Origin of the sequence: Brachybacterium sp. SW0106-09 (assembly GCF_001293905.1) — a bacterium.
Lineage (GTDB): Bacteria > Actinomycetota > Actinomycetes > Actinomycetales > Dermabacteraceae > Brachybacterium > Brachybacterium conglomeratum.
Genome location: NZ_BCAK01000025.1, coordinates 1 through 56,796, shown reverse-complemented (window position 1 = coordinate 56,796; position 56,796 = coordinate 1). Strand labels below are relative to the sequence as shown.

Below are 56,796 nucleotides of genomic sequence, written 5' to 3'. Positions count from 1 at the left end.
ACCGATGCAGTGATCATCTGAAACCGCCATATAGGCGTACCGGCACGCCGTACGCCAGCAACTGACCATGCCTGTCGGCAGCGGGCGGCACGCGCCGTGCTCCTGGAACTCGCCGATGGTGGTCCCGTCCAGACCCGCCGCCCGGTCACAGCAGCCCTAGCTCCTCCTTCAGGGCGAGCATCCGGCCGGCGGACTCCCGCACCCGCTGCTCCTGCTCCTCGCCACGCCCGGCCCACTCCTCGATCGCGTCGACGAGCTCGCCGGTCAGTGACGGGTCGGCGGTGAGCACTGCGTCGCCGCCCGCCTCGAGCAGCCGGGTCGCGCGCTCGGCGACGGGGACGTCGGCGACGGCCTGCGCAGCGCCGATGTCGTCGGTGACCACGAGTCCCTCGAAGTCGAGTCCGCCGCGCAGCAGGTCCTGGATCGCGGCGGCGGAGAACATCGCCGGGACGTCCGGCTCGATCCGCGGGTAGATCGCGGAGGACATCATCACCAGCTGCGCGCCGGCGTCGATCCCGGCACGGAAGGACTCGAGGAACGGGTCCTCGGGCCCGGTGGTCGCATCCTCGATCCCCTCGGCGGAGAAGTCGGTGTTCTGCTCCACGCGGCCCAGGCCCGGGAAGTGCTTCAGCGTCGCGCCGATGCCCTGCTCGGACAGCGCCTCGACCGCGGTGGTCACGCAGTCGGCGACCTGCTCGGGATCGGTGCCGAAGCCGCGGTCCAGCCCGCCCACGGGCTCGTTCGCATCGCCGAGCTCCGGGTCGACGACGTCGGCGACGGGGGAGAGGGCCACGTGCAGCCCCCGCGCGGAGAGGTCCTCGCCGATGCTCGTGTACGCGTCTGCGACCGCCCGCGGGCCCTCGGCGCCGAGGGTCTCGGCCGAGGCCGTCTCCCGTGCCGCGTCGCCCCGCAGCATCCGCACCTGGCCGCCCTCCTGGTCCACGGCCAGCAGCGGCGGCAGCTCGGGGCGGGCGAGCGCGAGGGCGGAGTCGACGACGGCGTCGACCTGCTCGGCGCTCTCCCACACCTGCAGCAGGAAGATCCCTCCGGCGTGGTGCTCCTCGAACGTCGCGGGCGGGATCTCGGAGCCGGCGGCGATGCCGACGAGGACCAGCTGCCCGGCGATCTCGCGCGGCGAGAGACCCTCGAGCAGGCGCTCGGCGACGCTCGGCGGGGCGGTCGTCGTCGGCTCCTCGCCGTCGGACGGGTCGCGGTCGGACGGGGCGGTGCCGCCGTCACCGCCGTCGGAGGGGGCCGCGCCCCCGCCGTCGCTGCCCGGGGACGCGGGGTCCTCCTCAGGGGAGGTGCAGGCGGCGAGAGCGGCCGCGGGGGCGAGGGCGAGCAGGTGACGACGTCGCATCCCGCCAGTGTTCCATGCACGCAGCGGGCCCGTCGGACCGGGTCCCCGGGCCCGACGCTCGCCGTATCGTGTCCTCCATGAGCGACCAGATCCTCCCGCAGGACCATCCGCACGCCGCGCGGCTCGAGAACGGCACCGGCACCTCGCTGGCCGAGTGGACGGACCGGCTCGACGCGGCCGGCGGGCGCGACCTCGACCACACCGCGATCGCACGGATGCTGGTGCAGCGGTGGGAGGTCGAGGAGTGGTGGGCGCAGGGCGTCACCGTCGCCTACGAGCAGGTGATCGGGCGCCGCGTGGTGGGGCAGAGCTGCGACGGGGACTTCTCCGCCTCCGCCTCCCGCACCGTGCCCGGCACGCCGACGCAGGTGCGCGACCGCTGGGACGCGTTCATGACCGATGCCCGCCGCGACGGCCTCGGTCTCGAGGAGCCCTCGCTCAGCTACACCGCGACGTGGCGCTACTGGCGCGCGGCCGTCGCCGACGGCAGCCGCGTCTCGGTGAACATCACCGCGAAGGACGAGGGGCGCAGCACCCTCGGCATCGAGCACAAGGGCCTGGAGACGGCCGACGCGCGGACCGCCTGGAAGGACGCCTGGAAGGGCGTGCTCGGCGAGTTCACCGCGCTTCCCGCCACGACGAGCACCGGGCAGGGCGACCGGTGACGGACCCCGCCCCCACGACCGACCGGACCACGACCACGGAGATCCCCTCGATGACCGACAGCACCGATCAGGCCGAGCACACCGCGCAGCTCCCCGCCCCCGACGGCAGCACCGACCCGCACGCCTGGCTGGAGGACGTCACCGGCGAGGAGGCGCTGGACTGGGTGCGCGAGCGCAACGCCCGCGCCGAGTCCGCGCTGGAGAGCGTCCAGGACCCCGCCGATCCCGACGGCGCCCCGCTCGCGGAGACCCTGCAGGGGCAGATCCGGGAGATCCTCGACGCGAAGGACCGCATCCCCGGCGTCGTCAAGCGCGGCGAGCACCTCTACAACGTCTGGACCGACGCCGAGCACGAGCGCGGGCTGTGGCGACGCACCACGATGGAGTCCTACCGCACGGACGAGCCCGAGTGGGAGATCCTGCTGGACGTCGACGCGCTGAACGAGGCCGAGGGCGAGGACTGGGTGTGGCACGGCGCGCGCCTGCTCCGCCCCGCGGGCCTGGCCGACGGGGAGCCCTACCGCCGCGCCCTGGTCGCGCTCTCCCACGGCGGGTCCGACGCGGACGTCACGCGCGAGTTCGACCTCGAGACCCTCTCCTTCGTCCCCGAGTCCGAGGGCGGCTTCGTGCGTCCCGAGGCCAAGGGCTCGCTGTCCTGGATCGACGAGGACACCGTCTGGGCCTGCACCGACTTCGGCGAGGACACCATGACCAGCTCCGGCTATGCCCGTCAGGCCCGGATCTGGCGGCGCGGCACGGCGCTCGCCGACGCGGAGCTCGTCCACGAGATCCCCGCCTCGGACATGGCGGTCTTCGCCGCGCACGACCACACCCCCGGCTGGGAGCGGGACTGGATCGTCGAGGCGCACGCCTTCTACGATCAGACCGTGCACGTCGTGGACCGCTCCGAGGACCCGCCGGAGCTGACGAGGATCGAGGTGCCCCGCGACCTCGAGGCGACCGCCCACCGCGACCTGGGCATCTTCAGCCCGCGCAGCGACTGGCAGGTGGGGGAGGACGTCTACCCGGCCGGCTCCCTCGTCGTCGGCGACTTCGCCCGCTTCCAGGCGGGCGAGCCGGAGCTGCACATGCTCTTCGAGCCCACCGCCTCCACCTCCCTCGCGGGCATGACCATCACCCGCACCGCCGTGGTCCTCTCCATCCTCGAGGACGTCGTGCACCGCCTCGAGGTCCACACCCGCGACGAGCACGGGCAGTGGGTGCGCCGAGATCTGTACCCCGAGCTGCGCGGCTCGATCGGCGTCTCCGCGGTCGACGCCGACGAGAGCGACGAGATCTGGGTGACCGTCACCGACTTCATCGAGCCGACCGCCCTGCTGCTCGGGGACCTCGCCGAGGTCGCCGGCGGCGGTGAGCCGACGGACCTCGAGCCGGTGAAGTCCGCCCCGGCCCGCTTCGACGCCGAGGGGCTCGAGGTCACCCAGCACTTCGCCACCAGCGACGACGGCACGCGCATCCCGTACTTCGAGATCTCGCAGAGTCGGGGAGACCGGGCAGCGAACTCTCCACGACCCACCCTGCTGTACGGCTACGGCGGCTTCGAGATCTCCCTGACCCCGTCCTACCTCGGCGCGATCGGGAAGACCTGGCTCGAGCGGGGCGGCACCTACGTGCTCGCCAACATCCGCGGCGGCGGCGAGTACGGCCCCGCCTGGCACCAGGCGGCGCTGAAGGAGGAGCGCCACCGCGCCTACGAGGACTTCTCCTCGGTCGCGAAGGACCTCGTCGAGCGGGGCGTCACCGACCGCGAGCACCTCGCGGTGCGCGGCGGCTCCAACGGCGGCCTGCTCACCGGGAACATGCTCACCCAGTACCCGGAGCTGTTCGGCGCGGTGATCATCCAGGTGCCGCTGCTGGACATGAAGCGCTACAGCCACCTGCTCGCCGGAGCCTCGTGGATGGCGGAGTACGGCGACCCCGACACCGAGGACTGGGAGTTCGTGCGCACCTTCAGCCCGTACCACCTGCTCTCCGAGGAGCGGGCGGCGGACTACCCGCCCACCTTCGTGCTCACCTCCACGCGCGACGACCGCGTCCATCCCGGCCACGCCCGGAAGTTCACCGCGGCGCTCGAGTCGCTGGGCGCCGACGTGCGCTCCTGGGAGAACATCGAGGGCGGGCACGGCGGCGCGGCGAACAACGAGCAGGCGGCGCGGATGAACGCGCTGCTGTACACCTTCCTGTGGGACACGATCGGCGGCGGCTCGACGGGCGTCGCTTCGTCGGGCGCCGGTGCGACGGGTGACGACACATGAGACGCGCCGAGCCGCGACGGGACCGATGAGAGGACGGCGATGAGCGAGGAGCCCTGCACCTCCCGGACCCCCACGTCCGGGCTGCCGGCCCTGCCCCTGCCCCGGCGGATCGCGCCCTGGGCACGGCCGGTCGAGATCATCGAGCGCGCCACCCAGGACGAGCTGCTGCAGATCCGCAACGATCTCATGACCGTCTACCGCGAGGTGGAGGGGGAGGGGCCGGAGCTGTTCCCGTTGCGCTACGCCCGCGCGACCCCGCGCCGTCCCCGCCGGGTGCGGGGAGCGGACGGGAGCCCCCCGCCCGAGTCCCTGACCCCCGAGGTGCCGGTCCTGATCCTGCCCGACGGTCCCGCACGGGCCTCGGTGCTGCCCTATGACGTGCTGCGCCGCAGCCTCGCCGCGCGCGGGGTGGACGTGCTGATGATGGAGCATCGCGGCGTCGGCTTCTCCCGGCTGGATGCCGTCGGGGAGGACCTGCCCGCCCGGGCGATCACGCTGCGGGAGGTGGTGCGGGACGTGCTCGCCGTGCTCGACCGCGCCGGCGTCGAGCGGGCGGCGCTCGTCGGCACCGGCTACGGCGCCCAGCTCGCCCAGATCCTCGCGATCCTGCACCCGGAGCGGGTGCACTCCCTGGTGCTGGACTCCCCGCGCAGCGCCGCGACCGACGAGCTGGTCGCCCAGCGACGTCTGCGCGAGCTGTACTGGGACGGCGGCGAGGCGACCACCTCGTCCACCGCCGCCGTGCTGCGCCGCCTCGCCGCGGAGGGGAAGGTGGAGGCCTCCCGCGCCGGCCCCGTCGTGCTCGCCGTCCACGAGCACGGAGGACCGGCCGCGGTGCGCGATCTCGTGGACCTGCTCGCCGTCGGTCGCGGCTCCCTGACCTGGTCCAGCGTGCGGAAGGTGCTGAACCGGGCCTGGCTCGAGTCGACCCCGTTCGTGGTCGAGCACGACCTCGTGGCCCGTCTCGTGCACACGGAGCTCGGGTACGGGGCGTACGCCGACGGGGGACCGCTGGACCCGCTGCTGCTCACGGGCGAGGAGCGCCGGGCCGTGCCGCCCTTCGCGCGCGAGCCGATCGACCTGCACGCCCTCGCCCCCGCGATCACCGCCCCGACCCTGGTGATCTCGGGGAGCCAGGACCTGGTCAGCCCGACGCGGGTCGCCCGGGAGGTCGCCGGGCGGATCCCCGGCGCGCAGCTGCTGGAGATCCGCGGCGCGGGCCACTCGATGCTCGACACCCGCAGCCGCATCCTCCAGATCGCGGCGCGCTGGAGCGCCTGCGGGGTCGCGCACCGGCTGCCCGAGTACGCCGCGGAGCTCGCGGCGCTGCCGGTCTCCGCGACCGACCGGGCCCTCTCGCGGGGCCTGCAGATCGCGCTGGCGGCGGAGCGGCACTCGCCGTGGCGGCTCCGGCTCGAGTCCGCGCGGGCGGAGCGGGAGCGGCACCTGCTGGAGCGAGCGCAGGCGACCTCCCGAGGTCAGCGGGGCCGACGCACCGGCACCGTCCGTGAGGACCCGATCTGACGAGCACCGCCGGCCCGGCCTGACGAGACCTGACCACCCTGCCTTCCGGTGCGCGGCTCAGGCCCGGCAGGCCACCGTGAAGCCGCCCTCGTCGAACACCGCCCGGTACTCGGCACCCCACCTCTGCTGCGCCCAGACCGCGAGGTCATCGGGCGGCATCGAGTTCCAGGAGAACGCGTACCAGTCCCCGAGCACGCAGTCGGGGACGCGGTCGTTCGGGCCGTGCAGCCACTGCACGTCGTGGTCGGGCACGGCCTGGGCGAGGAGCGTGATGTCCGCCGCGAGGACCGCGTCGTCGGGCACCGCCTCGAGCGCGGCCTGCGCGGGCTCGGCCCGCCACGTCGGCTCCCACTGCTGCGGGCGCAGCACGTCCAGCACGGGCATCTGGGGGCCGAGCACCAGCGTGACCGCGGCGCACAGCGCGACCGCGGCGGTCCGCACCGGCCTGGGCGGCAGCGGCGCGTCGCGGCGCAGCCAGGCCGTGGCCCGTCCCGTGCGGCGGTCGCCGAGGGCGTCCAGCAGGGCCGCGAGTGCGATCGGCATGAGCACCGCGTTGTAGTGCCAGTACCAGTCCCAGTAGAACTCGACCGTCCCGGTGAAGCGCCATGCGAGGGTCGGCACCATCAGCCAGATCAGCGGCGAGCGGGCGCCGATCCCGCCGGCGAGCGCGAGGAGCATCAGCACGGTCAGCCACTTCACCGGCGGCCAGACCACCTCCAGCGGCGAGCCGAGGTTGTCGGTGTAGTCGTACTGCCCGGCGGTGTTCAGCGCCGGGAGGATCACGAAGGTCGCCAGCACGAACCATGCCGCGCCCCAGGAGGCGAGCAGCGCGCCGAGCGGGCGGTGCTGCCGGCCCCGCAGCGCGATCACGAGTCCGAGCATCGCGACGGTCAGCCCCAGATCCTCCTTGACCAGCACCAGCGGCGCGGCCCACAGCGACGCGGCGAGCACTCTGCCCCGCAGCAGGGCGGTCAGCGAGAAGGCCAGCAGGGGCACGGCGAGCGCGATCTCGTGGAACTGCACCGCCGCCGCGGACTGCAGCCCGAAGGAGAAGACGTAGGCGGCGCCCGCGACCGTGCCGAGGCCCACTCCGAGCCGGTCGATCGCGAGACGGGTCAGCGGGATCGCGGAGATCCCGAACAGCAGCGCCTGGGTCCACAGCAGCGCCTCGCCGCTGGGCCAGATCCACCACACCGGGGCCAGCAGCGCGAGCAGCGGATGGAAGTGGTCGCCCAGCAGGTTCACCGCATCGCCCTTGATCGGCACGATCGGAGCGCGCAGCTCCCCGTAGGCGCGGAGGAGCTGGGTGAAGATCCCCAGGTCCCAGGACTGCGCGACGAGGTTGCGGAACTGCTGGCTGCCCAGCAGACCGTAGGCGAGGGTGCCGGCGAGCGCGAGCAGCGCGGGCACCAGGAGGCGCAGGCGCGTCGGCTCGGCGGGCACGGGAGCTCGGCGCGCCCGGCGGGAGATCTCGGGTGCCTGGCTCACAGAGGAGAGGGTAGTCGCCGCGGACCGCACGTCGATCCCGCCCCGCGGGGCTCTAGACTCCGAGCATGATCTCGCTGACCAGGGCACGGATGCTCCGAGTCGTCGCCGGTGCCGGCGCCGTCGGGGCGCTGTCGCTCGTCGAGCCGCGCCGGCTGGGTCCGCTCGCGCACGGTGCCTACCGGGTGGGCGTCGCCGCGGCGACCGCCGCGCTCGTCGCGGACTCCTCCCGCTACGACCTGCCGGTGCTGGACCCGGTGCGCGACGGCGTCGTCGCCGGCGGTGTGACGCTGGGGCTGATGGACGTGGTCGAGAGCTTCGACGCCCGGATGGTCGACGCCCTGCGCGGGCTCGGGATGACCCGGCCCCGCCTCGCGCTCGCGGCGCTGGGTGCGGCGGGCACCGCGGCCGTGATCGCGCTGCCCCACCTGGGGGACCCCGATCGCAGCTGGTCCCTGCGCGAGGAGACCTTCGGGGAGCACGCCGGGGTGCCGCTGCCCTCCGAGGCGCGGGCACTGATCGCCGCGCTCCTGGCCGATGCCCCGGGCGCCCCGGCCCCGCCGGGGGCGGAGGCGCTGCGAGAGCAGCTCGAGACCGCACGGGTCCTCGACACCGGCGGGGTGGGCGCGGACCTGCAGCTCGTGGTGGAGGACCCGCGGCGCCTCGCGGTGCCGCGCCAGCAGCAGTGGCCGGTGCGCGGCGAGTTCCTCCGCGGCGGGATCCGCTACGAGCTCGAGCTCCAGATCGACGGGGGACGGCTCGGGATGCTCTCGGTGATGGTCCCCGACGAGGAGCCCCGGCTCGAGCACGCCCTCTCCCAGCTCGCCTCCCCGGCCTTCGTGCTGCCCGATCCGGACCGGATCGCGCTGCGCCGGGAGACCGAGGCGCCCTGAGCCGGGAGATCGGTCCGCCCCGGCGTCGGCGGACGGGCCCCTGAGCCGTACCCCTTGAACGACCTCGCGGCCGCCGCCGGCGCGGATCCGTGACCTGATCGGGACCCTCCCTCCCGCAATCCGGTCGTTCGACTCCCGGTGAGGGGAGTCACATGATCAAATGGTGAGCGGCGGTGCGCACCGGACATCCCGGGGCGACCCTTCGCGCGCGCACTGTCCTCCCTCTCTCCTCGAAGGACGGCGCCGATGCCTCTGCCCAGACCAGATCTTCCCAGACCCCGCGGCCTGCTCGCGGCCTCCGCCGGCACGGCGCTCGTCGCCGGCATGCTGGTGAGCGCCCCCGCGCTCGCCGACGGCGAGACCCCCGAGAAGCTCGCCACCGCCGCCGAGCTCGGCGTCGAGGTCCCCACGGCCGACGAGCTCCGCGCCGCGGGGGAGACCACCGTCCCCGGCCGCTGGCTGGTCGAGGTCGAGGGGCAGCCCACGCTCCGCGGCGGCTCGAAGGCGTCGGCGACCGCCGCGCAGGAGACCGTGGCCGAGCGCGCCGAGGACGCCGCGATCCCGCTCGAGGTCCAGGAGAGCTTCACCACCGGCTGGAACGGCATGTCCGTCGAGATGGACGACGCCGATGCGCAGAAGCTCAGCGAGGTCGAGGGCGTGCGGGCCGTGTACCCCGTGCTCGAGGTCGCCGCCCCCGAGCCGGCCGACGCGACGCCCTCGGACGTCTACGGCAACGCGATGACCGGCGTGGACCAGGTCCAGCAGGTCGACGGCCTCAGCGGCGAGGGAGTCACCGTCGCGGTGATCGACTCCGGCATCGACTACAACCATCCCGATCTCGGCGGCTCCGGCGTGGACGACGAGACGAAGGACTTCCCGAACGACCGCGTCGTCGGCGGCTACGACCTCGTCGGCGACGCCTACGACTCCCGCACCGGTGAGGCCCCCGTCCCCGACGAGTTCCCCGACGACTGCGGCGGCCACGGCTCCCACGTCGCCGGCATCATCGGCGCCGACGGCGAGGTCGTCGGCGTGGCCCCGAAGGTCGACCTGCTCTCCTACCGCGTGTTCGGCTGCGAGGGCTCCAGCGACACCGAGGTGATCCTCGAGGCGATGGAGCGGGCGATGGACGACGGCGCGGACGTGGTCAACATGTCCCTCGGCGCCTCCTTCATGACCTGGCAGGACTACCCGACCGCGCAGATGGTCGAGACGCTCGTCGACGACGACGTCACCGTGGTCATCTCCGCGGGCAACGAGGGGGCCGCGGGCCTGTTCTCGAGCGGCGCCCCGGGCGTGGCCGAGAGCGCGATCACCGTCGCCTCCGTCGACAACACCCACCGCTCCGCGCCCTTCGCGACCGCGGGCGGGGCCGACCGGCCCTACTCGGCCGCGACCGGCTCGCCGCAGCCGCCGACCTCCGGCGAGCTCGCCCTCGTTGCCGCCGGCGCTCCCGGCACCCCCGCCGCGCAGGCCTGTGACCCGGCGGCCGTGCCCGCCGCCGAGCCGGGCCAGGCCCTGCTCGTCGAGCGCGGCACCTGCGCGTTCCGCGAGAAGGCCGTCGCCGGCGAGCAGGCCGGCTACGACGCCGTGATCCTGTACGACAACGCCCCCGGCGTCGTGAACCCGACGGTCGAGGGTGATCCCGCGCTCACCGTCCCGGTCGTGATGCTCTCCCAGGCCGACGGCCTGGCCCTGCAGGAGGCGCTGGCGGCCGGCCCGGTCACCTGGGCCTGGCAGTCCGGTTCCACCACGGTCGAGAACGGGACCGGCGGTCTCGTCTCCGACTTCTCCTCCTACGGCCTGACCGCCGACCTCGACCTCAAGCCCGACGTCGCCGCGCCCGGAGGCTCGATCTGGTCGACGCTGCCGCTCGAGGGCGGCGGCCACGGCTCCATGTCCGGCACGTCGATGGCGGCGCCGCACGTCGCCGGCGCGGCCGCGCTGCTGCTGGAGGCGAAGCCCGACCTCGCCCCCGCGGACGTGAAGACCGCGATGATGAACACCGCCGACCAGCTCACCTGGTCGCTGCTGCCGGAGCAGGGCTATCTCGAGCCCGTCCACCGTCAGGGCGCGGGCATGCTGAACATGGTCGCCGCGGTGCACGCGACCTCGACCGTCACGACCCCGACGATCTCCCTCGGCGAGGGCGAGGCCGGGCCGAAGGACGTCACCCTGACGGTCACCAACGACTCCGCCGCCGAGAAGGTGTACGACGTCGGCTTCGAGAGCGGCGTCGCGACCGCGATCCCGACCAGCAACCCCGAGTTCTACACGGCCGAGGCGACCACCGGCACCTCCGCGGAGCAGGTGACCGTGCCCGCGCACGGCAGCGCGGAGGTCACCGTGACCCTCGGCGAGGACTTCGGGACGGACGGCCTCATCTACGGCGGCTGGATCACCCTGACCGGCGCCGATGACGACCTCGTGGTGCCCTTCGCCGGCCTCTCCGGCGACTACCAGGCCCTCACCGTCCTGGACGACCAGGGAATGGGCCTGCCCGGCCTCGGCGTCAGCGACGGCACCGGCAGCGTGCTGCTGGATCCCGAGGGCGGCCACACCTACACGATGGCCGACGGCGACGTGCCCTACCTCGCCTACGCCTTCGCGCTCCCGGCCGAGCGGCTCGAGATCTCGGCCTACCAGGTGCGGGCCAACGGGAAGCTCAAGGTCGTCAATCCCTCCATGGGCACGATCGACGCGACCGATCACCTGGGTCGTTCCCCCGAGCCCGAGCTGTTCGCCTGGGACGGCACCTTCTCGATGAAGAACCAGAAGTCCCGCAGCGTGAAGGACGGCGACTACGTCCTGGAGATGAAGGTCCTGAGGCCCCTCGGCGATCCGGAGAACCCGGAGCACTGGGAGACCTGGACCTCGCCGCAGTTCACGATCGACTACGCGAACCCGCGTCAGCCCGGGGCCCGCTGAGCCCGGCGAGACGCCACCTGAGGACGGGGCGGCGGCACCTCGATGGTGCCGCCGCCCCGTCCTCGTCGTCGTGCTCGCGCCAGGTCACTCCCCGGGCAGGTCCTCCGGCTCGAGCCGGGTGAAGCGGATCTCCCGCGCCTCGACCTCCCACAGGATCCCGATCGCTCCGCCGCCCAGCGGCTGGACGACCGAGTAGTCGAGGTTCCCGGGCTCGAACAGGCCCACCGGCTCCCAGGTCGCCCCGTCGTCGAGCGAGCGAGACAGGCTGCCGAGCCGCCGCGCGAAGGGATCGCGGCTGTTGGTGAACAGCAGCTCCTGCGCCCGCGGGTCCCCGGGCTGCGCCTCGGGGAAGCGCCGGGCGAGCTGGGCGTTGTTGCCCGGGTCGACGAGCTGCTCGTCGATCCCGCGGTCCTCCCAGGTCTCGCCGCCGTCGGAGGAGAGAGCGATGCGGCGGTGCCCGCCGCGCGCGTGATCGCGGGAGTTCAGCAGGATCCGCCCGTCGGAGAGCTCGACGATCGTGGTCTCGTCCATGTCCTCGCCCACGGGCTCGCCGCGATGCCAGCTCTCCCCGTGGTCGTCGGACCAGAGCACGAAGGAGCGCACGACTTCGCCGGACCCGTCGGCCGCGCTCTCGCTGTGGGCCGGGCCCTCTCCGTCGGCCGTGCCCTCTCCGTCGGCCGTGCCCTCGCCGTCTGTCGTGCCCGTGCCCGTGCCCTCGCCGGCGAGGAACCAGCCCGCGAACGGCTGGACCAGCCGTCCCGCACGGGGTCCCTGCCGCAGGCGCAGCCCCGTCCCGGAGGTGGGGAAGGCGGTGCGGATCAGGGCGGGCGGCGCGGCGACCGCGGTCACCGAGCGGTGGGTCCAGGTGCGGCCCCCGTCGGTGCTGGTGGAGACCGCGGAGCCCATCACGTCCCGGTCCGCGTCGTCCGTGCCGGCCGCGGCGTCCCACACCCCGCGATCCTTCGCATGGGTGTGGAAGACGTGCACCCGCCCGGCGGGCTCGTCGACGACGAAGCTCGGATCGCAGTACCAGTGACGGCCCGCACGGTCCGCCTCCCGCAGGGTCTCGAACCCCTCCCAGGTGAGGCCTCCGTCGAGGGAGCGGCGCTGGACCAGGCCCGTCGGGTCGGGGACGTCCTGGCCGGTCTCGCGGCCGTCGAAGGCGGCGAGCAGCTCGCCGCCGCCGAGATCGGCGAGGGCGACGATGCGGTACCGCGGCCACGGCCCCTCCCCGGCGCGGGCGAGGACCGTGGACGCACCGGTCAGCACCGGCAGCTCGGGCGTGGGGGAGGGGTCGTGGCCGAGGCGGATCATCGCGACAGGATCCAGTCCATGTCCAGGCGGGCGATCATGATCGTCTCCTGCTCGCCCTCGTAGGCGAGGAGGAACTCGTCCCGGCCCACGGGGATGATCACCGAGTACTGGCAGGCGCCGGGCGCGAAGACCCGCTTGCGCTCCCAGGACGCGCCGTCGTCGGTGGAGATCTCCACGGTCCCGTTCACGCGGTCGTTCGGGACGTGGTCGGCGTGTGAGAACAGCAGCACCTTCGCCTTCGCGGAGCCCTGCGGCGCGTCCGGGTAGGCGCGGGAGAGCTGGGCGTTGTTGCCCGGGTCCACGAGCGAGGGATCGCGGTGGAGGTCCTCCCAGGTCTCACCGCCGTCATGGCTGAGCGCCACCCAGCGCCGGCCGGTGCGCACGTTCTCGCGGGAGTTCATCATCAGGGTGCCGTCGGAGAGCTCGGCGACCTTGTTCTCGTCCATCTGCGTGCCGACCCGGGTGCCCATCTGCCAGGTCTCGCCGTGGTCGTCGGAGAACAGCGAGTAGGCGGAGACGTCCTGCCCGCCGGCGTCGTTGCGGAAGAAGCCCGCGTACTGCTGGACCAGGCGGCCCCTGTGCGCGCCGTAGCGCAGCTGGATGCCGGCGCCCGAGGAGGCGAACATGGCGCGGCAGTCCTCGGGCTTGGCGACCTCGGTGACCGAGCGGTGCTCCCACGTGAGCCCCGAGTCGTGGCTCACCGAGAGGTTCGCGCTGGTGACCATGCGGTCCTCGTCGTCGTTGCCGTACTCGCCGTTCCAGATGCCTGCGTCCTTCGAGTACACGCAGAACAGGAAGATCGTGCCGGTCTCGACGTCGACCACGTAGGAGGGGTCGGAGTAGCCGGTCTTCTCGCCGGGGACGGTGGACTCGTTCCCGGCGCGGACCACCTCGGGCTCGCCCCAGGTGCGGCCGCCGTCGGTGGAGCGGCGCTGCCAGATCGAGTTCGGGGCGGGGGCGTCGCCGTGCACGGGCCGCTTGTCGAAGGCGGCGAGCAGGTCGCCGTTCGGGGCGACGGCGAGGGCGGGGATGCGGAAGTTCGCCACCCCCCAGTCGCCGGGGGCGGCGAGGACCTGCTCCTCGTAGCTGCCCTGGCGGCGGCCGCGGTCCTTCACCGGGGGGAGGGCGGCGCCGGCCGGCGCCGCGGAGGCGCCTGCGGCTCCGGTGCCGAGGGCGGCGAGCGCGGCGGCGGTGCCGAGCATCCCGCGTCGGGTCATGCGTGCATCCATCGGGTGTTCTCCTTCGTGTGGTCCTGCCGACGGCAGGGACAGGGGTCCTTCAGGACTCGCCCCCATGTCAGGGGGCGAGGGCATCGGCCACGTCCCCGACGAGCACGGGGGCGTGGAGGTCACCGGCGTTCGACTGGTGACCGAGCAGGCGCACCGGCGCGCCGCCGTCCTGCGTGAGCCGCAGGTCGGACAGGGCGCAGCCGGTGAGGTACCAGACGCTCGCGGGCAGATCTCGCGCGGTGACGTCGGTGTACCAGAGCGTGTTGGCGCTGAAGGTCGGGGGCAGCACGCCCTCGATCATCACGCCGGGTCCCGGATCGCGGAGGGTGCCGCCGATCTCGAGCTCGAGATGTCGGGTCCAGCGCCGAGGGGTCTCGCCGTCGGAATGGTTCATCGTGCAGCCCGTGACGGCGCCGTGGCCCCAGCTGTCGCTCGCGCGCTCGCCGAAGGGGCTGGTCGCGCCGATCGAGTAGTACGCGCCATGGCAGCCGACGATCACGTTCCCCGACAGGGTCCAGTTGCCCGAGGAGTTCCAGACGGCGAGCCGGCACGCGGTGAACACGCTCGTGGTCAGCAGCGAGTACTCGCAGCGGTCCGCGGCGGAGAGCCCGATGCAGCAGGCCTCGAAGCGGCATCCGTGGACCTGCACCCCGTAGGAGAAGTAGTCGTCGGCCGGATCCCCGGTCGCGGCGATCCCGGCGCCCCGCCAGCCCAGCAGGTCGCAGTCCAGCACGCGCAGGTTCCGGGCACGGCGGGCCCGCAGCGCGGTGTGCGCGGCGTCGAACGGGACGTCGAGCGGGGGCGGCGTCCCGGCCTCCGGGGCGTAGCCCGGCTCTCCGTGCAGGCGCAGTCCGCGCAGCTTGACGTCCGAGGCGCCGTCGACCTCGAACAGGCCGTGTGCAGTGGAGGAGGCCGCCACGACAGCGCCGTTGCCCTCGATCAGCGTGCCCGTCGGGAGCCTGACCGGAGCCTCGAGCACGTACCGGGCCTCGGGCGCGAGCTGGACCCGCAGGGTGCGGGCGAGCACCGCGGCCCAATCGTCCTCTGGGCGCAGCACCGGCAGGCCGCGTGCGGGCGGGGCGGCGTCGGCGGCCGGGGAGGGCAGCGCCGCAGCGGCGAGACCGAGTCCGGCCGCACCGAGCCCGGCGAGCACCGCACCGCGGGGCAGGGCGGGGCCGGGCTCATGGGGGCGGTGGCTGTTCGGCATGGGGCTCCGATCGACGATGATCAGCAGGGGACGGCGCGGCGTGCGGGATCAGGCCTCGGTGACGGCCTCGCGGAACCAGCGGGTGATGCTGGTGGGATGGGTGATGGCGGTGCCGACGACGACGGCTCGCGCACCGGCGCTCTTCGCGGCGGCGGCCTGCTCGAGGGTGTGCACGCGGCCCTCGGCCACGAGCAGCGAGGTCTCGGGCAGGGTGCCCGCGAGCTCGCCGAGCAGGGCGAGGTCGGGGCCGGCGGTCCTCTCGCGGGCGGGCGTGTATCCGGCGAGGGTGGTGCCGATGATCTCGATGCCGAGCTCCGCGGCGCGGCGGGCGGAGTCGGCGCTGTCGCAGTCGGCCATCAGCGGGATGTCGCTGCGGGCGCGGATCGCCTCGACGGTCTCGGCGAGGCTGCGGCCGTCGGGGCGGGTCCGGTCCGTGGCGTCCAGGGCGAGGATGTCGGCGCCCGCGTCGATCACGGCGAGGGCGTGATCGAGGGTGGGGGTGATGAACACGCCCTCCTCGCCGTCCTTCCAGATCCCGATCACGGGCACGTCTACGGCGGCCCTGACCTGGCGGATGTCCGCGAGCCCCTGGGCGCGGACGGCGGAGGCGCCGCCCTGGGTCACGGCCGCGGCGACCTGCGCCATGGTGCCCGGATCGCGCATGGGCTCGCCGGGATAGGCCTGGCAGGAGACGATCAGGGTGCCCTCGAGCGCGGCGACGAGCGGCGGGAGCGGGGAGGTCATGAGGGGGTCCTTCCGGGGTGGGCGGTCTCGAGAGCGCGGACGGCGGCGCCGAGCAGGGCGGCGTGCGAGCCGGCGCTCGCGGGCAGCACGGGGGTCAGGGTGACGACGTCCATCGCCTCCTCGGCGATCCCCGCGTCCAGCGCCTCCCGCCAGGCGGGCACGTCCGCCTCGGCGACCCCGCCGGTGAGGGCGACGACGTCGGGGTCCAGGACGTTCAGCAGCGCGCCGAGCACCCGGCCGGTCGCGCGCCCGGCGCGGCGGTAGGCCTCGAGCGCGGCGCGGTCGCCGCGGGCGGCCGCGGCGGCGAGCTCCCGACCGTCCCGGGGCATGGCCGACGGGGTCGACGTGGGGGCGGGTGCACCGCCGGCGTCGGCCGCACCCAGCCGTTCTGCGAGGCGCACGATCCCCGGGCCGGAGGCGAGGCCCTCGAGATGCCCGGTGCGGCCGCAGGGGCAGGGCACGCCCTCCGCCCCCGGCACGGGGACATGGCCGACGTGCCCGGCGGCGCCGTGCGCGCCGACCACGGCCCGTCCGCCCTGCACCTGGCAGCCGCCGATCCCGGTGCCGACGGCCATCAGGAGCAGCGAGTCTCGTCCCCTGCCGGCCCCGAAGCGCGCCTCGCCGATCCCGTGCGCGTGCACGTCGTTGAGCACCGCGACCGGCACGCCGAACCGCTCCGCGAAGGGCGCGGACACGTCCGTGCCGGCCCAGCCGGTCAGGGAGTCGGTGGCGTGGGTGATGCGGCCGCGCGCCGTGTCCACGACCCCGGCCGTGGAGATCCCGACCGCGGCCACCGGGACGCCGTCGCGCACGCGCCCGGCGAGGTCGAGCGCCGCGCCGAGGATCGCCTCCGCGCCCTCGGCCGCAGGCGTCGGCACCTCCGCGACCCGCTCGAGCCGCGGCGACTGCGCGGCACTGTCGGCATCGCCCGTGCCCGCGCCGGACGCGTCGGCCGCGTGGCCCCCGGCCGCGGGCCCGCCGTCCTCGATGCCGTGGACGAGGGCGGCACGGATCTTCGTGCCGCCCAGGTCGAGGGCGAGCACCGGATCAGGCACCGGCGCCCGCTCCGTCCAGCAGGCCTGCGGCGGCGAGGATCTCGCGGATGCGGTCCACCGCCTCGCCCTCGATCGGCGTCATCGGGGTGGCCATGGTGTTGGTCGAGAAGACGCCCAGCTCGCGCAGCGCCGTCTTGAACGCGCCTACCCCCGCGGCCGGCCCCACCTTGTCGGTGGGCTGGAAGACGATCTCGAACAGCTGCGCCAGCCGGTCCTGCTCGGCGCGCACCTGCTCCCAGTCGCCGGCCTGTGCGGCCCGGTGCATGCGCACGTAGCCGGCCGGGTCCACGTTGCCGAGCCCCGGCACGGAGCCGTCGGCCCCGGCGAGATAGGCGCCGTCGACGACGACCTCGTGGCCGGTCAGCAGCGCGAGCGGGGAGCCCGCGGCACGATTGGCCGCCGCCAGGCGGCGGAAGGAGACGTCGTCGGCGCTGGAGTCCTTCACCCCGGTGATCACGCCGTCCTGGCCGAGCCGCAGCATCTGGGCGGGGGAGAGCTTGGTGTGCACGCAGACGGGGATGTCGTAGGCCCACAGCGGCCGCTCGGTCGCCGCGGCGACGGCGCGGAAGTGCCGCTCGATCTCCTCGGGGCCGGTCACCGCGTAGAACGGGGCGGTGGCCACGTAGCCGGCGAGGTCGAAGCGCTCCGCCGCGCGGACGTGCTGGATGACCCGGTCGGTCTGCATGTCGATCACGCCCGCGATCACGGGGACCTGCCCGGCGACGGTGCCGGTGACGGCCTCGAGGACCGCCTCGCGGCGCGCGTCGTCCCAGAAGGCGACCTCGCCGGAGGAGCCGAGGGCGAAGATGCCGTCGACCCCGCCCTCGAGCAGACGGCCGACGAGCCGCTCGAGCGAGGGCAGGTCGATCTCGCCCTCGGCGGTCAGGGGGGTCAGCAGCGGGGGGACGACGCCGGTCAGGGCGTGGGAGGCGGTGGTCATGGAGGGTCTCCTGGATGCGTCGGGGGTGCGTGCGGTGCGGTGGCTCAGAGCAGCGAGGGCGCTGCGGCGAGCAGGCTGCGGGTGTACTCGTCCCGCGCCTCGGTGAAGATGCGGTCGGTGGTGTCGTGCTCGACGACCCTTCCGCCGTTCATGACGATGATCGAGTCGGAGATGAAGCGGACCGTGCTCATGTCGTGGGAGATGAACACCAGGCCCAGTCCCAGCTCCCGCTTCAGATCGGTGAGCAGGTTCAGCACCTGGGCGCGGACGGACACGTCCAGTGCGCTGGTCGGCTCGTCCGCGACGATGATCTCCGGCTCCAGCGCGAGGGCGCGGGCGATCGCGACGCGCTGGCGCTGGCCGCCCGAGAGCTGCCGGGGCAGCACCTCGAGCGCCGACTGGGGCAGGCCCACCAGGTGCAGCAGCTCCCGCACCCGCGACAGGCGCGAGGCGTCGTCGCCGATGCCGTGCACCCGCAGCGGGTCCACGAGCGTCTCCCGCACCGGCAGGCGCGGGTTCAGCGCGGTCGAGGGGTCCTGGAAGACGACCGACACCTTCCGTCCCAGCTCCCGACGAGCGGCCCGGCCGTGCCGCAGCGGCGTCCCGTCGAAGAGGACCTCGCCCTCGGTGACAGGCTGCAGGCCGGTCATCACCCGGGCGAGCGTGGACTTGCCGGAGCCGGACTCGCCGACGATGCCGAGCACCTCGCCGCGGCGGACGGAGACGCTGACCCCGTCGACCGCGCGCAGGGTGTCCGGGCGGAGGATGCCGCCGGAGCGGAGGCGGTGCACGACGTGCACGTCGCGCAGCTCGATCGTCGGCGTCGCCCGGCGGGGGTCGCCGGCCCGGTCCGCGGCGTGGCTGGCGTCGGTCATCGCGATGCTCCTTCGAGGGGGCCGGGCAGCTCGCCCGTCGTGGACACGAGATGGTCGTCGGCCCCGGTGGCGACCAGGCGGGGCCGGGTCGTCGGATCGGCCGACGGGTCCAGCGAGCGCGGGGCGAAGCGGTCGCCGGGGGCGAAGTCGCGCGGCGAGGGCACCGTGCCCTGGACCTGGTGGAGCCGGGCGGCACCCGCCTCGATCGACAGCACCGAGCCGAGCAGCCCGCGGGTGTACTCGTGACGGGGATCGACGAGGATCTGGCGGTTGCTGCCCTGCTCCATGACCTGGCCCGCGTACATGACGGTGACGCGGTCGGCGAGCTGGGAGACCAGTGCCAGGTCGTGGCTGACGAACACCATCGCGAAGCCGAGCTCGTACTTCAGCCGGTTCAGCAGGTCCACGACCTGCTTCTGCACGGTGACGTCGAGAGCAGTGGTCGGCTCGTCGGCGATCACGAGCTTCGGGTCGCGCGTCAGGGCCATCGCGATGAGCACGCGCTGGCGCTGGCCGCCGGAGAGCTCGTGCGGGTAGGAGTTCAGCATCCGCTGGGGCTCCAGACCCACCAGCTCCAGCAGCTCCTCGGCGCTGCGGGTGCCGCCGCGCCGGGTCAGCTGCGCCATCTGGGAGCGGATCAGCATCGAGGGGTTCAGCGAGCTCAGCGCGTCCTGGTAGATCATCGCGATCTCGTGGCCGCGCAGGGCGTTGACCTGCTTGGGGGCGAGGGAGAGGAGGTCCTGGCCGTTCAGCAGCACCTTCCCGCTGATCCGGGCGGTGCGGGGCAGCAGCCCCATGACCGCCAGGCTCGCCACGGACTTGCCGGAGCCGGACTCGCCGACCAGGCCCATGGTCTCCCCGGGCCGCACCTGGAAGGAGATGCCGTCGAGGATGTCCACCTGGCCGTGCGCCTCGGGGAAGGCGACGCGCAGGTCCTGCACCTCGAGCAGCGGTGGGATCCCCGGATCGATCGCCGGCCGCTCGGGACGGGCCAGCTCGGCGGTGCGCAGCGCGGCGAGGGACTCGTGCAGCAGGCGCCGGGTCGTCTCCTCGTCGGTCACCCCGAGCACGTCGGGCTCGTCGGCGCCATCGGCAGCAGGGGTCTGCTCGGCCTGCTCCTCGAGCGCCTTCTCGTCGGTCTCGACGTCGACCTTCACCTTTACGCGCGGGCTCGCCATCGCGTCGGTGAGGCCCTCGGAGAGGATGTTCAGCGCGAGGGTGGTCAGCAGGATCATCAGGCCCGGGAAGAAGGTGGGCCACCAGTAGCCGGACAGCAGCAGCTGCTTGCCGTCGGAGAGGATGTTGCCCCACGACGGGTTCGGCGGCTGCACGCCCGCGTTGATGAAGGACAGCGAGGCCTCGAGCACGATCGCGTCGGCCACCAGCACGGTGGCGAACACCATGATCGGGGCGATGCAGTTGCGGGCGACGTGCTTGGCGAGGATCCAGGCGGTGGAGGCGCCCATGACCTGCGAGGCGGCGACGTAGTCCTCGCCGAACTGGGCGAGCACGTTGGCGCGCACCACGCGGGCCAGCTGCGGCACGTAGAGGAACGCGATCGCGAAGATCAGCACCGGCAGCGAGTTGCCGAACACGGCCACGAACACGGCCGCGAGCGCGATGCCGGGAAAGGACATGACCACGTCGAGCACGCGCATGACGATCTCGGCCAGGAGCTTCGCGCCGGTCGCGGCGATCGAGCCGATCACCGCGGCGGCCACCAGCGCGGCACCGGTGGCGGCCAGGCCGATCAGCAGCGAGGAGCGGGCGCCGTGGGCGACGCGGGAGAAGATGTCCCGCCCGATCGCGTCGGTGCCCATCCAGTGCTCGCCGCCGGGCGGCTGCACCGGCGTGCCGGTGGTGAGCGGGCCGTGCGGGGCGATCAGCGGCGCGAAGACGGCCAGGATCGCGAGCAGGACGAGGAAGACCACCGCGAGGCGGGAGGCCCAGGGCAGGGCGTTGAAGGGGGCCAGCGGGCTGCCGCTGACGGACTGGAGGCGGGATCCGAGCTTCGGTCGCATGTCAGATGCTCCTGATCCGGGGGTTGACGACGACGTAGAGGAGGTCGACCAGGATGTTCACCACGATGAAGGCGATCGCGACGACGAGCGTCACGCCCTGGACGAGGAATACGTCGTTGCGGGTGACGCCGTCGAGGATGAGCTGTCCCATGGCCTGGATATTGAAGATGATCTCGATGATCACGGCGCCGCCCATGAGGTAGCCGACGCGCAGGCCCAGCACCGTGATCGGGGTGATCAGGGCGTTGCGCAGCACGTTGCGGGAGACGACGACGGGATAGGGGATGCCGGCGCCGACGGCGGTGCGCACGTAGTCGCGGTCCAGCTCCTCGACCATCGCGGTGCGGACCACGCGGGTGAGGGAGCCGGCCACGGGGATCGCCAGCGCGATCGCGGGCAGGGCGATGTTGCGCAGATAGGTGGCGGGGTCCTCGAAGAACCCGACCCAGCGGGTCACCAGGGCGGGGAAGATGCCCCAGCCGCCGGGGACCTCGCCGAGCCACTGGATCATCAGGATCGCGAGCCAGAACGACGGGGTGGCGAGAGCGGCGATCGTCAGCACGCGGATCACCTGGTCGACCCAGCGGTCGCGGAACAGGGCGGCAAGCACGCCGAGGACCGCGGAGAGCACGATCGCGATGGCGAGGCCGAGGAAGGTCAGCTGCAGCGTGATCGGGAAGGCGCTGGCGACCACCTCGGTGACGGGCACGTTTCCGCTGGTGGTGCCGAGGTCGCCGCGCAGCATCCCGCCGAGGAAGGTGAAGTAGCGCAGCCAGATCGGGTCGTTCAGGCCGTTGTTCTCCCGGTACAGCTCCAGCGCCTCGGGGGAGGCGGACTCCCCGAGCGCGAGCCGGGCGGGGTCCGACGGCGAGAACGACATGATGACGAAGACGAGCAGGGTGACGCCGAGGATCATCAGCGGCAGGGCGAGCAGTCGTCGCCCTATCAGGCGGACGAGTTGGGACACGCGGTCCTCCGTGGAAGAGCGAGGGGCAGGGGCGGCGGCCGGGCGTGATGCGGGGCCGCTGGTCGCGCCGGCGGCCGGGACGAGGGCCGGGCGCGGGACCGACGGGGGAGCGGCCGCCGGGGTCGACGAGCGGGTCGTCGGCCCCGGCGGCGGGGCTCAGGGACGGGTCACGGGGCCTTCGTCGAGGCGACGTCGACGAAGCTCAGACCGGTCAGGGAGATCGGCTCGAAGCCGACCAGCGAGGTGCCGTCCCAGGCCGTCGGGGCCTTGCGGTGGAAGAGCGGGTACAGCGGGACCTCCTCGGAGAGCAGGTCGAACAGCTCGCCCCAGGTGGCCTCCTGAGCCGCGGTGTCCGTGGTCTCCAGGCCCTCGGCCAGCAGCGACTGGACCTCCTCGTAGGACTCCTGGCCCTTCCAGTGCATGCGGGTGTCGGTCCAGACGTCGCCGCCGTACCACCAGCGCATGAGCAGGTCGGGATCGTTGCCGAAGACGGAGGGGTCGCCGGGGGCGATGACCACGTCGTAGGCGTCGGGCCTCCCGTCGATCGTGGTGTACACGTCGGCGGACTGCTTCTGCTCGAAGGCGACCTCGACGCCGGCCGCGGCGAGGGACTCCTGGATGATCGGGGTGCACTGGGCGACCCAGTCGTGGTCGGTGCACAGCATCCGGAAGGAGGTCAGGCCCGTCTCGGCGAAGAGGGACTTCGCCTTCTCGGCGTCGAGCGAGTAGACGGTCGAGGCCTCCTTGTAGTTAGGGTGCTCCTTCTGCACGAAGCAGCTCGCCGCCTCGGCCTGACCGGACAGGCCCGTCTCGATGACCTTGTCCATGTCGATCGCGTAGAGGAAGGCCTGGCGGTTCTTCACGTCGTGGAAGGGGTTGTCCTCGCTGTTGTTGAACATCGCGAAGAGCAGACCGAAGCCGCCGACGGACTCGACCTCGCCGGTCGCCTTCAGCTGGTCGATCGAGAGATAGGGGACCGAGTCGATGGCCTGCACGGTCTGCGACTGCAGCGCATTGGTGCGGGTGGACGGGTCGGGGATGACCTGCCAGCTCATCGTCTTCGCCTTGGCGGGCATCGGCCCGGTGTAGTCGTCGAAGCGCTCGAACTCGACGATCTTCGAGGCCGCGGAGTTGTCGGTCATCTTCCACGGGCCCGAGCCGACGGGGTTCGAGTCGAAGGCGCCGGGGTCCGCCTCGACGGCGGCCTTCGGGACGATCTTCACCGTCGAGAGGCGCTCGGCGAGCACGGCGGTGGGGTGGGCGAGCGTGAAGGTGACGGTGGTGTCGTCCTTCTTCTCGACCGACTCGACGAAGGGGATGAACTGCGCGTACAGCGAGGCGTTCGCCGGGTCCTGGACGCGCTCGAAGGAGAACACGACGTCCTCGGGGGTGACGGGGGTGCCGTCGTGGAAGACGGCGCCCTCGCGCAGTGCGATGTCGACGCTGGTCCCGTCGGTCGCGGGGACCTCGGTGGCGAGCGCCGCATAGACCTCGCGAGTCACGGGGTGCAGCTCGGTGAGGCCCTCGAGGGTGTGCCAGTTGACCGCGACGGTGAGCGCCGCCGAGGTGGTCATCGGGTCGTAGCCGTTGGTGCCGAGCTCGTAGCTGATCGCGGCGTCGATGTGGCCGTCGGGGTTCGCCTCGCCGGCGGGCGCGCCGCCCGCGTCGGAGGAGCCGCCGGAGCCGCCGTCGCGCGGGGCGCAGGCGCCGATCCCGGCGACGATGCCGGCGGCGCCGGCGAGGGCGGCGGTGCCGCGGAGGAAGCCGCGTCGGCCGAGACGGCCGGAGGGGTTGGTGATCACCGTTGATGCATCCCTTCTGTGGGTGTCCCCGGGGCCTGTGGCGCCGGGGGTCGAGCGGAGCCCGTCCTCGCGAGTCGACGGAACTCTCGCCGCCCTGCGAAGATCAGACGTATGATGTCTGATGACTGGGAAGAGTACATCACAGTCGGCGCGGTCGCCACCACCCGGTGAGGGGGCCGTGACCGAGCGGTGACCCGGTCCGGGTCCGTCCCTCGTGCGCCCCGAGCGTTCGGGGCGGAGGGCGGCCCCAGCAGGAGCAGCGCCCTCCGGCCCGGACCTCGGGAGGAACGGCTTTCGCAGGCAGACGTCAGAATGCAGGCATGATGGGGCACGGCCGTCGACGACGGCGGGCCCGGGGAGGAGGCGCATCGTGCGCAGCAAGGGGAGCGGTGTCACCGCCGTCGACCGCATCCAGGAGCTGATCCTGGAGGAGGGGCTCGCGCCCGGCGACCCGATGCCCACCGAGGCCGCGCTCTGCGAGCGGCTGGGGATCTCCCGCTCCTCGGTGCGCGAGGCGATGCGCACCCTCGCCTCCCTCGACATCGTCGAGGTGCGCCACGGCCACGGCACCTTCGTCGGCGCCCTCTCCCTCTCCCCGCTCGTGGACGGGCTGCTGTTCCGCACCCGGCTCGACGACCACGGCGACCTGCGCGCGCTGCGCGAGGTGGTCGAACTGCGGATCGCGCTGGACCTCGCGGTCGCCGAGCAGCTGGTGGAGATCTACCGCGGCACCGAGAACCCCGAACTGGAGGGTCACGTGGAGACCATGCGCGAGCTCGCCTCGGCGGGGGAGCCCTTCCCCGAGGCCGACGCCGCCTTCCACACCGTCCTGTTCTCACGTCTGCCCAACAGCCTCCTGCGACAGCTCGCCCAGGCGTTCTGGGAGGTGCACACCACCGCCGTGCCGCTGCTGGGGATCGCCCCGGCCCAGGACATCCTCGAGACCGTCGAGGCGCATCGTGCGATGCTCACCGCGCTCGAGGCGGGGGACGCGGCGGCATACCGCGAGGCCGTCCACCAGCACTACCGGCCGCTGGGCCGGGTGCTCGACGCCGCCGGGGAGGGCGAGGACGCTCCCCTCGGAGAGACCTGAGCGCCGTGGAGCCGGAGGACGTCCTCGCCCTGGTCCGTGCCCGCCCCTGGGCGGGCGCGCCGTGGGCCCGCGAGCTCGTCGACTCCTTCCCCGGCCGCCTCCGCGCGGCCCTGACGCGCTGGGAACTCCGGATGGTCCGGGCCTTCACCGACGGCGCGGAGCTGCCGGTGCTCGAGGTGCACGGTCGCGGCATCGGCCCCGCGGTGCTGAAGCTCGGCGGTCACGGCACGGATCACGACCAGCAGGTGCGGGTCCTCCGTGCGGCCGACGGGCGCGGCTACGTGCGCGTGCTCGACCATGCCGAGGAGATCGGCGCGACGCTCCTCGAGCGCCTCGGGGCGCCGCTGCACGCCACCGCCTCCGCGCCGGAGGCCGAGGTCGACACGCTCGCCGACCTGCTCCCGGCCACCTGGGACCTGCCGAGCGCGGTCGGCGAGCCGCACGCCCCGTCGCAGAAGGCGAGGTCGCTGCTCGCCCTCGTCGACGGCGCGCTCGAGGCGCCCGCGGACCGGCACCGCCCCGTGCTCGAGGCGGCCCGCCGACTCGCCGTCGCCCTGGTCGAGGACCCCTCGCCGCGCCAGGTCGTCCTGCACGGGGACCCGCATGCCGGCAATGCCCTGCGCCGGGGAGCCGAGCACGTGCTCATCGACCCCGACGGCTTCCTCGGCGAGCCCGAGTACGACGCGGGCGTCGCCCTGCGGGACCACCAGCAGCTCCTCGACGACCTGGAACGCCGCGAACCGGGGGCCGCGCGGCGACGCCATGCCGCGCTCGTCGCGCGGACGGCGCAGCGGCTCGCGCTCGATCCCGACCGGATCACGGCGTGGGCGCACCTCGAACGGGTCACCACCGGGATCCACCTGCGCAGCCTCGGCTGGGCGTCGGAGGGGGAGAGCTGGCTGCGGACGGCACGGCTCCTGCTGCTCTGAGCGCACTGCTCTCGGCGCACGGCCCTGGGCTGTCTGCCTTCCGTGCTCGGCTCTGGCCTCTCTGTCTTACGCGCTCAGCTCCGAGCGCTCTGCGACGCCTCAATTGCTGCTGCGCGACCTCTTCGCCCGGATCAGGTCCAGCACGATGCATCCGCTCACGATCGCCAGGCGCAGGGGCGGCGGCACCGTGGGGTCGAAGCCGAGCACGTATCGGCTGTGCCCGAGGAACCCCCGGCTGAGGCCTGCCCACTCCCGGGCCGCCCGCGCCGCGACGGCCTCGCCGTACCGGAACTCGTAGTCGAGCCCCAGCATGTCGCCGTGCAGCTCGAGCTCCGCCCCGTCGGCGAGGGTCATGCCCACCTTCGTCGAGAAGACGGAGAAGCGGCTGCGCAGCTCGGCGACCGGGGTGCCGTCGGGCGCGGAGAGCTCGAAGCGGTCGAAGCCGATCCCGCGCGGGTCCTCGACATGGAGCAGCGGTGTGCCGTCCGCATCGGCGACGTCGAGCGAGCGGGCGCCGGAGAAGAACCGGGCGACGCCGCTCCCGGTGGTGGTGACGTGACCCACGGCGCGCTCGCCGGCGGCGTCGAGGATGTCGAAGTCATTGGACATGAAGCCCGTGACCTGCTGCATCACCAGGGTGTCGTGGGCAAGGAGGGTCGAGGGTCGGGGGCTGTCGGCCGCAGAGTCCATGCCCGCACGGTAACAATCACGTGCCGCGCCGCCAGGGTGCCTCGACCGCACGGTCGCGCCCCTGCCGCGCGCTACCGTGGTCCCATGACCGCCTCCGACGACGCCTCGCAGCTCGCGGCGCTGGACATCTTCCTGCCGTCCCCGCCGCCCGACGCGGAGCGGCAGGAAGCCTTCCTCGATGAGGCCGCGGCGCTCGCCCTGGACGGCCAGCCGATCACGGTCTATCTGCAGGACGAGGACGCCTGGGCCTTCGAGGAGTGCGAGCCCGTCCGCGCGCTGATGGAGTCCGCGGGGGAGGCGGTGCTGCCGGTGACCCTGCTGGGTCTGGACATCGTGGTCAGCGGCACCTACCCGACCACCTCGCAGATGCAGCGCTTCGCGCGGGCAGGCGCGACGGAGCGGGCGAAGCCCTCGGCGGCCGCCGCGGCCTGCGGCCCGGGCGGTGCGGCCCCGCTCCCGCGCGAGGCCGGCGGCTTCGCGGCGCAGCTGATGGGCGCCGCACCCGCCGCACCCCGGCCGACGGGCGGTCCCGACATCGGCGGGCGGCGCAACCTCATGGGCGGCGACACCGGGGACGGCCTGCCCGGGCGCTGACGGCGCGGTCGGCCCTCGTCGGGCCGGCAACGCGTCGCCGTCGACCTCCGCGGCCCGTCGGCTCGCCGGGTTCTCGCCTCAGAGCGAGCAGGCGACCCCGTTGAACCCGTGGTTGCAGTAGCCGGTGGGGTTCTTCTCGAGGTACTGCTGGTGCTCGGGTTCCGCGGTGTAGTAGACGCCGTTTCCGGCCTCGGCCAGCGGCGCGAACTCGGTGGTGATCGCGCCGCGACCGGCGGAGTCCAGCGCCTCCTGGTAGCGGGTGGCTGAGTCGCGCACGATCTCGCCCTGCGCGTCCGTGGTCCAGTACACGGCGCTGCGGTACTCGGTGCCCACGTCGTTGCCCTGGCGGTTCGCGGTGGTCGGATCGTGCTGCTGCCAGAACTCGGTCAGCAGCGCCCGCAGCGTGTCCTCGCCGCCGGTGTAGATCACGCGCACGGCCTCGGCGTGGCCGGTCCGGGCGGAGAACACCTCTTCATAGGTGGGGTGGGGCGTGTGCCCGCCCGCGTAGCCGGCCGAGGTGGTGTGCACGCCCGGGATCTGCCAGGCGATCCGCTCGATGCCCCAGAAGCAGCCGCCGGCGAGGATCAGCTCCTCGGCGTCCTCGGGCCAGGGGTGCGGGTCACGGGGAGCGTCGGGCCCGAGCATGTCGGTGCCGAGCACGAGGTGTTCGCGCGCGAGCGGGTAGGGGTAGGCGTCGCGGCCGGGCAGGGCGTCCTCCGGCGCGACCATGTCCTTCTTGTGCGCGTACAGGAGATCCATCATCTGCCACATGGTCAGCACGGTAGCCCCGGTCGGCACCGAGCGGGAAGGGCGAGCGACGCCGGTCACGCCGGTTCCGCCGAGGGCGTGACGGTGGGCAGGCGACGTGGGGCTTCTCCCTCCGGTCTCACGGCTGTCCACATTCAGTCGGCATCGATGGAGCGTTGAGGGAACTCCCCGGTAGGGTCACAGTGACCTGCTGCACACCTGGAAGGCTTCCGCATGTCCCGACGACTCCTGGCCACCGTGGCCGCCACCGCCCTGACTGCCGGACTCGCCGCGTGCGGAGAGGGGGAGGGCGGCACCGTGACCACGCCGCCGCCGTCGATCGACACCGGCCAGGACGACGGCGCAAGCGACGCCGGCGGCGAGGAGCCGAGCGACGCAGGCGGCGCCGACGACGCGGGCAGCGGTGACGGATCGGCCGAGGCGGCGCCCGACATCCCCGCCCCCGACCCCGCAGACTTCCCCGGCATGGACGAGCAGACTCCCGAGGGGGCGGAGCAGGCGTTCAAATACTTCTGGGCTGTGGCGATGAGCGGTTACCAGGGGGCCGACGCAGCGGAACTGTCGCGGATGAGCGACCCGAACTGTGGGAACTGCACCGAGCTCCTCTCCGAGATCGACGACCTCCAGGAGAAGGAAGATGTGTGGTCGCGCGTCGACATCTCGGATGTCTCCCTCGGCTCCGAAGAGGGAACAGGCGGGTACGACGTGATCGTGGACTACGTGTTCATCCTCCCCGCGCACGAGGAACCCGGGGCGGGGGATCAGGACGGAGCGAGCGTGGAGGAGAGCGAGTTCGCGACATCCGGCGGTCTCGTCTGGGACGGCGGCTCGTGGAAGGTAGTCGACTTCAGCGCCGGACCCCGAGAGAGCGACTCTCAATGATGGTCACGCAAGGGCGAGCGCTCACGATCATCGCCGCCGGGCTGCTCAGTGTTGTGGCGATCACACCCGCCACTGCAGTTCCAAGATTCGACGCGGAGGACGATGCGCTCAACGGACGACACCAGAGCGACACGGAAAGCTCGGACGAACCCGCCTCGACGCCTGCGTCGGACGATTCGCCCGAGAAGCCAGGAGCAGGGAGCGGCTCGGACGCTGAAGAGCCTCCGCCCGTCTACGTCACCTCCCGCGAGCTCGGGGTCGACAGCAAGTACACGTGCTCGGATCTCCACGGCGAGGAGGACTACGGCGGGGGAGTCGCCTGCGGCATCAGCAATCTCGCGTGCAGCGTCGCCGATACCCTCGCCGACGAAGGCGATGGCTATCTGGCGTCCGAGCAGGTGCGGATCGACAATCGGTCGGGCCGGAGCAGCGAGGAGCTGCTTGGCTTCGACTGCCAACAACGCGGCAGCGCTGCGGCCGGAGGGGAGGGCGGTGCCGCACCCGAGGTCATCACCGTGACCCGTGAGGACTTCGCGTCCATGCCGGTGATGCCGCTGGTCGCTTCCGCAGGACCCCCTGAGGGATGGCTGCCGGCTCATATGGTCAACGTCCTGTACGCCGAGTCCGAGCCGCAGACGATGGACATGACGCTGCTCGACACCCCGGTGCAGGTGCGTGCCACGCCGGTGCTGTACGACTGGGACCTCGGCGACGGGAACACGATCTCGACCACGGATCCGGGCGAGCCCTACCCGTCGGAGGCGGTCTCCTCCACCTACCGCTATGAGGGCTGGTACGACGTCACCCTCACCACGACCTTCAGCGGCCAGTTCTCCGTCGCCGGCGGACCCTGGCAGGACATCGACGGCACGATCGAGGTCACCTCCGAGCCGATACCGATCTACTCGAAGTCCCTCGAGTCGCGCCTGGTGAACCCCGACGTCCCCGTCGACGAGGACGAGGACCCCTGGGTGCCCGAGCGGACCGCGGAGACGGAGGGCCGCAAGGACCCCGACGCCACGCATCGAGAGGTCTGAACGACGCCGTCCCGTTCTGTCGATCCTCGCTTCCTCCACATGCCCTGCCGGTCCACATCTACGCACCGACGCTGGCACGTCGTCGACGGGGCGACGAGGCTGGGCTCATCAGGTCGCATCGTTCTCGGAGCCGCCGCGACCACCGCAGAGCGAGGGGAGGGGAGCCATGCCGGAGTCCGCACTGGACTGGGCCGATCAGCTGTCCCGTCTTCTCGACCGTGCCCCGTCGGCCGAGGCCCTCGCCGCGCAGGACGACGCCGCACTGATCGACCTGATCGCCGCGACGGAGCGTGCCAAAGGACGGCTTGCCGCCGCACAGGCCCGGGCCGAGGCCGCCTTCTGGGACTCGCAGATCCGCGAGCAGCAGAGACAGGGGACGCCCAGGGGACAGCTGGGCCGCGGCATCGCCGACCAGGTCGCCCTCGCCCGTCGCATCACCCCGAAGCAGGCGTCCGACGAGGTCGCTCTGCACCGGGTGCTGCTCGGATCCCTGCCGCGCACCAGCGAGCTGCTCGAGGCGGGCGAGATCAGCGAGTACGCCGCCCGCAGGATCGCCGAGAACGTGCTGGTGCTCGAGGAGGAGGACCGGACGCGCGTCGATGTCGACCTCGCCGACCAGCTGCCATCGGTCACCGCGCGCCGGGCCGGGGACCTCGCCCGCGCCCGGGCGCAGGAGCTCGACGCCGACGCGGCGGTGCGGCGGCACCAGCGCGCGGTCGCCGACCGACGGGTCTCGCTCCAGCCGGCCGTCGACGGCATGTCGATCCTCCGCGCCACGCTCCCCGTGAAGGACGGCGTCGCAGTGCTGAAAGTGCTGACCGAGGCGGCGAGCTCGGCGAAGGCCGCCGGGGACCCGCGCACCAAGGGCCAGATCATGGCCGACACCCTCACGGCCAGCGCCTGCGGGCTCGAGAGCCCCGATGACATCCCCGTCGAGATCCAGCTGCTCATGACCGACATGACCCTCCTCGCCGAGGAGGAGGCGACGGCTTGGATCGAGGGCCATCCGCTCCCCGGAAGAGTCGCCTGCGACCTCGCGCTCGGCGTGCCGACGCTCCCGCCCCCAGCACACGTGGCCGCAGTTGCTCCCGCACCCCCGCCGGAGATCAGCAGCGCGGCGCGATGGATCCGTCGCCTCTATGCCGACGCCAAGGTCGGAGACCTGACCGAGGTCGACGGCAGACGGCGCCTCTTCCGTGGGCAGGTCCGCCGATTCATCCTGCTGCGGGATCAGCGCTGCCGCACGCCGTGGTGCGATGCGCCGATCCACGACATCGACCACGCCCATCGCTTCGCCGACGGCGGCAGCACCGACGCGGACAACGGCGTCGGCCACTGCCAGCGCTTCAACCTCGTCAAGGAGATGCCGGGATGGGAGTCGACGGTCGACCCGGCGAGCGACGACCGACCGCACCGCCTCACGATCAGGACCCCCACGGGGCACATCTATCAGTCCACCTCCCCGCTGCTGAGGCGTCTCCTGGACGGGGAGGACGGGGCCCGCGCTGAGATCCTCTCGGACGAGCCCGTCGATCTCGACGACGGCTCGGATCCTGATCGGCGGTCGAGCCCGACCACCGCGGACGACGACCGGCCGTCGGATCCCGAGGGCCTGCCGGAAGCGCGCACGGGCTGATCAGCACGGGTCGACACGCGTCGGCCCGCACCGCGGCCCGGGCACCCCTGACCTCACCGGCCTCGCGGCATCACGGCGATCCACAGCGCGACGACGGCGACCGCGGCGACCACCACGGCCCACGGCCCGAGCTGCACCTGCGCGAGCAGCACGACGAGCACCCCGCCCACCAGCGTCAGCACGAGCACCCCGGTGAGCGCACGCAGAGCGAGACGCAGAGCGTCGCGGTCGAGGGCCCCGTGCGCGGGCATGACGGCCGCGAGCGCGAAGGAGGCATGTCCCGCGAGCAGCAGCAGACCTGTCGACCCGGCGAGCACGACGTCCAGATCGGCCCGCACCGCCAGCGCGATCACCACCGCCGTCGGCGCCAGCATTCCGAGGTCCGTGTCGGGATCGAGCCACTGGGCGGCGAGGGCCGTGAGACAGACGAGCCCCACCATCACGACGCCCAGGTGCATCGCCGCGAGTCCCGGGCCGGACAGCGCGAGCGCCGCCGCGGCGACCGTCGCCGCGGTACCGGTGCCGCGCAGCGCCCACTGCACCGGACTGATCCCGCGCAGCGCGAGAAGAGCATCGGCGATCGGGTCGAGCAAGGACGTCAGCCGCATCAGGACCTCCTCCGTCGCGGTGCGCCGCGCGCGGCGGACAGGGACAGGAGCACCGGAGCCAGCGAGGCGGGCCCCTCCCACGCGGTGACCGGGATGCCCGCCTCCCGCAGCTCGCGCACCGTCCGCTCCCGCTCGAGCCTCCGCAGCGCCCACGCCTCGGGCCAGAAGCGCTCGGAGACCCGGCCGTCGAGCCGCAGCGGCCGCCCGCGCAGCACGGAGGTGTCCCCGACGCTCGGCGGGAGCGTGTCCACGACGATCACGTCCGCGCCCTGGGCGACGAGCTCCCCGATCCTGGTGATCACCTCGGGGCGGAGCAGGGGCGAGCACACCACCGTCAGCGTGCCGGTCCGCACCGCGGGCAGGCGGGGGAGGGGGCGGAGCGCGCCCGGGTCCCGGGCCGCGCGGGACAGCGCATCGGTGAGCACCCGCAGCTGACGGGGGCCGGAGCCGGGCGGCACCGCGCCTACCAGCCGCCCGATGTCGAGCAGCGCGACCCGGTCGCCGACGCCGAGATAGTGGCGCGCCACGGCGGTCGTGGCCCGGATCGTCATGTCCAGGCTGGTGGGCGCGTCCTCGCCGGCCCAGGGGGCGGGGGAGACGTCCGCGGTGGTGTCGGTGACGACGAGGACCTCGGTGTCCTGCTCGGTGAAGGTCGCATTGGTGTGCAGCTGCCCGGTGCGGCTGGTGACCCGCCAGTTGATCCGGTGCAGTCGGTCCCCGGGCCGGAAGGCGCGCACCTCCGACAGCGCGGTGCCGTCGCCGCGGCGCCGCGAGAGGTGCGCACCGCTCACCCCGATCGGGGTGGGAACGTCCACAGGGGCATCGAGCACCACGGAGGAGGGGACCACCTGGAGCGACACCTGGGGCAGGTCTACCTGCGCCCGGAAGGCGCCGAGTGGATCCGCGACCAGCACGTGCACCGGCCCCACCTCGATCCGGCCCCAGCGCCGGGCGCCGATGCGCAGCGCCGCCCCGCCGTCGCCGGTGAGGGAGCCGTGGCGCGGGGCGAGATCCGCATGCGGCGGCCTCGGGACGTTCGCCGTGGTCAGCAGGCCCGGGCCTGCGGTCACCGTGGCGCGCGCCGCACCGTCCTCGTCGATCCGCCGACGGTTCAGGTGCAGGGACGGGGCGGGGTAGGAGCGCTCCTCGCCGCGTGCCGTGCGGCGGGCGACGGCCAGCAGAGACCAGGCCAGCAGTGGCAGCCCGGCGAGGACCAGCGCAGGCTCTCCGCGCAGCAGCGCCAGGGCCAGGGCGAGCACGCCCACCGCGGAGGCGCGGACGAGCGCGGCGGTGGGACGGGGGCGGAGCGAGGGTGCGGGCGGCTGCGTGCGACCCGGCGTGCCCGTGGTCCCTGCTGTTCTCTGAGCACCCGCCGCACCGGAGGTCGTCCTCGCCGTCCTTGTTCCCGGCTCTCCCGAGTCTCCTGTCGCTCCTTCGGTCCCCGGTGCCCCCGAAGCCCTTTCCGCTGCGCCGTATCCCGCGGCCGGGCTCATGACGGGGACCGGGCCGGCTGCGGGGAGGCGACCGGCACCGGCACCTGCTCGAGGACCGCGTCGACGACGCCGGCGCCGGTCGCGTTCTGCAGCCACAGCTCGGGCCGGACGGTCACGCGATGGTCCAGCGCCGGATGCGCGAGCTCCTTGACGTCCTCCGGCACCACGTAGCCGCGGCCGCGGATCACCGCGAGGGCGCGGGCGCAGGTGATCAGAGCGAGGGTCCCGCGCGGCGAGGCGCCGACCAGGGCGTTCTGGTGACGCCTGGTCGCGGCGACGAGGTCCACGGCGTAGCGGCCCACGGCGTCCTCGACGTGCACCTCCTCGACCGCCGCCTGCAGGGCGAGCAGCTGCTCCGCGTCGAGCACCTGCGCGACGGTCTGCTCCTCGCGCCGGCGGTCGATCCGTCGGGAGACCACCTCCCATTCCTGCTCGGCGCTCGGATAGCCGAAGGACAGCCGCAGCAGGAAGCGGTCCAGCTGCGCCTCGGGCAGCGGATAGGTGCCCTCGTGCTCGATGGGGTTGGCGGTGGCGAGCACATGGAAGGGGACGGGCAGCGGACGGGTGGTGCCCTCGACGGAGACCTGTCGCTCCTGCATCGCCTCGAGCAGCGCCGACTGGGTCTTCGGCGGGGTGCGGTTGATCTCGTCGGCCAGCAGAAGGCCGGTGAACACGGGGCCGGGGCGGAACACGAACTCGCCGGTGCGCTGATCGAACACCTCGGCGCCGGTGAGATCGGCGGGCAGCAGGTCGGGGGTGAACTGGGCGCGGGCGAAGGGCAGGCCGAGCGCCTGGGCGAAGGAGCGGGCGGCGAGGGTCTTGCCCAGCCCGGGCAGGTCCTCGAGGAGGACGTGGCCGCCGGCGAGGAGTCCGGTGAGCACCAGCTCGAGGGACTGCCGCTTGCCGACGACGGCCGTCTCGACGGTGTCGAGCACGCGCCGTGCGGCGTCGGTCGCGGCGGTGGTGCTGAGGGCGGGGGTGGTGGTCATCGGGGCCTCTCCTCGCGCGGGGCGAGCTCGTCGAGATAGCGGTGCAGGGCTCTGCGGTCGATCGGCGGGAAGGGCTGCTGGGAGCCCTCCGCGGCGCGGGCGGCGCGGAGGAGCTCGGAGAGCTCCGGGCCGAGCGGCGGGGCGTCCGGGTCGCGAGCCCGTTCGTCGGCGATGTCGGCCAGGACCAGGGCGAGGGCGCGGCCGGTCATGCGGCGGTGCGGCTGCGCGCCGTGGATCAGGTCCTCCAGCCGTCGCACCCGCACGTCCTGGGCATGGGGGAGGGCGTAGTCGGCGTCGTGGTCGAGGCGCGGGGCTCTCGAGGGCTCGGCGCGGTCGGCGCCGACGTGGAGGAACCACCAGGCGGCCGCGGCGAGGAGGCCCAGCGCGATCGGCAGCGGCAGCGGGAGCACCAGGCCGATCAGCGCGAGAGCGAGGGTGAGCAGGACCGCGGCCGCCGTGGCCACGACGGTCCGCCACATCAGGCCCAGGAGGGTGTTCATGCGTCTGCGCCCCCGTCGTCGTCGCGGGGGCGCTCGCCGGTCGTACGGACCACGGCGGCGGCCTCGAGCCCCGCCGTGAGGCGATCCAGGCTCGTCATCGCGACGGCGCGGTCCTCCTCCGTGAGCGGCTCCGGATCGAACAGCGCCCGACGGTAGAGGGCGGCGAGGTCGTCGAGGGCGGCGCGGTCCAGGTCGAGCGCGGCCAGCACCTCCACGACGAACTCGAAGGTGGTGCGGGAGGGGTGCCGGGTGACGCCCGCCGCAGCGAGGGAGCGCTCCAGCGCCGTCCACGCCGCGATCACCGCGTCCTGCGCGTCGACCAGGCGGGCGAGCGGGTCCCGGGCCTCGGCGAGCGCGGTCCGGGCCTGCGCGGCGGTGAGCTCGTCCTCGGAGGCGGCGGTCGCCGGGGCCGGGGCGGGTCGGGCCAGCGCCCTCATCCGCACCGCGAGCCACACCGCGAGGACCGCGAGGGCCAGGCCGAGGAGGGAGAGCAGCACGAGCAGCGGGGCGGCGCCGAGCTCGGCCCGGGGCGGCCGGTCCGGGGCTTCCGGGGTGCTCCAGCCGGGGGCCGACCAGCCCTCGGCGGTCGGCGCAGGGGACGGCTCCTCCCGCTCCCTCGATCCGCCCGAGCTCGTGATCGGAGCACGCTCGGCGGCGGCCCCGAGGGCGACCGCGCCGAGTCCTCCCAGCGCGGCGAGGAGCAGCAGCAGGGCGATGACGCGACGCTGAGTCCCCCGGGCGGTGCTCACGGCCGATCGGGCTCCTCGCCGGGCGGTGCGGCGTGCGGGGAGGCGACCACGACGGACTGCTCCCCGTCGATGCGGGTGAGGATCAGCGTGGCGCGCTCCTCGCCGAAGCGGCGGGGCCGCAGCCTGCGACGCAGCTCGTCGGGCTCGACCGCGGTGCCGCGCTTCTTGATCTCGAGCACCCCGAGCCGGTGCTCGCGCAGGTAGGAGGTGAGGCGCTTGAGGCCGAAGGGCATCACATCCCGCACCGCGTAGCCCTTCGCGAAGGGGGTGGTGACGCGGCGCTCGGAGGTCAGGTACGCGATCGTGGGGTCCAGGGTGCGGCCGTCGATCCGGGCGGCGAGCTCCCCGATCAGCCCGGCGCGGATCACGGCGCCGTCGGGCTCGTAGAGGTGGTCGGCGAGCGGGCCGACGGCGGGGTCGCCGGCAGAGTCCGCGCCGCGGTCCAGACGGTGCGCGCCGTCGCGGCCGATCAGCACGGCGGAGGAGGCGATGCCCTCCCGGGCGAGCGGCCCGCACCAGGCGGTCGCCTCGAGCACCTGCCCGTGGAAGGACAGCCACTGCACCTCGACGTCGTCCGGCAGGGCGTCGCGGTCGTTGCCGGGGCCGAGCTTCGCGCCGAGCGGACCGGCGGCGCCGTCGCGGCCGAGGCGTCGGGCGAGGTCGAGCACGGCCGAGAGCGGCGGCTCGTACTCCTCGGGGTCGTGGAGGCGGCGGGAGCCGTCGCGGGCGGGGGCGCGTCGGGCAGGGTCCAGCCAGATCCCCTCGGTGTCGCGGGGGTCGTGGCCCTCCGCCCGGCCCAGGCGCGCGCTCGCGTTCGGGAAGGGGCGCAGGTTCACGGTGGCGACGGCGACGGTGACCGGATCGCGGTCCACCGCCTGGACGTCCAGGCCCAGCGCGGCCATCGCCATCGAGTCCCCGCCGATGCCGCAGCCGAGATCCGCGACGGAGGCGACTCCGGCGCGCTGGAAGCGCTCGGCGTGCAGCGCGGCGACCGGCAGGCGCGTGGCCTGCTCGAGGCCGTGCGGGGTGAACAGCATGGTGCTCGCGAACTCCCCGAACTTCTCCGCGGCGCGGGCGCGCAGACGGGACTGGGTGAGCACCGCGGAGACGAGCTCGGGGGAGTGGCCTGCCTCGCGCAGGCGGGTCGAGACCCGCAGCGCCTCCTTCTCCTCGTAGGGCGGAAGGGCGTTCAGCAACGCCCACCCGGAGGGCTGCAGCACGGGCTCGATCCCGCGCATCGCGGCAGCGGCGTCATCGGAGGTGGGGGCGACCATCGTGCCAGCGTACCGCCCATGCCGCGGCGCCGACCGTCGCGGCACGGGTCGTCGCTCAGGCGCGCACGTCCAGGACGAGCTTGCCGCGGGTGTGGCCCTCCTCGAGCCGGCGGTGCGCCTCGGCGATCTGCGCCAGTGGCAGCACCTCGGAGACCTCCAGCGGATAGCGGCCTGAGCGGATGCCCTGGGCGAGGCGATCCAGCCGGTCCCGTCCCGGCACGATCGACGGCACCCGCGCCTCGATACCGCGCTCGAGGGCAGGGGAGAGGTCGGCGAGGCTGGGCAGGGCGACGATGCGGCCGCCGTCGGCGAGCTGGTCCAGGCTCGGCAGGAAGGTCGAGTGGTAGTGGGTGTCCAGCACGACGTCGACGCCGCGCCCGTCGGTGAGGCGTCGGACCTCCTCGCCCCAGTCGCTCGTGTCGTACGGGATCGGGGTCGCGCCCAGCTCGCGGATCCGCTCGGCATTGGCCGCACGGCCGGTGGCGAGCACCTGGGAGGCCCCGGCCTCGAGCGCCATCGGGATCAGCAGCTGGCCCACGCCGCCGGTGCCGCCGTGGACCAGCACCGTCTCGTGCTCGGCGATCCGGGCGGTGTCCTGCACGACGGCGATCGCGGTGAGGCCGACGAGCGCCAGCCCGGCCCAGCGGGGCAGGTCCTCCTCGGCGGTCTCGCCGGGGATCGGGGCGAGGTCGTCGGCCGAGATCGCGATGACCTCGGCGGCGACGCCGCGGGAATCGTTCGGGCCGCGCATGCCGAACACGCGCGTGCCGACGGTGAGGCCGCGCGAGCCGAGCTCCGCCTCGTCCAGGCCGGAGCCCGCGCCGATCACGGTGCCGGCCATCTCACGGCCGGTCCCCGCGGGCAGCGCGAGGTCCTTCGCCCGGCCCGAGGAGCCGTCGCGGATCTTGTAGTCCAGCGGGTTCAGCCCCACGAAGCCGACCTGGACGAGGACCTCCTCGGGGCCCGGCTCGGGCACCGGGGCGTCGTGGTGGAGGGTCAGGACCTCGGGGCCCCCGAAGCTGTCGTATCGGATCTCGCGCATGCCCACCATGATGCACCTGCCGCTCTCCCCGTGGCCATGTCTGTGGACGGGTCGGCGGAGAAGCGGAGCGGCAGCGGCCGGAAGTCCGCGGCGAGCCAGCGACGGTCCCGTCTCCCGCGGCCGGGCATGGGGGATCATGGAGTCTCGCCCGCGGCGACATCGCCCGCCGTGACCTGCGCCGCGACCCGCCGCCGAAGGAGGACCATGAGTTCCGAGAGACTCTCGCCCTGGCAGTGGCGCGAGGAGATCGTCGCCGCGGTCGCGCCGCCGCGCCGCGCTGAGCGGGTGCCGCTCGAGCAGGCTCGCGGCCGGGTCCTCGCCGCCGCGGTGCGCAGCCCGGAGCAGGTCCCGGCGCTGCCGATCGCGGCGATGGACGGCTTCGCCGTGCGCCGGGCGGACCTCACCGTTCCCGGCACCACCGTGCTCCCGGTCGCGGCCGAGCTTCCGGCTCGCCCCGGCGAGGTCCCCGACCTGCCCTCGGGCAGCGCCGCCCGGATCATGACCGGCGCCCCCGTGCCCCGCGGCGCCGACGCCGTCGTCGAGGTGGAGGCGACCGACTCCGACCCCTTCGGTCCGGCCCCCGCCGTCGTCGCCCTCGCCCTCGAGAGCCTTCCCGTCCCGGGCCGTCACGTGCGCGGGGCGGGAGAGGAGATCCCGCTGGACGCGCCGCTGGCCCAGGCCGGGGACCGCGTCGGCGCGGGGCTCGTCGGACTCGCCCGGACGCTCGGGATCGACGCCCTTGAGGTGCTCCGCCCGCTGCGCGTCGCCGTGGTGGTCACGGGCGACGAGCTCACCGCGGACAGCTCCTCCGACCGACTCGGCGCGGACCCCCTGCCGGGTGCGGTGCGCGAGTCCAACGGGACGATGCTCGCCGCCGCCCTCGCCGCCGCCGGCGCGCACGCGCTCCCGCCCCGGCACAGCGGCGACGACCCGGCTGACCTGCGGGAGACGCTCGACGTCGCGGCCCGGGAGGCCGACCTCGTGCTCACCACCGGCGGGATCGGCCACGGCGCCTACGACGTGGTGAAGCTGCTGCTCGGCGAGCGAGGAGCGGGGACCTCCCGCTTCGCGCACCTCGCCCTGCGCCCCGGTGGTCCCCAGGGCCACGGCACGCTGCCCGGCGGCGTCCCCGTCGTGCACCTGCCGGGCACTCCCGTCGGCGCGCTGGTGGGCTACCACCTGTTCGTGCGCCCGCTGCTGGATCGCGACGGCGCCACGCCCCGACGGATGCTCCTGGGCGGGGAGGGGGACGGGCCCCGGCGCGGTCCCGCCGGCACCGTGCACGCCATGCCCGGGCGGCGGGAGGTCGTGGCCGATGGCCGGGAGGTCGTGCGCCTCGTGCCGGGTCGGCGGCTCGCCCCCTACGGACGGGCGGACGCGATGGTGCTCCTGGAATCGGCGGGGCCCGTCGGCGGCGCGGCGCCGGGGAGCGGCGAGTCCGCTGGTGCGCCGGAGCGGAGCGTGCTCGTCCTGGCGCTGTGACCTGCGGGGGGCCGGTGACCGCGGGTGAGCCGGGTCCTCAGCGACGCGAGGTGCCGGACTCCTCCAGCTGGTTCCGTCGAGCGTCCTGGGACCGCCGCGCCTGCTCGCGCCGGGCATGCCGGCGTCGGACGATCTCGCGGGTCCAGGAGGCCATCATCGAGATCGCAGCCCCGAGGGCGAGACCGAGGGACAGGGCGGCGAGCCAGGGGCTGTAGAGGAGCCCGGCGCCGAGGGCCAGGGCGAGGGCGCCGAGCCCGATGGGCCACGCGCCGACTCCCCGATGTCCGAGCAGATCGCTCAGCGCGATCGCGGCGACGATGCCGAGCGCGAGCACGAGCAGGTGCAGAAAGGTCACGATTCGAGCATAGCTTCGCCGCACCCCCGTACCCGTGGGTCAGTTTCGTCAAGCCGCGTCCATCGCAGGCGTTATGGTGTGCCGTGCCTGCCGAGAGACCTGGGCCACAACCGGGTCCCGGTTGTGCACGGCCGCCGGGTCGCCTCGACGTGACCGAGCGTGGTGCCGCCTCAGTGGGACGGGGCCCGCCCATGGCGAGCCCGCGACGACGAGACGGATGACGCAGGGAAGGGACCCGACGGATGATCAACAGCGTGTCGAGGGGGAAGCGTGATTAGGTTCGTCTCCCTCAGAGTGCTGACCTACGTGATCCTGGCGTTCGTCGCCACGAGCTTCGCGTACCTCCTGTCCGCCTCGCTCATGCATCCCGAAGAGGTGCTGTACCCGCCGATCGCGACGGAGCCGGTCCCGGCGGCGACCGCCCAGCACTACCTCGACGTGCGCAACGTCAACCCCGACACCCCGCTGTTCGAGCGGTACGCCAACTGGCTCGGCGGCCTCATCCGCGGTGACCTCGGCGTGACCACCGGCACGAACAAGTCGATGGTCCCGGTGCTCGACGAGCTGAAGACCCGGATTCCGATCAGCCTGCGCCTGGTCGTCCTCGGCACCGCGATCGGCACCGTGCTCGGCATCGTCCTGGGCATGCTCGCCGCGGTGCGCCGCGACTCGGTCGGCGACCGCCTCTCGACGCTGCTCGCCTTCTTCATCCTCTCCCTGCCCACCCCGGTGATCATCCTGATCGTCCAGCAGGCCAACCAGGGGATCATGGACCTCTCCGGCTGGGGGCTCCCGGCGATCAACCCGATCAACCCGCTGCTCGAACCGGGCTCCTGGGAGTCCTTCAAGTACCAGGCCAAGGCCCTGGTCATGCCCACGATCGTGCTGGCCGTCACCGCCGCCGCCTCCTACTCGCGGTACATGAAGGTGACGACCCTGGACGTGCTGGGCAGCGACTACCTCCGCACCGCTCGGGCCAAGGGCCTCACCCGCGGCAAGGCGATGAACCGCCACGGCCTGCGGATGGCGCTGATCCCCATGGGCCAGTACTTCGCCTTCGCCGTCGGCGGCGCGTTCTCCGGCTCGCTGTTCGTCGAGCTGATGTTCAACTGGCAGGGCATCGGCCGCTTCGCGATCTCCGCGATCCAGATGGCCGACGTCAACGGCACCGCCGGCGTCGTCCTGTACACGGCGATCCTGACCCTGCTCTCCGCCACCTTCGCAGACATCCTGCAGGGTGCGCTCGACCCGAGGATCCGGTGACACGATGACGAACCCCAACGACATCCGCGGCACCGAAGACGCTGCCGAGCTGCGCCGACGCACCGATCCCGAGGCGAACCCCGTCATCGGCTCCGGGGTCGACGACCCCGACGCCCAGCTCGACGAGAGCGCCGGACCGGCGATCGAGTCGCTCAGCCGCGGCGAGCTGCTGCGGCGACGGTTCCTGCGCAACCCGAGCGCATGGATCGGCATGATCATCTTCGCGGCGCTCGTGCTGATGGCGATCATCGGCCCGATGGTCTACCAGTACGGCCCCTTCGAGCGGGACCTGCGCAACGCCCTGACCGGCCCGAGCCCGTACCACTGGTTCGGCGTGAACGAGAACGGGCTGGACATCTTCGCCCGGACGATGCAGGGCCTGCGCATCTCGCTGGTCATCGGCATCGGCACCGCGGTCCTGACGACCTTCCTCGCTCTCCTCGTCGGCATCGTCGCCGGGTACGTGAGCCACAAGGGGAAGTGGGGCGCGTTCGTCGACGGTGCCCTGGTGAACCTCATCAACCTGTTCCTGGTGATCCCCTCGATCCTGCTGCTGATGCTGTTCAGCCCCGCGCTGCAGCAGGCGAGCTGGCTGTGGATGATCCCGCTGCTGGCGGGCTTCGCCTGGATGCTCACCGCCCGTGTGCTGCGCGCGATGACCCAGCAGCTGGTGCGCACCGAGTACGTCGAGGCGGCCCGGTTCATGGGCGTGAACCCGATCGTCACCATGACGCGGCACATCATCCCGAACATCGCCAGCTGGATCATCATCGACACCACGCTCGGCGTGAGCGCAGCGATCCTCGGCGAGACGGGTCTGTCGTTCATCGGATTCGGCATCCAGTACCCGCAGGTGTCCCTCGGCACCGTCCTGCAGGACTACAACATCTCCGCGCCCTATACCTGGATCCCGCCCGCGGTGGTGCTGGCCGCCCTGGTCATCTCCATCAACCTGATGGGCGAAGCGCTGCGCGACGCCCTCGACCCGACCAGCGGCTCCAGCCGGATCTGAGGAAGAAAGAATGTCCGAACCGATCCTTTCCGTGCGGGACCTGAGCGTCTCCTTCCCCTCCGAGTACGGGACCGTCCACGCCGTCCAGGACCTCAGCTACGAGGTGCACAAGGGCGAGGCCCTCGCCATCGTCGGCGAGTCCGGCTCCGGCAAGTCCGTCAGCTCCCTGGCCGTGATGGGGCTGCTGCCGCGCACGGCCGCCATCAGCGGCGAGATCGAGATGCTCGGCCACAGGATGTTCGAGCTCGACGACAAGCAGCTGTCGCGCCTGCGCGGCAACACGATCTCCATGGTCTTCCAGGACCCGCTCTCCGCGCTCACCCCGGTGTACCGGGTGGGGGACCAGATCGCCGAGGTGGTGCGGATCCACCATCCGGAGGTCTCCAAGGCCCGCGCCCGCCAGCGGGCCGAGGAGCTGCTGGACGCGGTGGGCATCCCCGAGCCCGGTCGTCGTGCGAGCCAGTATCCCCACGAGTTCTCCGGCGGCATGCGCCAGCGCGCGATGATCGCGATGGCGATCGCGAACGAGCCCGAGCTGATCATCGCCGACGAGCCCACCACCGCCCTGGACGTGACGATCCAGGCGCAGGTGATGGACCTGCTGAAGTCCGCGCAGGAGCTCATCGGCGCCGCGACGGTGCTGATCACCCATGACATGGGCGTGGTCGCGGGCTTCGCCGACCGGGTCCTGGTCATGAAGGAGTCGCGGATGGTCGAGCTCGGCACCGTCGACGAGATCTTCTACAGCCCCCGCGAGAAGTACACGCAGGACCTGCTGGCCGCCGTCCCGCGGGTCGACGCCGGCGAGGCGGGCGCCTCCCGCAGCGTCGCCGGCTCCGCGATGCAGAAGATCGCCGACCTCGGCGAGGACCGGCCGCCGCGCGAGGAGCTGCCGACGGTGCTCGAGGTCGAGGACCTGGCGAAGGTCTTCCCGATCACCAAGGGCGCGATCGTGCGGCGGAAGATCGGCGAGCAGCGCGCCGTGGACGGCATCTCCTTCGACATCCGCGAGGGGGAGTGCCTGGCGCTGGTCGGCGAGTCCGGCAGCGGGAAGACCACCACGCTGATGGAGATCATGCAGCTGCGCACCCCGCAGGAGGGGACCATCCGCATCGGCGGGAAGGAGACCGGTGCCCTGACCCGCAAGGAGCGGGCGACGCTGCGCTCCGACATCACGGTGGTCTTCCAGGACCCGATGGCCTCCCTCGACCCCAGGATGCCGATCGCAGACATCATCAAGGAGCCGATGCGCGTCCAGGGGTACAGCAAGCAGCGCATGGAAGAGCGGGTGGACTGGCTGCTGAAGATGGTGGGCCTGCTGCCCGAGCACGCCGCCCGCTTCCCCACCGAGTTCTCCGGCGGCCAGCGCCAGCGCGTCGGCGTGGCCCGCGCGCTCGCCTGCGACCCGAAGCTGATCATCCTCGACGAGCCCACCTCGGCTCTGGACGTCACCGTCCAGGCCGGCGTGCTCGCGATGCTCGCCGACCTCCGGGCACGGCTCGGGGTGAGCTTCCTGTTCGTCTCGCACGACCTCTCCGTGGTCCGCCACATCTCCGACCGCATCGCCGTGATGCAGAAGGGGAGGATCGTCGAGCTGGGCGACACCGAGGAGGTCTTCACGAACCCGCAGCATCCCTACAGCAAGGAGCTGCTCTCCGCGGTGCCGATCCCGGACCCCGAGGTGGCTCGCTCGCGGCGGCGAGAGGCCATCGACCGCAAGGCCTTCGAAGGAACTTTCGGCGGCTTCCTCGCGGACCGGGAGGACTCCAAGTGACCCTCCCCTGACCAGGGAGGACGCTCGAGACGACGGGCGGCGCGCACAGTGCGCCGCCCGTCGTCGGCGCGTCGGGAGAGGGGCCGTGCCGGGTCGGTCGCGGACAGATGCCCTGCATGTTGCGAACGGATAACAAGGGCGTTCCCGGTCCGCGTCGGGAACTCGCCGGTGACAGACTGCTCACACCGGCGAGAAGGGCGCGACCACGGTGGTCAACGCCGACCACATCTGCCGGGACAGTGCATCCAGCGGGCTCGATGATCTCGAGGACCGTGAGCGAAGGAGATTCATATGCGTGTGACGCGGCGTTCCATCCTGGGGGCGACGGCTCTGACCGTCTCGATGACCGCGCTGGCGGCGTGCAGCCAGGACCCGGGGACCGGCGGCAACGGCGGCGCCTCCGACGGCGGCGGCGAGGGCGAGCAGATCGCCTCCGACCAGAACGACATCAACCCCAAGGAGCGCGAGGAGATCGGCGAGGGCGGCGTGCTCCGCCTGGCCAACAACGCGTTCCCCGCGAACTGGAACCCATTCCACTCCGACGGCAACGAGGCCAACACCTCCGACATCCTGCGGACGATCTTCCCGCTCGAGGTGTGGTGGTCGAACGCTGCCGGTGAGGTCTCCGCGAACCCGCATTACACCAAGCGCATCGAGCTGACCTCCGAGGATCCGCAGGTCATGGAGATCGAGCTCAACGAGGGCATGAGCTGGTCCGACGGCACCCCGATCGACTACAAGTCGATCGAGAACGTCTTCAAGGTCATGGACGGCTCCCAGGAGGAGTACGCGATCGCGTCCTCCGAGGGCTACAACAAGGTCGAGAAGATCGAGCAGGGCGACAGCGACCTGATCGCCGTGATCACCTTCAAGGAGAAGTACGCCGACTGGATCGGCCTCGCTGCGGTCATGCCGGACTCCCTCGCCGAATCGGCCGAGGCCTTCAACACCGGCTGGCTCGAGGGGCCGCAGGTCACGGCCGGCCCCTTCAAGATCGGCAAGATCGACTCCGGCAACAAGACCGTGCTGGTCGAGCCCGACGAGAACTGGTGGGGCGACAAGCCGTTCCTCTCGCAGGTCCTGTTCACCACCATCGAGGATCCGGCCGCGACCGCGACCAGCTTCCAGAACGGCCAGCTGGACGTCATCGAGACCACCGTCCCGGCGACCTACTCGGTGGTCGAGCCGCTGATCGGCAACGGTGCGGTGCTCCGTCAGGCCGCGGGCCCGAACTGGACCCACATCACCCTCAACGGCGCCGAGGGCCGGCCGCTCGCCGACCAGGCCGTGCGCCAGGCGATCTTCCGTGCGATCGACCGCGAGGAGGTCTTCCTCTCGGTCAACGCCACGATGCCCTACCCGGAGAACACCGAGCCGCTGAACAACCACCTCCTGATGACCAACCAAGAGGGCTACCAGGACAACGCCGGCGACCTCGGCAGCTACGACCCCGAGGCCGCCAAGAAGCTGCTCGAGGACGCGGGCTACACCCTCAAGGGCGAGGGAGAGAGCCTCGTCGCCTCCAAGGACGGCACGCCGATCGAGATCACCTACGTCTACAACGACGGCTCGAAGACCAACGAGGCCGTGGTCCCGGTGGTCCAGGAGCAGCTCAAGGCTGTGGGCATCACCATGAAGGTCCAGAAGGTTCCGCCGACGGACCTCTTCTCGAAGTACGTCATCCCCGGCGAGTTCGACCTCACCCTCTTCGGTTGGGTCGGCGAACCGTTCCTCTCCTCCGGCGACTCCATCTGGAAGTCCGAGGGCGAGCAGAACTTCGGCAAGATCGGTGATCCGGACACGGACAAGCTCATCGATCAGGCCGCCGTCGAGACCGACCCGGCCGCGCGCCTCGAGCTGATCAACCAGATCGACGCGAACCTGTGGGAGCTCGCTGGGACGATCCCGCTGTGGCAGTCCTACGACTTCTTCGTCCAGAACGAGGACCTTGCGAACTTCGGCGCGTGGGGCTTCGAGCGGCCGGACTGGACCAAGATCGGCTACGCGAAGGGCTCCGCCAAGCTCGAGGGCTGAGCGGACGCACCCTGGGGACGGGGCCCCGGGCGGAGACGCCCGGGGCCCCGTCCCCGTTCGTGGGCGGATCCGGCTGGACTGCGGCGCCCGGACCGCGGGGCCGGACGTCGCGGTCCGTGCCCGACGTTCAGACACCTGGCCTCATGCTCTCGGCCCCGGGACGGCGCCCGCGGGACCTGCGGGACCGAGGTCGCACCTCACCGCGGGACGTGGGGGAGACTGAGCCCATGAGCTCCGCCGACCTGCCCGCCCCCGTTCCGCCCCGGATCCTGGACCGCGCCGTGCCGGCTGACCGGCCCGCGGCGCAGCGGCACGATCTCGGCCGGTACCTGCGCCAGATGCGGCTGCCGCAGCTGGGTGAGACCGGTCAGCGTCGCCTCGCCGGGGCGCGGATCGCCGTGATCGGCGCGGGCGGACTCGGCGCCCCGGCCCTGATCTATCTGGCGGCGGCGGGAGTCGGCGAGATCACCCTGTTCGACCCCGACACCGTCGACGCGACGAACCTGCATCGGCAGGTGCTGTTCACCGAGGCGGACCTCGGCCGGTCCAAGGCCGTCGCCGCCGCCGAGCACTTGCACGCGCAGTCGCCGCAGGTCTCGGTGCGCGCCGTGGTCGAGACCCTCACCCCCGCGAACGCCCTCGAGGAGCTCGCGGGCCACGACCTCGTCCTGGACGGGACCGACAACTTCCCCACCCGCTATCTCGCCTCCGACGCCTGCGAGATCCTCGACCTGCCGCTGGTGTGGGGCTCGATCCTCGCGTTCTCCGGACAGGTCAGCGTGTTCTGGGGCGCGGGCGGGCGCGGCGTCACCTATCGCGACGTCCACCCCGTCCCGCCGCGGCCCGGCGAGGTGCCCAGCTGCGCGGAGGCCGGGGTGCTCGGGATGCTCTGCGGCGTGATCGGCTCGACCATGGCGATGGAGGCCGTGAAGGTGCTCGCCGGGATGGGCGACGTGCTCTTCGGGCGCCTCGCCCTCTACGACGCGCTGCGCGCCCGGTGGGACGAGCTGCCGCTGCTCCGGGACCCGCAGCGCCTGCCGGTCACGGAGATCGAGGACGTGATGCTCACCTGCGGACTGCCGGGACCGACGGGCCCCGGCCGCGACGAGGTCACCGCCGCGGAGCTGCCAGCCCTGCTCGCGGCCGGGGCGCGGGTGATCGACATCCGCGAGGAGCGGGAGCTGGCCGAGGGCGGCATGATCGCCGGCGCCGAGCACGTCCCGATGGGGGAGCTGCTCCGACGTGCGGGCGGCAGTGCGGCGTCGGACGGGAACGGAGCCGCGGGCTCGGAGCGCGACGGCGCGGTGCCGGCGGTGGCGGTACCTGCAGACGCGGAGCTGTCGGGCGCGGTGCTGTACTGCGCGGCGGGCACGCGCTCGGCGAGCACGCAGAGGGCGCTCGCCGAGAGGGGGATCCGGGTGCGCTCGCTCACGGGCGGCTTCGACGGGATGGCCGGCAGCGGGGTCGAGATCCAGCGGCTCTGACGCGGCCCGGCAGGGCGCGACCCCTGCCGCCGGGCAGGACCCGGGCTCAGCTGTCAGGAAGCGCCCGGGCTCAACCGTCGGGCAGCGTGCGGGCTCAGCCGCCGGCGAAGGGCGGGAGCACGTCCACGCGGGTGCCGGGGGCGAGGGCACGATCGTGATCGGCGCAGGCTACGCCGTCGACCAGGAGGCTCGACCGGCCGATCACCCGGGCCGCCTCCGGGGAGGCGCCAGCGATGAGGGCCTGGACGAGCTCGCCCACGGTGCGGGCGCGCACGGTCGCGTCGTCGGCCCCGAACTCGGCGGCCGCGCCCGCGAACAGGCGCACCGCGATCTCGGGCACGGTGGTGTCGGTGGCACGGGTGTGGGTCATGGGGTCCTCCTCATCCGCCGATCGCGCTCATCGGGCGCTCCGGCTGCACGAAATCGGCCCGGTCCATGCCGTGGCCGGCCTTCTTGCCCCACTGGGCGGCGCGCCAGATGTCGGCGATCGCCTCGTCGTCCGCTTCCGAGCGAAGGGCTGTGCGCAGGTCGGTCTCCTCGCGGGAGAACAGGCAGGTGCGCACGCGGCCCTCGGCGGTCAGGCGGGTGCGGCGGCAGTCGGCGCAGAAGGGGCGCGTCACCGAGGCGATGATCCCCACCCGGCCCCGGTGCAGGCCGGTGGCGCGGTCGGCGACCTCGTACAGCTCGGCGGGCGCGCCGTCGCGCGGCTCGGCGACCGGGGCGAGCGCGTAGCGGGGCGCGAGCATCTCGTGCACGTCCCCGGCGGTGATCATGGTCGAGCGCTCCCAGCGGTGGTCCGCGTCCAGCGGCATCTGCTCGATCACCCGCAGCTGCAGGTCGCGCTCGAGGCACCAGTCCAGCAGGTCGGGCAGCTCGTGGTCGTTGATCCCGGGCATCAGCACGGCGTTGACCTTGATCGGGTCCAGGCCCGCCGCGCGCGCCCCGTCGATCCCGGCGAGCACACGGTGCAGCAGAGGCCTGCGGGTGAGGCGCTCGAAGGTCTCCGAGACCACCGAGTCGAGCGAGACGTTGATCCGGTCGAGCCCCGCTTCCCGCAGCCGCTCCGCGCGATGGTCCAGGCCGATCGCGTTGGTGGTCAGGGAGATGTCGGGGCGGCGCTCGAGGGAGGCGACCCCGGCGATGATCTCCTCGAGATCGGGCCGGGTCAGCGGCTCCCCGCCGGTGAAGCGCACCTGCTCGATGCCGAGCCGCTCCACCCCGATGCGCACCAGGCGCACGATCTCCTCGACCGAGAGCAGCTGGTCCTTCTTAAGGAACACCATCCCCGACTCGGGCATGCAGTAGGTGCAGCGCAGGTTGCAGAAGTCCGTCAGCGACAGGCGCAGGTCCGTGGCCTCGCGTCCGAAGCGGTCCGCGAGCGCCGGGGTGTCCGGTCGGTCGGTGGTGTCCGGGAGCGCGCCAGCCGCCTCGTCGGTGCGGCGCGGCACCGGGATGCCGAGGGAGACCCGTCGAGACGACATGCGCGCACCTCCTGCTCAGCGGCCCGGCAGCTCCGGGGTCCCTCCAGGATAGGACGGCTCGGCGGGACGGGGGCGGGGTTTCGGGGTGGGACCGGGCACGGACGCGACACGGAGCGAGCGCGGACCGGGCGCCGACCGCGCGCTGATCGGACACGGACGGGGTCAGGGACGAAGCCGGACCGGGCTGGGCAGGGTCGGGGCGGGACCGGGCCCTGACGAGAGCTCCGCGCACGGGCCGGTCGGGCAGCGGCGGTCGAGAGCGCCATACTGGAGGGGACCAGGACGGGCCGATGAGGCACAGGAGAAGGAGGTCCGAGCGATGACCGGTGCGCAGCGCAGCCCGCTGGCCGACCACGTGGCCGACGCCGTCGCACTGCTCGCCGCCGTGCGGGCGACCGAGCCGGTCGCGCTGGACGGCCGGGCCGTCGGCCGCGTCGCCGCCCGGCCGCTGCGCTCGCACGTGGACGTGCCCGGGGTGGACAACTCGCAGATGGACGGCTTCGCCGTCGCGTCGACCGATCTCGCGGGCCCCGGTGCCGCGGTGACGCTCCCGCTCGGGCCGACGATCGCTGCCGGCGATGCGCCGGGCCGGCTCGAGCCCGGGCAGGCGCGGCCGATCATGACCGGTGCGCCCGTCCCGGACGGCGCGGACCTCGTGGTCCCGGTCGAGGAGAGCGCCCAGGGGCGCTTCGACACCGGCGGCGCGGGGGCCGAGGGAGGCGGAACGAGTGCCGGAGGACCGGACGCCGCGCACGGCGCTGATCCGGCGACCGTGACGCTCACGCCGGCCGATGCCGCACCGGGCCGCTTCGTGCGCCGCCGCGGCTCCGATACCCACCGCGGGGACACCGTGCTGCGCGAGGGGCAGATGCTCACCCCCGCGCGGATCGCGCACCTCGCCGCCTGCGGCCTGAGCGAGGTCGAGGTGGGGGCGCCGGTGCGGGTCGTGGTGCTCTCGACCGGTTCCGAGGTGCGCGGCCCCTCGGGTGCGGAGCCCGCCCCCGGCACCCTCCATGACGCGAACGGACCCGGACTCGCCGCCGCGCTCACCGAGGCAGGTGCCGAGGTGGTCCACCGCGGCGCCGTGCCCGACGACGCGACGCTGCTGCTGGAGCGACTGCGCGACGAGGTCCTCGCGCACGACGCCGACCTGATCGTCACCAGCGGCGGAGTGAGCATGGGGGCCTTCGAGGTGGTGCGCCACGCCGCCGCGCTGCCCGGGACGACCCTCGCCTTCCCCACCCTCGCGATGCAGCCCGGAGGCCCCCAGGGCATCGGCACCCTCGAGGTGGACGGGCGGCGCGTGCCCTGGCTCGCCTTCCCCGGCAACCCCGTCTCCGCGCTGCTGAGCTGCGAGCTGATCGCCCGCCCCGCCCTCGGCGCCCCGCCGCGCCGACGTCTGCGCCTGCCCGTCCGCCTCGAGGCCGAGGAGTCCTCGCCCGCGCAGCTGGAGCAGTACCGTCGAGCGCGGGTCCTGCCCTCGGGCGCCGTGCGGCTGGTCGGCGGCGCATCCTCGCACCTGATCGGCGGGTACGCCGCGGCCGATGCGCTCGCGATCGTCCCCGTCGGCACCGCCGTCGTGCGCGACGGAGACCTGCTCGAGACCCTGCTGATCCCCGGAGGAGACTCATGACCACCGCCCCCGACCCTGTCGGCCGGTCGACCGACGCGGGCGAGCTCTCGCACGTGCGGGCCGACGGCACCGCCCACATGGTCGACGTGACCGCCAAGCAGGTCACCTCCCGCGAGGCGACCGCCCGCGCCGTCCTCGTCACCCGCGAGGACGTGGTGGCCCGGATCGCGAGCGGCGACCTGCCCAAGGGCGAGGCGCTCGCCACTGCGCGCCTGGCCGGGATCATGGGCGCCAAGCGCACCGCCGAGCTGATCCCTCTGTGCCACCCGCTGCCGCTGACCGGCATCGAAGTCGACCTCGACCCGCGCGGCGACCGCGTCGAGATCACCGCGAGGGTGCGCACCAAGGGCGTCACCGGCGTCGAGATGGAGGCGCTGACCGCGGCGAGCACCGCCGCGCTGACCCTCTACGACATGATCAAGGCCGTGGACCACCTCGCCGTCATCGAGGAGATCCGGGTGCTCGCGAAGTCCGGCGGCAAGAGCGGGGACTGGCGCCGCGAGGAACCGCGATGACCGCGCGCGACAGGCGATGGCCGCGCATGATGAGCGATGACTGCGCGCCACGAGCGATGACGCAGGAGGAGGAACGATGAGGCAGATGCCCGCCCAGCGCACCGACGAGGACTGCGCGGTGCGCGAGGACCCGGATGCGCCGCCGCTCCTGCACGGCAGCGCCCGGATCATCATCGCCTCGACCCGCGCGGCCGACGGCACCTACGAGGACCGCACCGGCCCGCGGCTCGAGCGATGGCTGTGCGGGCGGGGCCTGGCCCCCGTCGAGAAGCAGGTCGTGGCCGACGGCCCCGAGGTGGGCCGCGCGCTCGCCGAGGCGGTCGCCGAGGGCGTCGACGTGGTCATCACCTCCGGCGGCACCGGCATCAGCCCCACCGACGTCACCCCCGAGCAGACCGCGCCGCTGATCGAGCGGGAGATGCCCGGGATCCTCGAGGCCGTGCGCCGCCGGGGCGAGTCGGCGAAGGCCACCGCCCTGCTCAGCCGCGGCATCGCCGGGATGGCGGGACGGAGCTTCGTGGTGAACCTGCCGGGCTCCCGCGGCGGCGTGAAGGACGGCATCGCCGTGATCGATTCGCTGCTGGACCACCTGCTCGAGCAGCGCGACGGAGGGGACCACGGGCCGGAGGGCGAGGCGAGGGCCGACGGATCCGACGACTCCGCCCGCGTTGCCACGACCACGGCGGCGATGAGCGAGTCCGGCTCGTTCGCGGGGGCGACGGATCCAGCGACCCCGTCGGACCAGGCCGATCCGACTCGCGGGACGACCACCTTCCCGGCGGACGGTGCCGACGAGCGCGGCGACGCCGCGGCCCGGGGGCTGCGGATCGCGGGAGACCCCGCGATGGGGGAGGCTCCGCAGCGGGTGCGGCATGCCGCGGTCGGCACCGAGGAGATCACCGTGGCCGCCATGGCGGCAGCCGTCGCCGACCCGCGCTGCGGCGCCGTGGTCACCTTCGACGGCGTGGTGCGCGACCACGACGGCGGGCGCGGCGTGGACCGGCTCGAGTACACCTCCCACCCCTCCGCCCCCGCCGTGATCGCCCAGGTCGCCGCCGAGATCGCGGAGCGCTATCCGGACGTCCTCGTCGCGGTCGCCCATCGCGTCGGGCCCCTCGCCATCGGGGACTCCGCCCTCGTGTGCGCGATCGCGGCCCCGCACCGCAAGCAGGCCTTCATCGCCTGCGACGAGCTCGTGGACACCGTCAAGCAGCGCGTCCCGATCTGGAAGCACCAGGTCTTCGACGACGGCGCGAGCGAATGGGTGGGGGCGCTGGGCTGAACCCGGTCGACTCCGACACCTGCGCGACACCTGCGGCCGCTACCGTTCCCGGCATGCGCATCCTGCACCTGACCGACACGCACCTCTACGGCGATCCGTCCGCCCGCCACTACGACCGGATCGACACCGCCGACGCCCTGCGCGGGCTCCTGTCCCGTCTGGAGGGCCTCACAGGCATCGACGCCGTGGTCCACACCGGTGACGCGTCCGAGGACGGCACCGCCGAGAGCTACCGCCTGCTCCACGAGATCCTCGACCCCTTCGCCGCCGCTCTCGACGCGCCGCTCGCGATCGTCATGGGCAACCACGACGTCTCCGCCGTCTACGGCGAGGCGGTCGCCCCGGGGGAGCGGATCGCGCCGAGCCAGGACCGGGTCGTGCCGCTCGGCGGTGGGGCCCGCGTGGTCGTGCTCGACTCGAGCGTCCCCGGCGCCGGCTACGGCCACCTCGATCCCGAGCAGCTGGACTGGCTGCGTGGCGTTCTCGCCGAGCCCGCTCCCGGCGGGACCGTGCTCGCCATCCACCACCCGCCGCTCGTCGCCGCGACCCCGCTGCTGCGCGGACTGGACCTCGACGGGCTCGACGAGCTCGCCGCCGTGCTCGACGGCTCCGACGTGCGGATCGTGCTCTCGGGCCACTACCACCACGAGATGACCGGCGAGATCGCCGGGATCCCGGTGCACGTCGCCCCCGGGATCACCAACGTGGTCGACCCCGTCGGGGCGGGCGCGGACGAGCAGTCGCTCGCCCTGTCCGGCATGAGCCTGGTGGAGCTGGGGGAGGGGGCGCCGCGCGTGGTCAGCTCGGTGTTCCCGAACGCCGGCGACACCCTCGCTGATGTGGAGCGCCCGGTCTACCGCTTCGCCCCCGAGCAGGTCGCACAGATCCTCGAGGCCGCCGGGCGCTGAGCGGCGGGACCTCGCCCGGCCGCTCCGGGGCCGGACACGGAGCGTCCTGGCGGCCGCGCCTTGCACGACGCCCCTGCAGGCACTGCTTGCAGGGGCGTCGTCGGCGGCGGCGCGAGGCGCCCGCCGGGGGAGATCAGTAGCCGAAGCCGTAGGGGCGGATGCCCTGGGAGCCGTGACGGGCGACGGAGGCGGTGGCATCGGCGCGATGGTCGCGGTGCGTGCCCGTCTCGACGATGTCCTGCGCGAGCTGGTCGTCGCGGCGACGGAGGGCGGAGCGGAGGGTGCGGATGAAGGCCATGGAGGATCTCCTCGGGTTCGGAGGGGTGTGAGCGTTGCGGACGGGCCCTGGATCGCAGGTGCGCCGTCGGTCTCGACATCCCCAGTCCTATCGCGCGCGGGGGCGTGGCGTCACGCCTTCGGGGACGATAAGTTATCGGGTTCACAAGAAGGGTGTGACCTGGGCATCCCTCGAGCCGCTCGGGGTGAGGGGGTGTCGAGAAAGCCGTGGCCTTCGAGCTAGGACCCTCGAGGCCGACCCCGAGGGGTTCGCGCAGCCCCAGGAGCGGAGCAGCCGAAGGAGCGGAGTTGGAGACGCGGCAGTCGGCTCGTCGTCAGCTCCATCGCCGCGCTCCCCGGGATCGCGGTGCCGGCGGAGCCGGGGAAGGTCGTGTGCGAGCGCGGCTCTCTCTTGGCGCGTGGCCTGCAGCGACGCGCGCAGCGCGACGCATCGAGCCGACGCCCGGCCCAGATTTAGCACTCGCCTTGCGTGAGTGCCAGCCCTCGTCCTAAAGTGGGTGCCGTTGGCAGTCGACGGCCGAGAGTGCCAGAAGCTGCTACGAGGGACCCGCCCCGGTCGGCACCGCGACGACGATCGGACCCGGGACCCGACCCCGAACTCATACAGAGTCAGTCTCTTCATGAAGGAGTGAGCCGCATGTCGGTCTCCATCAAGCCCCTCGAGGACCGCGTCGTCGTCAAGCCGCTCGAGGCGGAGCAGACCACCGCCTCCGGCCTGGTCATCCCTGACACCGCGAAGGAGAAGCCCCAGGAGGGCGAGGTCGTCGCCGTCGGCGCCGGTCGCTTCGACGACAAGGGCGAGCGTGTCCCCATGGACGTCAAGGTCGGCGACAAGGTCGTCTTCTCCAAGTACGGCGGCACCGAGCTCAAGTACGGCAACGAGGAGTTCCTGGTCCTCGGCGCGCGCGACATCCTCGCGATCATCGAGGCCTGAGCCATGGCCAAGGAGATCCTGTACAACGAGGACGCGCGCCGCGCGCTCGAGCGGGGCGTGGACAAGCTCGCCAACACCGTCAAGGTGACGCTCGGGCCCAAGGGCCGCAACGTCGTCCTCGACAAGAAGTGGGGCGCCCCCACCATCACGAACGACGGCGTGACCATCGCCCGTGAGATCGAGCTCGAGGATCCCTACGAGAACCTCGGCGCTCAGCTCACCAAGGAGGTCGCGACCAAGACCAATGACGTGGCCGGCGACGGCACCACCACCGCCACCGTCCTCGCCCAGGCCATCGTGCACGAGGGTCTGCGCAACGTCGCCTCCGGCGCGGCGCCCGCCGCCCTCAAGCGCGGCATCGAGAAGGCCGTCGAGGCGCTCTCCGAGAAGCTCGGGGAGATCTCGACCCCGGTCGACGGCAAGGCCCAGATCGCGTCGGTCGCCTCGGTCTCCAGCCAGGACCGCGAGATCGGCGACCTGCTCGCCGAGGCCTTCGACAAGGTCGGCAAGGACGGCGTCATCACGGTGGAGGAGTCCTCCACCACCGCGATGGAGCTCGACTTCACCGAGGGCATGCAGTTCGACAAGGGCTTCATCTCCCCGCACTTCGTCACCGATGCGGACCGCCAGGAGGTCGTCCTCGAGGACGCGCAGGTGCTGCTGCACCAGGGCAAGATCTCGGCCGTGGCCGACATCCTCCCGCTGCTCGAGAAGGTGGTGGAGAGCGGCAAGCCGCTGTTCATCATCGCCGAGGACGTCGACGGCGAGGCCCTGTCCACGCTGGTCGTCAACAAGATCCGCGGCGCCTTCAAGGGAGCGGCCGTCAAGGCTCCCGCCTTCGGCGACCGCCGCAAGGCCATGCTCCAGGACATCGCCGTGCTCACCGGCGCCCAGGTCGTCACCTCCGACCTCGGCCTGGACCTCAAGACCGTCGACACCGACGTGCTCGGCCACGCCGGCCGCGTCGTCGTCACCAAGGATTCGACCACCATCGTGGGCGGGGCCGGCGACGACCAGGCCGTGGCCGATCGCGTCGCGCAGATCCGTGCCGAGATCGAGAACACCGACTCCGACTGGGATCGCGAGAAGCTCCAGGAGCGCCTCGCGAAGCTGGCCGGCGGCGTGTCCGTGATCAAGGTCGGGGCTCACACCGAGGTGGAGCTCAAGGAGAAGAAGATGCGCATCGAGGACGCGGTCTCCGCGACCCGCGCTGCCATCGAGGAGGGGATCGTCGCCGGCGGCGGCTCCGCCATCGTGCAGGCGTCCTCCGTGCTGGTCGACGACCTCGGCCTGACCGGTGACGAGGCCGTGGGCGTGCGCGCCGTGGCCCGTGCGGTCGTCGAGCCGCTGCGCTGGATCTCCGAGAACGCGGGCCTCGAGGGCTACGTCGTCGTCGAGAAGGTCAAGGAGGCGCAGGTCGGCACCGGCCTGAACGCCGCGACCGGCGAGTACGTCGACCTGGTCTCCGCCGGCATCATCGACCCGGTCAAGGTCACTCGTTCCGCCCTGCGGAACGCGGCCTCGATCGCGGGCCTGGTGCTGACCACCGAGACGCTGGTCATCGAGAAGAAGGACGAGGACGAGGAGGCCTGATCCTCCGAGTCGACGACCGGCATCCGCCGATCGCGTCCGACCCGACGGGGCGGGCGGTGCAGGGAGACCCGCGCCGCCCGCCCCGTCGTCGTGCGCGCGGGGCCATGCCCTTCGACTGGACCGAGCTCGCAGGGACCGAGCTGCCCGTGACCGGCGCGGGGAGCGCGAGGAGGACCCTTGCGCCCGGCCCTCCCATGACGTGCCCGTCGACTCTGCTCCCACCAGGGCCGACGGGCACGTCCGTTCCTCGGGTCAATCCCCTCGCCGGTCCTGTGCGAGTCCTAAGATGAGCGGACCCGGCCGGGATGCGCCGGGACCGTCCTGGGAACGAGAGCCGGAGGAGCAGTGGTGACGAGCACGCCGGACACGCTGCCCCCAGCCGCCGGAGGGGACCTCCCCACGCGGACCTACGGGCCGCCCGCCGCCGTGGTGATCGGGGCGCTGATCATCGGTCTCGTGTTCACCGTCGTGCTCGAGTTCCTCGTGATCATCAGCTTCGTCGGGCAGCGGCTCTGGCGCCATCCGGAGCTCATGCACGATGCCCTGTTCACCCTCCCGCTGGTGCTGTGGGTGCTGGTCGCCGTCGTCTCGAGCGTGATGACCCTGCGGGTGGTGACTCTGTGGCTGCAGCTGGACGAGGACGGCTTCGAGCTGCGCAGTCTCTTCCGGCCCACGCGCAGGGCCCGCTGGGACGAGGTCGGCTCCGTGATCGCGGTGCGGGACATCGCCCGCGGCTCCGGTCCCACGGAGATGCTCGACCCGCCGGAGACCGCCTACGACGGCGTCTACGTGCTGGACCACCAGGGCCGACGGCTCCTCGCCGTCTCGAGCCGCTTCTTCGGCGAGAGGGCGCAGCGGATGGCGCTGCAGCGGGCACGCGAGGCGGGGATCCGCATCGAGCACATCGATGCGATCACCCCCGCCGAGCTGAGGCGCGAGGCCCCGCAGGCGCTGACCTTCGTGGACCGCCACCCCACGCTGCTGCTGTTCGCGTTGCTGGCGTTCTACATCGGCCACAACGTGCTGACCTTCGCCGTGTGGGGGCTGTGACGCCGCAGGGCCCGACGTCGACCGGGCGGTCGGCGGCCGGCCCGCCGAAGGAGGACCCATCGGGCGCGGCGCCGACGGGCGGGGCGCCGTCGGGCGCAGGGCCGACGGGCGGGGCGCGGACGGGCGGGCC

General features: G+C 73.1%; 49 protein-coding genes. 24 read left to right on the top strand and 25 right to left on the bottom strand.

What is annotated here, in order from left to right; translation table 11 throughout:
- Positions 1-145: 145 nt before the first annotated feature.
- Complete coding sequence (locus tag Y09_RS11675; RefSeq protein ID WP_053917865.1) at positions 146-1,360, bottom strand: glycoside hydrolase family 3 N-terminal domain-containing protein; 1,215 nt, start codon at positions 1,358-1,360, stop codon at positions 146-148.
- 77 nt (positions 1,361-1,437) lie between these two features.
- Between Y09_RS11675 and Y09_RS11670 the strand changes: the two genes are divergently transcribed.
- Genes Y09_RS11670 through Y09_RS11660 form a run of 3 tightly spaced genes read left to right on the top strand, consistent with a single transcriptional unit; the run spans position 1,438 to position 5,825 of the window.
- A complete protein-coding gene (locus tag Y09_RS11670) occupies positions 1,438-2,025 on the top strand; it encodes a hypothetical protein (protein ID WP_053917864.1) in 588 nt (195 codons plus the stop codon).
- Positions 2,026-2,075: 50 nt separating this feature from the next.
- Positions 2,076-4,301 (top strand): prolyl oligopeptidase family protein, encoded by a 2,226-nt coding sequence (locus Y09_RS11665; protein ID WP_053917875.1) that lies wholly within the window; start codon positions 2,076-2,078, stop codon positions 4,299-4,301.
- Positions 4,302-4,340: 39 nt separating this feature from the next.
- The gene (locus tag Y09_RS11660) at positions 4,341-5,825 is read left to right on the top strand and encodes an alpha/beta fold hydrolase (protein ID WP_053917863.1); all 1,485 of its coding nucleotides are present in this window, start codon (positions 4,341-4,343) and stop codon (positions 5,823-5,825) included.
- Positions 5,826-5,882: 57 nt separating this feature from the next.
- On the opposite strand, the gene Y09_RS11655 is transcribed toward Y09_RS11660, so the two are convergent.
- Positions 5,883-7,313: a DUF2079 domain-containing protein gene (locus Y09_RS11655; protein WP_234695710.1), complete on the bottom strand. Its 1,431-nt coding sequence runs from the start codon at positions 7,311-7,313 to the stop codon at positions 5,883-5,885.
- Between the two features lie 65 nt (positions 7,314-7,378).
- Here Y09_RS11655 and Y09_RS11650 point away from each other — a divergent pair, with 65 nt between their 5' ends.
- Positions 7,379-8,203: a hypothetical protein gene (locus tag Y09_RS11650; protein WP_053917862.1), complete on the top strand. Its 825-nt coding sequence runs from the start codon at positions 7,379-7,381 to the stop codon at positions 8,201-8,203.
- Between the two features lie 246 nt (positions 8,204-8,449).
- A complete protein-coding gene (locus Y09_RS18180) occupies positions 8,450-11,131 on the top strand; it encodes a S8 family serine peptidase (protein ID WP_053917861.1) in 2,682 nt (893 codons plus the stop codon).
- Positions 11,132-11,215: 84 nt separating this feature from the next.
- Here Y09_RS18180 and Y09_RS11640 read toward each other — a convergent pair whose 3' ends face one another.
- From Y09_RS11640 to Y09_RS11595, 10 genes are all read right to left on the bottom strand, one after another.
- The gene (locus Y09_RS11640; protein ID WP_053917860.1) at positions 11,216-12,445 is read right to left on the bottom strand and encodes an exo-alpha-sialidase; all 1,230 of its coding nucleotides are present in this window, start codon (positions 12,443-12,445) and stop codon (positions 11,216-11,218) included.
- Entirely contained in the window at positions 12,442-13,674 is a 1,233-nt protein-coding gene (locus tag Y09_RS11635; RefSeq protein WP_053917859.1) for an exo-alpha-sialidase, read from the bottom strand. The genes Y09_RS11640 and Y09_RS11635 overlap by 4 nt, the downstream gene beginning before the upstream one ends.
- 67 nt (positions 13,675-13,741) lie before the next feature.
- Positions 13,742-14,881 carry a hypothetical protein gene (locus tag Y09_RS11630; protein ID WP_053917858.1) on the bottom strand — a complete coding sequence of 380 codons (1,140 nt, stop codon included), beginning with the start codon at positions 14,879-14,881 and terminating at the stop codon, positions 13,742-13,744.
- A 48-nt stretch (positions 14,882-14,929) separates the two neighbouring features.
- Positions 14,930-15,625: an N-acetylmannosamine-6-phosphate 2-epimerase gene (locus tag Y09_RS11625; protein ID WP_053917857.1), complete on the bottom strand. Its 696-nt coding sequence runs from the start codon at positions 15,623-15,625 to the stop codon at positions 14,930-14,932.
- A complete protein-coding gene (locus tag Y09_RS11620) occupies positions 15,622-16,680 on the bottom strand; it encodes an ROK family protein (protein WP_053917856.1) in 1,059 nt (352 codons plus the stop codon). The genes Y09_RS11625 and Y09_RS11620 overlap by 4 nt, the downstream gene beginning before the upstream one ends.
- Positions 16,673-17,620: a dihydrodipicolinate synthase family protein gene (locus tag Y09_RS11615; RefSeq protein WP_053917855.1), complete on the bottom strand. Its 948-nt coding sequence runs from the start codon at positions 17,618-17,620 to the stop codon at positions 16,673-16,675. Before Y09_RS11615 ends, Y09_RS11620 begins: the two co-directional genes overlap by 8 nt.
- A gap of 44 nt (positions 17,621-17,664) precedes the next feature.
- On the bottom strand, positions 17,665-18,495 hold the full coding sequence (locus Y09_RS11610; RefSeq protein ID WP_053917854.1) for an ABC transporter ATP-binding protein: 831 nt from the start codon (positions 18,493-18,495) through the stop codon (positions 17,665-17,667).
- Complete coding sequence (locus Y09_RS11605; RefSeq protein WP_053917853.1) at positions 18,492-20,516, bottom strand: dipeptide/oligopeptide/nickel ABC transporter permease/ATP-binding protein; 2,025 nt, start codon at positions 20,514-20,516, stop codon at positions 18,492-18,494. Before Y09_RS11605 ends, Y09_RS11610 begins: the two co-directional genes overlap by 4 nt.
- Position 20,517: 1 nt before the next feature.
- On the bottom strand, positions 20,518-21,483 hold the full coding sequence (locus Y09_RS11600) for an ABC transporter permease (protein ID WP_053917852.1): 966 nt from the start codon (positions 21,481-21,483) through the stop codon (positions 20,518-20,520).
- Positions 21,484-21,650: 167 nt separating this feature from the next.
- Entirely contained in the window at positions 21,651-23,285 is a 1,635-nt protein-coding gene (locus tag Y09_RS11595) for an ABC transporter substrate-binding protein (RefSeq protein WP_148639633.1), read from the bottom strand.
- Between the two features lie 370 nt (positions 23,286-23,655).
- Here Y09_RS11595 and Y09_RS11590 point away from each other — a divergent pair, with 370 nt between their 5' ends.
- Both Y09_RS11590 and Y09_RS11585 read left to right on the top strand, forming a co-directional pair.
- Positions 23,656-24,378, top strand: coding sequence for a FadR/GntR family transcriptional regulator (locus Y09_RS11590; protein WP_345742684.1), 723 nt, complete (start codon positions 23,656-23,658; stop codon positions 24,376-24,378).
- Between the two features lie 5 nt (positions 24,379-24,383).
- Positions 24,384-25,307, top strand: coding sequence for an aminoglycoside phosphotransferase family protein (locus Y09_RS11585; protein WP_053917851.1), 924 nt, complete (start codon positions 24,384-24,386; stop codon positions 25,305-25,307).
- Between the two features lie 99 nt (positions 25,308-25,406).
- Here the strand turns inward: Y09_RS11585 and Y09_RS11580 are convergent, their stop codons facing one another.
- Positions 25,407-25,997 (bottom strand): LURP-one-related/scramblase family protein, encoded by a 591-nt coding sequence (locus Y09_RS11580; RefSeq protein WP_200716805.1) that lies wholly within the window; start codon positions 25,995-25,997, stop codon positions 25,407-25,409.
- Between the two features lie 84 nt (positions 25,998-26,081).
- On the opposite strand from Y09_RS11580, the gene Y09_RS11575 reads away from it, so the two are divergent.
- The gene (locus Y09_RS11575; protein ID WP_053917850.1) at positions 26,082-26,591 is read left to right on the top strand and encodes an arsenic metallochaperone ArsD family protein; all 510 of its coding nucleotides are present in this window, start codon (positions 26,082-26,084) and stop codon (positions 26,589-26,591) included.
- A gap of 78 nt (positions 26,592-26,669) precedes the next feature.
- Here the strand turns inward: Y09_RS11575 and msrA are convergent, their stop codons facing one another.
- Positions 26,670-27,353 carry a peptide-methionine (S)-S-oxide reductase MsrA gene (gene msrA, locus Y09_RS11570; protein WP_371440366.1) on the bottom strand — a complete coding sequence of 228 codons (684 nt, stop codon included), beginning with the start codon at positions 27,351-27,353 and terminating at the stop codon, positions 26,670-26,672.
- Positions 27,354-27,656: 303 nt separating this feature from the next.
- Here msrA and Y09_RS11565 point away from each other — a divergent pair, with 303 nt between their 5' ends.
- From Y09_RS11565 to Y09_RS11555, 3 genes are all read left to right on the top strand, one after another.
- Entirely contained in the window at positions 27,657-28,241 is a 585-nt protein-coding gene (locus tag Y09_RS11565) for a DUF6318 family protein (protein WP_148639632.1), read from the top strand.
- Positions 28,238-29,278, top strand: a complete 1,041-nt coding sequence (locus Y09_RS17910) for a PKD domain-containing protein (protein ID WP_234695709.1) — start codon at positions 28,238-28,240, stop codon at positions 29,276-29,278. The genes Y09_RS11565 and Y09_RS17910 overlap by 4 nt, the downstream gene beginning before the upstream one ends.
- 166 nt (positions 29,279-29,444) lie before the next feature.
- Positions 29,445-30,914: an HNH endonuclease signature motif containing protein gene (locus Y09_RS11555; RefSeq protein ID WP_053917847.1), complete on the top strand. Its 1,470-nt coding sequence runs from the start codon at positions 29,445-29,447 to the stop codon at positions 30,912-30,914.
- 53 nt (positions 30,915-30,967) lie between these two features.
- Here the strand turns inward: Y09_RS11555 and Y09_RS11550 are convergent, their stop codons facing one another.
- From Y09_RS11550 to Y09_RS11520, 7 genes are all read right to left on the bottom strand, one after another.
- Entirely contained in the window at positions 30,968-31,522 is a 555-nt protein-coding gene (locus Y09_RS11550; protein WP_053917846.1) for a hypothetical protein, read from the bottom strand.
- Positions 31,522-32,781: a DUF58 domain-containing protein gene (locus Y09_RS11545; RefSeq protein ID WP_053917845.1), complete on the bottom strand. Its 1,260-nt coding sequence runs from the start codon at positions 32,779-32,781 to the stop codon at positions 31,522-31,524. The genes Y09_RS11550 and Y09_RS11545 overlap by 1 nt, the downstream gene beginning before the upstream one ends.
- A 230-nt stretch (positions 32,782-33,011) precedes the next feature.
- The gene (locus tag Y09_RS11540) at positions 33,012-34,004 is read right to left on the bottom strand and encodes a MoxR family ATPase (RefSeq protein ID WP_053917844.1); all 993 of its coding nucleotides are present in this window, start codon (positions 34,002-34,004) and stop codon (positions 33,012-33,014) included.
- Complete coding sequence (locus Y09_RS11535; RefSeq protein WP_053917843.1) at positions 34,001-34,504, bottom strand: hypothetical protein; 504 nt, start codon at positions 34,502-34,504, stop codon at positions 34,001-34,003. The genes Y09_RS11540 and Y09_RS11535 overlap by 4 nt, the downstream gene beginning before the upstream one ends.
- Positions 34,501-35,253 carry a DUF4129 domain-containing protein gene (locus Y09_RS11530; RefSeq protein WP_053917842.1) on the bottom strand — a complete coding sequence of 251 codons (753 nt, stop codon included), beginning with the start codon at positions 35,251-35,253 and terminating at the stop codon, positions 34,501-34,503. The genes Y09_RS11535 and Y09_RS11530 overlap by 4 nt, the downstream gene beginning before the upstream one ends.
- Positions 35,250-36,527, bottom strand: a complete 1,278-nt coding sequence (locus tag Y09_RS11525) for a 50S ribosomal protein L11 methyltransferase (RefSeq protein WP_082358794.1) — start codon at positions 36,525-36,527, stop codon at positions 35,250-35,252. Before Y09_RS11525 ends, Y09_RS11530 begins: the two co-directional genes overlap by 4 nt.
- Before the next feature lie 55 nt (positions 36,528-36,582).
- Positions 36,583-37,569, bottom strand: a complete 987-nt coding sequence (locus tag Y09_RS11520) for an NADP-dependent oxidoreductase (RefSeq protein WP_053917868.1) — start codon at positions 37,567-37,569, stop codon at positions 36,583-36,585.
- A 204-nt stretch (positions 37,570-37,773) separates the two neighbouring features.
- Between Y09_RS11520 and Y09_RS11515 the strand changes: the two genes are divergently transcribed.
- Positions 37,774-39,051, top strand: a complete 1,278-nt coding sequence (locus Y09_RS11515) for a molybdopterin molybdotransferase MoeA (RefSeq protein WP_053917841.1) — start codon at positions 37,774-37,776, stop codon at positions 39,049-39,051.
- 37 nt (positions 39,052-39,088) lie between these two features.
- Here Y09_RS11515 and Y09_RS11510 read toward each other — a convergent pair whose 3' ends face one another.
- Complete coding sequence (locus Y09_RS11510) at positions 39,089-39,406, bottom strand: hypothetical protein (protein ID WP_053917840.1); 318 nt, start codon at positions 39,404-39,406, stop codon at positions 39,089-39,091.
- 270 nt (positions 39,407-39,676) lie between these two features.
- On the opposite strand from Y09_RS11510, the gene Y09_RS11505 reads away from it, so the two are divergent.
- From Y09_RS11505 to Y09_RS11485, 5 genes are all read left to right on the top strand, one after another.
- A complete protein-coding gene (locus Y09_RS11505) occupies positions 39,677-40,669 on the top strand; it encodes an ABC transporter permease (protein ID WP_040367497.1) in 993 nt (330 codons plus the stop codon).
- 4 nt (positions 40,670-40,673) lie between these two features.
- Entirely contained in the window at positions 40,674-41,681 is a 1,008-nt protein-coding gene (locus Y09_RS11500; protein WP_053917839.1) for an ABC transporter permease, read from the top strand.
- A gap of 10 nt (positions 41,682-41,691) precedes the next feature.
- On the top strand, positions 41,692-43,455 hold the full coding sequence (locus tag Y09_RS11495; RefSeq protein WP_053917838.1) for an ABC transporter ATP-binding protein: 1,764 nt from the start codon (positions 41,692-41,694) through the stop codon (positions 43,453-43,455).
- A gap of 291 nt (positions 43,456-43,746) precedes the next feature.
- Positions 43,747-45,489: an ABC transporter family substrate-binding protein gene (locus tag Y09_RS11490; protein ID WP_053917837.1), complete on the top strand. Its 1,743-nt coding sequence runs from the start codon at positions 43,747-43,749 to the stop codon at positions 45,487-45,489.
- A gap of 227 nt (positions 45,490-45,716) precedes the next feature.
- On the top strand, positions 45,717-46,973 hold the full coding sequence (locus tag Y09_RS11485; RefSeq protein ID WP_053917836.1) for a ThiF family adenylyltransferase: 1,257 nt from the start codon (positions 45,717-45,719) through the stop codon (positions 46,971-46,973).
- A gap of 94 nt (positions 46,974-47,067) precedes the next feature.
- Here Y09_RS11485 and Y09_RS11480 read toward each other — a convergent pair whose 3' ends face one another.
- Together Y09_RS11480 and moaA are read right to left on the bottom strand one after the other, a co-directional pair.
- Entirely contained in the window at positions 47,068-47,343 is a 276-nt protein-coding gene (locus tag Y09_RS11480; protein ID WP_053917835.1) for a MoaD/ThiS family protein, read from the bottom strand.
- A gap of 10 nt (positions 47,344-47,353) precedes the next feature.
- Entirely contained in the window at positions 47,354-48,454 is a 1,101-nt protein-coding gene (gene moaA, locus Y09_RS11475) for a GTP 3',8-cyclase MoaA (protein ID WP_148639631.1), read from the bottom strand.
- Between the two features lie 319 nt (positions 48,455-48,773).
- On the opposite strand from moaA, the gene glp reads away from it, so the two are divergent.
- The 4 genes from glp (at position 48,774) to Y09_RS11455 (ending at position 52,792) form a co-directional block, all read left to right on the top strand.
- Positions 48,774-50,087, top strand: coding sequence for a gephyrin-like molybdotransferase Glp (glp, locus tag Y09_RS11470; protein WP_053917834.1), 1,314 nt, complete (start codon positions 48,774-48,776; stop codon positions 50,085-50,087).
- On the top strand, positions 50,084-50,602 hold the full coding sequence (gene moaC / locus Y09_RS11465; RefSeq protein ID WP_053917833.1) for a cyclic pyranopterin monophosphate synthase MoaC: 519 nt from the start codon (positions 50,084-50,086) through the stop codon (positions 50,600-50,602). Before glp ends, moaC begins: the two co-directional genes overlap by 4 nt.
- Before the next feature lie 76 nt (positions 50,603-50,678).
- Entirely contained in the window at positions 50,679-51,884 is a 1,206-nt protein-coding gene (locus Y09_RS11460; RefSeq protein ID WP_082358791.1) for a molybdenum cofactor biosynthesis protein MoaE, read from the top strand.
- Between the two features lie 53 nt (positions 51,885-51,937).
- A complete protein-coding gene (locus Y09_RS11455) occupies positions 51,938-52,792 on the top strand; it encodes a metallophosphoesterase (protein ID WP_053917832.1) in 855 nt (284 codons plus the stop codon).
- Positions 52,793-52,925: 133 nt separating this feature from the next.
- Here Y09_RS11455 and Y09_RS17560 read toward each other — a convergent pair whose 3' ends face one another.
- Complete coding sequence (locus Y09_RS17560) at positions 52,926-53,090, bottom strand: hypothetical protein (protein ID WP_157998665.1); 165 nt, start codon at positions 53,088-53,090, stop codon at positions 52,926-52,928.
- A 636-nt stretch (positions 53,091-53,726) separates the two neighbouring features.
- Between Y09_RS17560 and groES the strand changes: the two genes are divergently transcribed.
- The 3 genes from groES (at position 53,727) to Y09_RS11440 (ending at position 56,666) form a co-directional block, all read left to right on the top strand.
- Positions 53,727-54,023: a co-chaperone GroES gene (gene groES, locus Y09_RS11450; protein ID WP_010551191.1), complete on the top strand. Its 297-nt coding sequence runs from the start codon at positions 53,727-53,729 to the stop codon at positions 54,021-54,023.
- Between the two features lie 3 nt (positions 54,024-54,026).
- Positions 54,027-55,616, top strand: a complete 1,590-nt coding sequence (groL, locus tag Y09_RS11445; RefSeq protein ID WP_053917831.1) for a chaperonin GroEL — start codon at positions 54,027-54,029, stop codon at positions 55,614-55,616.
- Positions 55,617-55,964: 348 nt separating this feature from the next.
- Positions 55,965-56,666: a hypothetical protein gene (locus tag Y09_RS11440; protein WP_053917830.1), complete on the top strand. Its 702-nt coding sequence runs from the start codon at positions 55,965-55,967 to the stop codon at positions 56,664-56,666.
- Positions 56,667-56,796: the final 130 nt, after the last annotated feature.

Excerpts from the sequence above, each read along its gene's own strand:
- Y09_RS11675 (WP_053917865.1), bottom strand. The coding sequence starts at position 1,360 with ATGCGACGTCGTCACCTGCTCGCCCTCGCCCCCGCGGCCGCTCTCGCC.
- Y09_RS11670 (WP_053917864.1), top strand. The coding sequence starts at position 1,438 with ATGAGCGACCAGATCCTCCCGCAGGACCATCCGCACGCCGCGCGGCTC.
- Y09_RS11665 (WP_053917875.1), top strand. The coding sequence starts at position 2,076 with ATGACCGACAGCACCGATCAGGCCGAGCACACCGCGCAGCTCCCCGCC.
- Y09_RS11660 (WP_053917863.1), top strand. The coding sequence starts at position 4,341 with ATGAGCGAGGAGCCCTGCACCTCCCGGACCCCCACGTCCGGGCTGCCG.
- Y09_RS11650 (WP_053917862.1), top strand. The coding sequence starts at position 7,379 with ATGATCTCGCTGACCAGGGCACGGATGCTCCGAGTCGTCGCCGGTGCC.
- Y09_RS18180 (WP_053917861.1), top strand. The coding sequence starts at position 8,450 with ATGCCTCTGCCCAGACCAGATCTTCCCAGACCCCGCGGCCTGCTCGCG.
- Y09_RS11640 (WP_053917860.1), bottom strand. The coding sequence starts at position 12,445 with ATGATCCGCCTCGGCCACGACCCCTCCCCCACGCCCGAGCTGCCGGTG.
- Y09_RS11635 (WP_053917859.1), bottom strand. The coding sequence starts at position 13,674 with ATGGATGCACGCATGACCCGACGCGGGATGCTCGGCACCGCCGCCGCG.
- Y09_RS11630 (WP_053917858.1), bottom strand. The coding sequence starts at position 14,881 with ATGCCGAACAGCCACCGCCCCCATGAGCCCGGCCCCGCCCTGCCCCGC.
- Y09_RS11625 (WP_053917857.1), bottom strand. The coding sequence starts at position 15,625 with ATGACCTCCCCGCTCCCGCCGCTCGTCGCCGCGCTCGAGGGCACCCTG.
- Y09_RS11615 (WP_053917855.1), bottom strand. The coding sequence starts at position 17,620 with ATGACCACCGCCTCCCACGCCCTGACCGGCGTCGTCCCCCCGCTGCTG.
- Y09_RS11610 (WP_053917854.1), bottom strand. The coding sequence starts at position 18,495 with ATGACCGACGCCAGCCACGCCGCGGACCGGGCCGGCGACCCCCGCCGG.
- Y09_RS11605 (WP_053917853.1), bottom strand. The coding sequence starts at position 20,516 with ATGCGACCGAAGCTCGGATCCCGCCTCCAGTCCGTCAGCGGCAGCCCG.
- Y09_RS11580 (WP_200716805.1), bottom strand. The coding sequence starts at position 25,997 with ATGGACTCTGCGGCCGACAGCCCCCGACCCTCGACCCTCCTTGCCCAC.
- Y09_RS11575 (WP_053917850.1), top strand. The coding sequence starts at position 26,082 with ATGACCGCCTCCGACGACGCCTCGCAGCTCGCGGCGCTGGACATCTTC.
- msrA (WP_371440366.1), bottom strand. The coding sequence starts at position 27,353 with ATGATGGATCTCCTGTACGCGCACAAGAAGGACATGGTCGCGCCGGAG.
- Y09_RS17910 (WP_234695709.1), top strand. The coding sequence starts at position 28,238 with ATGATGGTCACGCAAGGGCGAGCGCTCACGATCATCGCCGCCGGGCTG.
- Y09_RS11555 (WP_053917847.1), top strand. The coding sequence starts at position 29,445 with ATGCCGGAGTCCGCACTGGACTGGGCCGATCAGCTGTCCCGTCTTCTC.
- Y09_RS11550 (WP_053917846.1), bottom strand. The coding sequence starts at position 31,522 with ATGCGGCTGACGTCCTTGCTCGACCCGATCGCCGATGCTCTTCTCGCG.
- Y09_RS11540 (WP_053917844.1), bottom strand. The coding sequence starts at position 34,004 with ATGACCACCACCCCCGCCCTCAGCACCACCGCCGCGACCGACGCCGCA.
- Y09_RS11535 (WP_053917843.1), bottom strand. The coding sequence starts at position 34,504 with ATGAACACCCTCCTGGGCCTGATGTGGCGGACCGTCGTGGCCACGGCG.
- Y09_RS11525 (WP_082358794.1), bottom strand. The coding sequence starts at position 36,527 with ATGGTCGCCCCCACCTCCGATGACGCCGCTGCCGCGATGCGCGGGATC.
- Y09_RS11520 (WP_053917868.1), bottom strand. The coding sequence starts at position 37,569 with ATGCGCGAGATCCGATACGACAGCTTCGGGGGCCCCGAGGTCCTGACC.
- Y09_RS11515 (WP_053917841.1), top strand. The coding sequence starts at position 37,774 with ATGAGTTCCGAGAGACTCTCGCCCTGGCAGTGGCGCGAGGAGATCGTC.
- Y09_RS11500 (WP_053917839.1), top strand. The coding sequence starts at position 40,674 with ATGACGAACCCCAACGACATCCGCGGCACCGAAGACGCTGCCGAGCTG.
- Y09_RS11495 (WP_053917838.1), top strand. The coding sequence starts at position 41,692 with ATGTCCGAACCGATCCTTTCCGTGCGGGACCTGAGCGTCTCCTTCCCC.
- Y09_RS11490 (WP_053917837.1), top strand. The coding sequence starts at position 43,747 with ATGCGTGTGACGCGGCGTTCCATCCTGGGGGCGACGGCTCTGACCGTC.
- Y09_RS11485 (WP_053917836.1), top strand. The coding sequence starts at position 45,717 with ATGAGCTCCGCCGACCTGCCCGCCCCCGTTCCGCCCCGGATCCTGGAC.
- Y09_RS11480 (WP_053917835.1), bottom strand. The coding sequence starts at position 47,343 with ATGACCCACACCCGTGCCACCGACACCACCGTGCCCGAGATCGCGGTG.
- moaA (WP_148639631.1), bottom strand. The coding sequence starts at position 48,454 with ATGTCGTCTCGACGGGTCTCCCTCGGCATCCCGGTGCCGCGCCGCACC.
- glp (WP_053917834.1), top strand. The coding sequence starts at position 48,774 with ATGACCGGTGCGCAGCGCAGCCCGCTGGCCGACCACGTGGCCGACGCC.
- moaC (WP_053917833.1), top strand. The coding sequence starts at position 50,084 with ATGACCACCGCCCCCGACCCTGTCGGCCGGTCGACCGACGCGGGCGAG.
- Y09_RS11460 (WP_082358791.1), top strand. The coding sequence starts at position 50,679 with ATGAGGCAGATGCCCGCCCAGCGCACCGACGAGGACTGCGCGGTGCGC.
- Y09_RS11455 (WP_053917832.1), top strand. The coding sequence starts at position 51,938 with ATGCGCATCCTGCACCTGACCGACACGCACCTCTACGGCGATCCGTCC.
- Y09_RS17560 (WP_157998665.1), bottom strand. The coding sequence starts at position 53,090 with ATGGCCTTCATCCGCACCCTCCGCTCCGCCCTCCGTCGCCGCGACGAC.
- groES (WP_010551191.1), top strand. The coding sequence starts at position 53,727 with ATGTCGGTCTCCATCAAGCCCCTCGAGGACCGCGTCGTCGTCAAGCCG.
- groL (WP_053917831.1), top strand. The coding sequence starts at position 54,027 with ATGGCCAAGGAGATCCTGTACAACGAGGACGCGCGCCGCGCGCTCGAG.